Source organism: Devosia sp. Z6_126 (assembly GCF_058133495.1).
On the sequence record NZ_JBYUNO010000006.1, the window covers coordinates 56,423 to 113,485 of the forward strand.

Below are 57,063 nucleotides of genomic sequence, written 5' to 3' on the forward strand. Positions count from 1 at the left end.
CGTCCGAGGTCAGCTGCAGATCGCACTCGATCGCCCAGTTGCCGGCGATAGCGGCTTCAAAGGCGGAAGCGCTGTTTTCGATGATACCAGCGGCACGATTGTGCAGACCACGATGGGCGACGGGACGCGGGAAAAGGGGCAGGTCGGTCAAGTTTTGGTATCCAGTTGTGCTGGGGATATGGAGGTGGGCGAGGACCGGGCTGTGGCTAGACTTCCACCACGGCTTCGATTTCCACGGCGGCGCCAAAGGGCAGCGCGGCAACGCCGAAGGCGGCACGGGCATGCTTGCCCCGGTCACCCAGCACCCCGACCAGGAGGTTCGAGCACCCATTGGCAACCAGATGGTGCTCGGTGAAGTCAGGCGTTGAAGCCACAAGAACCGTGATCTTGAGAATACGCTTGATCTCTTCCAGCGGCACGCCACCCATATGGACGATTTGCGACAACACGTTGAGCGCCGCGAGTTCGGCAGCGTTGCCGCCCTGCACGACATTCATGGTATCGCCCAGGAGGCCGGTGACGACGCCGGTTTCATTGCTGGAGATCTGGCCCGATACGTACAAAATATTGCCGGTGCGGGTCACCGGAACATAGCTGGCGACCGGCGGTTTGGGGGTAGGGAGCTCGTAGCCGTATTCACGCAGTTTTTCAGTGGGACTGGTCATCGCTGTTTGCCTTGGTTGTCGTCATTTTGGTTGGGCCGGCGGTGCATCGGCCTTACTTGCATGGCCGAAGCCCAATGCGCTGAGATGTTCAACTCGACTGCGGCCTCGGCATTGCCGAACTCCGGCAGATCGCACCGTAGCCTTGGCCTTCCCGAAACCGGTACACCGATTCCGAGCGGCCGGCAGCGCACCCCAACACTTGGCCGGTTCACCGGAGGGCAGCCGACCCCATCGAGCACATCAGCCGTGTCGCCGGGATCATCAGGGCTCCGGGTCGGCGGCGCAAGTGAAAACCGGCAGCATGCCCCGAAGGCCTTCGTGCTTAGCCGGCTGGATTGAGCTGGTGCCAGACTCGCATGAAGGTTTCGGGTGCCATGCCGGTATTGGCACAAAGGGACAGGAGCAGCGGCTCGTTGGCCGCAAAATAGTCGATAAGTCCGTGCTGGAAGGCTGGGGAACCGGTGGAGCGCCGCAGCGAGTCGGGATCAAGGCCGGCGACCTGCATGAATGCCAAGAGTTCATCGGGGTTCTCGGCAAGGTAGGAGAGGCAGGCATCGGCGAGCCCGGAGGCATTGGGAGGGGGCGCAGATTCAATACGGGGCACAGCCAGGCTCATTTGGTCTTTTGTAATGAGTTCGATGTTACCTGAATGGCGCGGTAAAACGAAGTGCTGAGGGTACTCGAGCAGCGCAAGCGAGGTTTGATGCCAAAAACAGTGATGATCGTGGAAGACAACGAGCTCAACATGAAGCTCTTCAACGATCTGCTCGAATCGCGCGGTTACGCCGTCATCCAGACCCGCTCCGGCATGGAAGCGCTGGATCTGGCGCGCGCGCACCATCCCGACCTGATCTTGATGGATATCCAGCTGCCTGAAGTGTCGGGACTGGTGGTCACCAAGTGGCTCAAGGATGATGAAGAGCTTGCCCATATCCCGGTAATCGCGGTGACTGCCTTTGCCATGAAGGGCGACGAAGAGCGGATTTTGCAAGGCGGGTGCGAGGGTTACATCTCCAAGCCCATTTCGGTGCCTCACTTTCTGGAAACTATTGCCCGCTATATTGGCCCGGCTTGAGGGGGCCGTTGCGCTCGGCGCGGCCATGGTGCTGCCCGGTCGTCTATATGCCGGCTGTGGTAGGTGGGGCGAAGAGTGACTGCACGCGTATTGATCGTCGACGACATTCCGACCAATGTACGCCTGCTGGAGGCTCGCTTAGCCGCTGAGTATTACGAGGTCCTGACCGCCAGTTCCGGCCCGCAGGCCATCGAAATCTGCAATCGCAACGATGTGGATATCGTCCTACTCGATGTAATGATGCCCGATATGGATGGCTTTGAAGTGTGCCGCCGCCTCAAGGCGAGCCCGAGAACCAACCACATTCCGGTGCTGATGATTACCGCGCTCGACCAGCCCTCCGACAAGGTGCGAGGGCTGGAAGTGGGTGCCGATGATTTTCTGACCAAGCCAGTCGATGACATGCAACTGATGGCCCGGGTCAAAAGCCTGGTGCGCCTCAAGACGCTGACCGACGAGCTGCGCGCGCGGGCCCTCACGGGCCAGCAGATCGCCATCGAGGATGCGCTGCGTGCGATGGACAATGTCGACACTGGCGCTGGGCATGTGCTGGTGATCGACACCGATGCGCGCCATGCCGAGCGGATCAAGACCTATCTTGTTCCCGAGCATAGCGTTGATGTGCTCGTCCAGCCCGCCGATGCCGTGTTCCAGGTTACCGGGGCGCCCTACGAAGTTGTGCTCGTCGCCATGGCGCTCGAAAATTTCGACCCGCTCCGGGTGTGCTCGCAGATCCGTACGCTCGAACATACGCGCACCTTGCCCATCATTCTGATTGCCGATGAAACCGACCGCCCCAAAGTGGTGCGGGCGCTGGATCTGGGGATCAATGATTTCATTATGCGCCCCGTGGAGCGCAATGAGTTGGCGGCGCGGGTGCGCACGCAAATCCGGCGCCAGCGCTATGCGCTGGAGCTGCGGCAAAGCGTCAACAACACCATGGCCATGGCAGTAACGGACGACCTGACCGGGCTATATAATCGCCGCTATTTCGAGCGGCACCTGCATGTGATGTTGAGCAAGGCGCAGTCGCAAGGGCGGGACATGGCCGTCATGATTCTCGACATCGACCACTTCAAGGCCGTCAACGACACTTATGGGCACCATGTCGGCGACAGTGTGCTCAAGGAGTTCGCGCAGCGGTTGCGGCGCAGTGTTAGAGGTGTCGACCTTGCTTGCCGTTTCGGTGGGGAGGAGTTCGTGGTGCTAATGCCCGATACCGATATGGGGCAGGCGGAAGCCGTGGCCGAGCGGGTGCGCCGAGCCATTGCCGAACAGGGTTTTGATGTCGGCGGCGACCGGCCGATGTGGGTGACGGTTTCGGCTGGCGTGACACTCAACGAGAGCGTCTCGGATACGCCGGCAGTGCTGATGAAGCGAGCCGATGTGGCGCTCTATCGCGCCAAGCGGCAGGGCCGTAACCAAGTTGTCTTTGACGCCGCTTGAGCCTGCCAGCTACGTCGTTAGGGTTATCCATTATACTTAACAGAAGCTTAGCGGCCACAACCTGCTGGATATGCTTGAGTTTTAGCGGGGCAGGCGTAGGGTTTCTTTAACGGCGCTGCCAAGTTCTTGTGGATGGTGCCCAAAGTTCCCTACGGCTCTCTCAGGTCCGCCGCAACTCCTGAGACCGTAGGGCGGCTGGTCCGGACGCGGACAGAGTGGCCTCTTCGACATGCCGCTCCGGACCAGCCACTTTCTTTCATTCTCAGGATCGCCTGCAGGTCGGTAGTGGCGGCTGCTCGTAGCCTCAGAAACAAATAACCCCGCATCGCTGCGGGGTTTTTGTTCGGCTCGGGAGAGGATCAATTACTTGATCTTGGCTTCCTTGAATTCAACATGCTTGCGCACAACCGGGTCGTACTTGTTGTACGACAGCTTCTCGGTCTGGGTGCGGGCGTTCTTCTTGGTGACATAGTAGAAGCCAGTATCAGCCGTCGACACGAGCTTGATCTTGACGGAAGCGGCTTTGGCCATTGGAGTGTCCTCGCGTAAACAAAGAGGCGCCGCGAACGCGGCGCCGGAATTTGGGTGCAACCTACGGATTTACCGCCGGATGTCAAGCCTCACGCTTGGCTGGGTCGAAGCCATACATGCGGTTGGCCCATTGCAGCCCCACAACGGCACCCTTGATAGAGGGCAGCATAGCCAGCGGCATGATGATGCCCAAGGGTACCATGGTATAAAGATAGGTCAGCGGATTGACGTGATAGGTCATGTCCATATGCATCATCACGCCAACAAGCAGGTGGCCGACAATGGTGATGGCAATATAGGGCGGCAAGTCATCGGCGCGATGATGGTGAAACTCCTCACCGCAGTTTTCGCAGTGGTCGGCGACTTTCAGATAAGCGCGGAACAGCTTGCCCTCGCCGCAGTTTGGGCACTTGCACAGCACGCCACGCCACATAGCCTGCATGACGCTGCGTTGATCGGTACTTTTGGCTACGATGCTCATGGCGTCACCTCTTGCGACGGCCTTTGGGGCCGAGTGTCCTAGATGGGCGTTTCGTTGTCCGCCGTGTAGTTGACGGATTGACGCGGCTGCCCTCCGAGAGAAGTTCAAACCGCATTGCCCCTGCCACGGGGGCAACTTCGAGCAGGCGAACGGTCACGCGGTCACCCAGGGCGAACTTCTCGCCGGTGCGATCGCCGATCATTGCCTGCTGCTCTTGCTCATAACGATAGAAATCGGCTCCCAGGGTGGAGGCGGGAACAAATCCATCGGCTCCGGTATCAAGGAGCCGAATGAACAGGCCGGAGCGGGTAACCCCGGAGATCCGGCCCTCGAACCGTGCCCCGATCTGGCCGGCCAAAAATTGCGCCAGCAGGCGGTCGGACGTTTCTCGTTCCGCCGCCATGGCCCGGCGCTCGGTCGCTGAAATGTGCTGGCCGATGCCGGCAAGCTTTTGCATCTCGTTGTCCGAGAGGCCATCATCACCCAAGCCCAGCGCCCGGATCAGGCCGCGGTGGACGATCAGATCCGAGTAGCGGCGAATGGGCGAGGTGAAGTGGGCGTAGTTGTCGAGGTTTAGGCCGAAATGCCCGTAATTTTCGGGGGCATATTCTGCCTGGGCCTGCGAGCGCAGCACCATTTCCGATACCTGCTCGGCATTGCCCGCCTTGCGGGCCTCGGCCAGGATGCCGTTGAAGTCGCTGGCTCGCACCGCGTCGGATTTCTTGACCGCAATATCGAGCGAGCCGAGGAAATCGCGAAGGGCCGCAAGCTTCTCGGTCGAAGGCGTGTCATGGACGCGAAACAGCAGGGGCATATTCTTGGCCTGCAGCGTTTCGGCCGCCGCGACATTGGCCGCGATCATCATTTCTTCGATTAGCCGGTGGGCATCGAGGCGCTCGGGGATCCGGATGTCCTTGACCATGCCTTTCTCGTCCAGAACGATCTTGCGTTCGGGCAGGTCGAGATCGAGCGGCCCACGCTGGTCGCGTGCCTTGGCCATGGTCTCATAGGCGTCCCAGAGCGGGCGCAGTATCGGCTCGAGCACCGGGCCAGCCTTGTCATCGGGCTGGCCGTCAATGGCCGCTTGTGCCTGCTGATAGGACAGCTTGGCGGCCGAGCGCATCAGCACTCGGTGGAAGCTGTGCGAGCGCTTGCGCCCATCGGCGCCGATGACCATGCGCACGGCAAGGGCCGCACGCGGTTCCCCTTCCTTGAGCGAGCACAACTCGTTGGAGATGCGCTCGGGTAGCATGGGAACGACGCGGTCGGGGAAATAAACGGAATTGCCGCGCAGATAGGCCTCGCGGTCGAGCGCTGAGCCGGGACGGACATAGGCTGCCACATCGGCAATGGCCACGGTGACCAGGTGCCCGCCGGCATTGGCGGGATCGGGATCGGGCTGGGCATAGACGGCGTCGTCGTGATCCTTGGCGTCGAACGGATCGATGGTGATCAAGGGAAGGTCACGCCAATCCTCCCGGCCCTTGAGCGTGGCTTCCTTGGCTTCCTCGGCCTCACGTAGCACCGATGTCGGGAAGCGATAGGGGATCTCGAGGCTGTGGATAGCAATGAGGCTGATGGCGCCTTCGGAAGCCGGGTTGCCGATCACGGCCGTAACGCGGGCACGCGGGATCATCAGGCGGCCTGAAAGCTTGACCTCCACTTCCACCAGATCGCCGTCGCGGGCCTCGCCAAGGTCGCCCATGGGGATGCGCATTTCCTTTTGCTTGCGATCCACGGGAATGAGGCGGGCGCCGTCCTCATCCATGCGCACAATGCCGATATGGGCACGGCGCGGCTTGTCGAGGATCTTCATCGGGCGGGCGGTATAGGCCGGGATCTCGCCATCACCGGCGTCAATACGGGCCAGGATGCGGTCGCCTGGAGCGGGTATGACGCGGGCGTCGCGCCCCTGATAAACGAGAACGCGGGGGCGTTCGCCTTCTTCGTCATTCCATTGGGCAGGGAAGGCGTGAAGGTGATCGGGATCGGCATCGGTGGGGATGTCGAGCACAGTTACCGGGGGCAGGGCGGCGGTACGGCGCAGCGCCTTGCGCGTGCGGGTAATAACGCCTTCGCCTTCCAGCTCAGCCAGCATGGCCTTGAATGGTTTGCGCAGATCGCCGCGGATGCCGAACAGCTTGGCCAGATCGCGCTTGCCCTTGAGATCGGGCGTTTCGGCGAGCGCCTGCAGCAATTGCTCGCGTGAAGGTAGTTGCTCGGCAGCACTGAGGCGGGGGCGCTTGGGGCCGGAAGTGTTTTTTGCTCTTGTTTGTAGTTTAGCCATAAGTGTCAGTTCTTTTTATGTTGCAACATAAATAGGGATCGCCCCGGCTTTTGCAAACCGCCGCTCTGCCAAGTCCGCCTGACCTGCCCAATTTCAATGTCTGACGCGGCTGAAATGTTGCGCGACGAGATCGAGGTTATTGCGCTCTGGTGCCGAGTATGGCCGGGATAAGGCCGTTATTGCTCTATCTTCACCGAGGTCGTCCATGCGGAACAAGGCACAGGTTATCGGCCGACCCGTCCCCGTCCAGAGGATGCTAGGGTGCCCAGATTCCACCGATTCTGCTGAGTTCCCATGACCATTCCATTTTTCGACGGCCACAACGACACCTTGCTCAAGCTGCTGGAAGCGGGTGTCGCCGACCCCGAGCGGCTGTTTGTGGAGGGGATGCCTGCGGCCCAGATCGATGGTCCACGTGCCCGCACGGGCGGTATGGTGGGTGGGTTCTTTGCGATCTTTCCGCCACCGCTTAAGGGCGGCCTTGGATCGGTGGTAGCCAATTCGGCCAATCCAAGCTCCACGCTTCCTCCTGAATTGCCGCTGGCCGATGCGCAATCGGTGACTCTTGCCATGGCCTCGATCCTGCTGCGGCTGGAGCGGGCTGGCGCCTTAACACTGTGCCGGAGTGCTGCCGAGATTCGCCAGGGGATCGCGGCCGACAAGCTGGCAGCAGTGCTGCATATCGAGGGCGCCGAAGCGATCGACACGGATCTGCACTCCCTTGATGTGCTTTATGCGGCCGGTTTGCGCTCGATCGGGCTGGTGTGGAGCCGCGCCAATGCCTTTGGCACCGGCGTGCCGTTTCGCTACCCCGCCGATCCAGATATCGGCCCGGGAATTTCGGATGCGGGCAAGGCCTTGGTGCGCGCTTGCGATAGCCTTGGCGTGATGATCGATCTGTCGCATCTTAATGCCGCGGGGTTTCGCGATGTCGCTGCAATCAGCAACAAGCCGCTGGTTGCCACTCATTCCAATGTCCATGCCATCACCGCGCATGCGCGCAACCTCGTCGATTGGCAGCTGGCAGCGATCGCCGAAAGCAAGGGCGTTGTCGGGTTGAACTTTGCAACAGGCTTTTTGCGTCCGGACGGGCAAATGCGCGCCGATACGCCCATCGAGATGATGGTGCGCCATGTGGACAGTCTGGTGGAAGCACTGGGAGAAGACGGCGTGGCGCTTGGCTCGGACTTTGACGGCGCCATGATCCCCGCCGAGATCGGCGATGTCACGGGCGTGCAAAAGCTGCTCGCCGCGCTGTTGGACAAGGGCTATGGCGAAACGCTGGTGCGCAAGATCGCCTGTGACAACTGGCTGTCGCTGATCGAACGCACAATCGGCTGAACCGGTGGCCGGCGTCTGGAGGCGCTCCAGCCCACGCGGTGCCGGGTTCGTCCGACGCCGAAGCCGGCGCCGGTGACCACGCAACCTTGTCCTTGCGGCGCGTAAGCGCCCCCTTGGGGTTGCAGTGCTAAGCTAGCGCAGGGGCCGATCAGTGCCCTTGATCCAGATCATGCTCGCGCGCCCGACAAACCAGGCGTCAGAACGGAACGTCTTCGTCGGCCACGGTCTTGGTGGCTGGTGCCTTCTTGGTCGCAGCTTTTTTAGCAGCAGGCTTCTTGGCGGCAGCGGTTCTGGCGGCGGGTTTCTTGGCAGCTGCCTTCTTGGCCGGGGCCTTTTTGGGCTTGGTGCCGGTGGCTTCGGCGCGCGCGGCGATCCATTCCACCGCCTGGTCCACCGTTACATCCTCGGGTTTGATGTCCTTGGGAATGGTGGCGTTGATCTTGCCCTGGTTGACATAAGGACCATAGCGGCCAGCACGCACGGTAATGGGGCCGTTGTCGTGCTCAAAGGTCTGGATCGCGGCGACGGCAGCGCCACCGCGCTTGAAACCGCCCGCCGCCTTTTGCGCCAGGAGGTCCACAGCGCGGTTGATACCAACCGTGAACACTTCCTCCACATCGGGCAGATTGGCGTATTTGCCGTCATGCAGGATGAAGGGGCCGTAGCGCCCGAGCCCTGCCGTGATCGGCGAGCCCGTTTCCGGATGGGTGCCCACTTCCCGTGGCAGTGACAACAACTGCAGGGCCTTGTCGAGCGTCAGGGACGCTGCTTCCCAGCCCTTTGGCAGGGAGGAGCGCTTGGGCTCCTTGCCGTCACCAAGCTGCACATAGGGGCCAAAGCGCCCTGTCTTGAGGTAAACCTCTTCCCCCGTTTCCGGATCGGTGCCCAACACGCCGTCACCTGCTGCCGCTTCCGAGGACTGGCCAGTGGCCGCGTCGGACAGCTGCATGGTGTGCTTGCATTCGGGATAGTTCGAGCAGCCGATAAAGGCACCGTATTTCCCAAGCTTGAGCGACAGCTGGCCCGTGCCGCAGGTCGGACACAGGCGACGATCCGAGCCATCAGGCTTGGCCGGGAAGATGTGGTCTTCCAGCAAGTCATTGAGGGCGTCGAGCACCTCGGTGACCCGCAGATCCTTGATCTCGGTGGTCGCAACGGTGAAATCACGCCAGAAATCGCGCAGCACCTGCTTGTAGTCGAGCTCACCGGCCGAGATCAGATCGAGCTGTTCTTCCAGATTGGCAGTGAAGCCATATTCCACATAGCGATTGAAGAAGCTCTCGAGGAAGGCCGTGACGATGCGGCCGCGATCCTCGGGATGCAGCGCCTTACCCTCAAGGCGCACATAGTCGCGATCCTTCAGCGTGGAGAGGGTAGCGGCATAGGTGGAGGGCCGGCCGATGCCGAGCTCTTCCATCTTCTTGATCAGACTGGCTTCGGTGTAGCGGGCCGGCGGCTGGGTGAAGTGCTGCTCGATTTCGACGGCCTGCAGGGCAGGCTTGTCGCCAACGGCCAGCGGCGGCAATTCGCGGCTGTCCTCGTCTTCCTCGTCATCGTCGCTCTTGGCTTCAACGCCATACAGCGCCAGGAAGCCGGGGAAGGTGACTACGGAGCCAACAGCACGCAGTTCGACCTGGCGGCCGGGCACATTGACGGCGATGTCAACGGTGGTCCGGTCGATCTCGGCCGAGCGCATCTGTGACGCCAGCGTGCGGCGCCAGATCAGGCCATAGAGCTTGAGCTGGTCGGCATCGAGATTGCTCATCGTATCGGGATGCTTGAGCATATCGGTGGGACGGATGGCCTCGTGCGCTTCCTGGGCGTTCTTGGCCTTGGTCTGATAGATGCGTGGCTTTTCCGGCAGGTATTCGGCACCGAAGTTCTTGGTGATGGCAGAGCGGGCCATGGCGATCCCCTCGGGGGCCATCTGCACCGCGTCGGTACGCATATAGGTGATCAACCCGTCCTCGTAGAGGCGCTGGGCGATCTGCATGGTGCGCGACGGCGACAGACCTAGCCGGGACGAGGCATCTTGCTGCAGCGAAGAGGTGGTGAAGGGCGCATAGGGGTTGCGCTTGGTGGGCTTCTTCTCGACGCCCGAAACATTGAACTGGCCAGCTTCGATCAGCGCCTTGAGCGCGGCGGCGTCCTCGCCGTTCTTGATCGCCAGCTTGTCGGTGCGCTTGCCGTCGACGGAATAAAGCCGGGCAATGAAGCTCTTGCCCTTTTGCGCGAGCTTGGCTTCCACCGACCAGTACTCATCGGCCTTGAAGCGCTCGATCTCGGACTCGCGGTCGGACACAAGGCGCAAAGCCACCGATTGCACGCGTCCGGCCGAGCGGGAGCCGGGCAGCTTGCGCCACAGGATCGGCGAAAGGGTGAAGCCCACAAGATAGTCGAGCGCGCGGCGAGCGAGATAGGCATCGACCAGCGGCATGTCGATGTCGCGCGGCTTGGCCATGGCCGCAGTCACGGCATCCTTGGTGATGGCGTTGAACACCACGCGCTGGACCGGGGTGTCTTTCTTGATCGCCTTTTTCTGGCGCAACACGTCGAGCACGTGCCAGGAAATGGCTTCGCCTTCGCGATCAGGGTCGGTCGCAAGGATCAGTTCATCAGCGCCTTTAAGCGCGTTGGCAATGTCGGCAAGGCGCTTCTTGGAGGCGGTATCAACCTCCCAGGACATGGCAAAATCTTCGTCGGGCCGGACTGAACCGTCCTTGGCGGGCAGATCACGGACATGGCCGAAGGAGGCCAGGACTTCATAGTCCTTACCCAGATACTTGTTGATTGTCTTAGCCTTAGCCGGACTCTCAACGACAACGACCTTCATGGAAAACCCGATCCGAAACACTGCAACGCAAGGTGGCGCAACATGGTGAAGCCGAGGGGCAGTGTCAACGGGCGCTGATTTAGTATGATCCCGTGGAGCCGAGTGTCGGCCGGGCCGTTGTGGCGATCAACAGGAGGAAGTTGACAATGGATTTACGCAAACTGGGTAATAGCGGCACGGTGGTTTCGGCACTCTGCCTTGGGACCATGACCTTCGGGTCGGACGCGGACGAGGCCACGTCGTTCGCCTTGATGGATGATTATGTCGAAGCGGGCGGAAATTTCCTCGACACGGCCGACGTCTACACCAATGGCACCTCCGAAGAGATCATTGGTCGCTGGCTCAAGAGCAAGGGCGGGATGGCTGACCGGCTGGTGATTGCCAGCAAGGGCCGCTTTCCGACGCTGGAAGGGTCCAACGGCCTTGGCTTGTCGCGCAAGCATTTGGGGTACGCGCTGGATGCCTCGCTGCGGCGATTGGGCGTCGAGCAGATCGATCTTTACCAGATGCATGCGTGGGACGCGCTGACGCCGATCGAGGAAACCCTGCGCTTTCTTGATGATTCGGTGCGTAACGGCAAAATCGCCTATTACGGCTTTTCCAATTTCCTCGGCTGGCAGCTGACCAAGGCAGTGTGGATTGCCAAGGCGCAGGGCTATACCCCTCCCGTAACCTTGCAGCCGCAATACAATCTACTGGTGCGCGATATCGAGCACGAAATCGTGCCTGCCGTGCTCGATGCCGGCATGGGCCTACTGCCCTGGTCGCCGCTGGCTGGCGGCTGGCTGTCGGGCAAATACAAGCGTGACGAAATGCCAAGCGGGGCAACGCGGCTGGGCGAAAACCCCAAGCGCGGCATGGAGGCGTATGAAAAGCGCAATGCCAACCCACAGACCTGGGCGGCTATCGACGCGGTCATGCAGATCGCCGAGCAGCGCGGCGTCAGTGCAGCGCAGGTGTCGCTGGCCTGGCTGGTGCAAAAACCCGCCGTTACCTCGGTGATCCTGGGCGCCCGCAAGCGCGAACAGCTGGCCGACAACATGGCTGCGGGCGATCTAAGCCTCAGCGCTGAGGAGGTTGCGCGGCTTGACGAAGCGAGCAAGCCGCAGATCGGCGATTACCCCTATGGCGCTGGTGGCATCAACCAGCGCCATCGCAAGCTCGAAGGCGGGCGCTAAAGCGAAGGCGCGGCGGTCAGCGGTAGCGTTTAGCGACCAGCTGACCGCTCGACCACTCGATCTCGCCCGCCAGATCGAGCTCCAGCAACAGCATCTGCATCGCTGCGGCAGACAGTCCGGTTTGCCGCAGCAGTTCATCGACTTCCATCGGAGCGGTGCTCAACAAACCGCGCAAGCGATCCGCGTCACTAGGATCGGGGACGTCTAACCCAGCGCCGACCTCGTCGGGGTCCGGCTCCCATTGTCGATCAAATAGGGCTTGGCGCGACGGATCGGCCGAGCCCAGGCTTTCGATGATGTCCTCGGCATTAGTGATCAGCTTCGCCCCTTGCTGGATCAAGGCATTGCCTCCTTCGGCCCGGGGATCCAGGGGCGAACCCGGCACCGCAAAGACATCCCGGTTCTGCTCCAGCGCAAGGCGCGCCGTGATCAGGGAGCCCGAGCGTTTGGCCGCTTCCACCACGACAATGCCGAGCGACAGCCCTGACACCAGCCGATTGCGGCGCGGGAAATCGCGGGCACGAGGCTCCCAGCCGAGCGGCATCTCGGTGAGCAAGGCGCCGCCGTGGTCGAGAATGTCATGGGCAAGCGGAATGTTCTCATCGGGATAGATCTGGTCAAAGCCGCCCGCCAGGACCGCAACGGTGCCGGTTTGCAGACTTGCCCGGTGGGCCGCTGCATCAATGCCGCGGGCGAGGCCGGAAACGATCGTATAACCGCGGGCACCAAGATCGGTAGCGAGCAGGCGCGTCATCTTCACCCCGGCCGAGGAGGCGTTGCGCGCACCGACCATGCCCACGGTGCGCCGCCAATCCAGATTGGCGCCGCCCGCGAGGGTCAGCACCGGCGGCGCGCCGGCAATGAAGCCGAGATGGGGCGGATAGTCGGGATCGCAGCTGAGCACGAGATGGGCGCCGAAGCGCTGCAGGCCAGCGAGTTCGTCTTCGGCCTGCATACGGGTCGAGATGCGCGGCTGCGTTCCGGCCCGTTTGAGCAAGCCGGGCAGGGCGTCGAGCGCCGCCTCGGCTGAACCGAAGCGGCCGAGCAGTTGGCGAAAAGTGACGGGGCCGACATTGTCAGTGCGAATCAGGCGAAGCCAGGCAAGGCGCTCTTGGTCAGAAACCAGTGCAGCGCCTTTGCCCACGGATCAGGCTTTCTTGGTAGAGCCGATGGTTGGCTCGGTTCCCGCCATCAGACGGGCGATGTTGGTGCGATGCTGGATAAAGAGCAGGATCACCATGACCGCCACTGCTACCGCGAGCCACTCATTAACGACGACATAGGCAAAAATCGGTGCGGTAGCGCCAGCGGTGAGTGAAGCGAGGGAGGAGGTCTTGCGCGTTACGGCGATCAGCAGCCAGACCGCGCAGAAGATCAGCCCCACCGGCCAGGACAACGCCAGGAGGGCACCGATCAGCACGGCGACACCCTTGCCGCCCTTGAAGCCCAGCCACGCCGGAAAGCAGTGCCCGATAAAGGCGCCGATCGCAGCAACCATTGCCGCGTCCTCGCCCCAAAGATAGCGAGCCAGCAAAACCGGCACGGCGCCCTTAGCGGCGTCGAGAACCAGCGTTGCGGCCGCGAGCCAGCGATTGCCAGTACGCAGCACATTGGTGGCACCGATATTGCCCGAGCCAATCGCGCGGATATCGCCAAGCCCGGCCGCGCGAGTCAGCAGTAGGCCGAACGGCACCGAGCCACAGAGATAGCCGAGCACGATGGCGTAGAGCAGGGTAAGCAGATCAGGGGCCATAACAGGTTCCGAGCGAAGGTAAGTATTGGTAGCCCCAGCCTCGCCCGTTCCACAAGGGCTCGCACATGGCTAGAGCGTCTCGGTGTGGAGATAAACCGTTTGTCCACCCACAATGGTGCGCATTACCTTGCCGGCAAGGCGTGCGCCTTCAAAGCTGGTGTTGCGCGAACGCGAGCGTATCGCCGTTTCGCTGACCTGCCAGGGATAATCGGGATCAAACAAGATCAGGTCGGCTGGTGCTCCGCGCGCAATACGCCCGGAAGGCAGGCCCAGGATTTGCGCCGGCCGGATGGTCATCGCCCGCAGCACCGACAGGAGATCCACCTCGCCGGAATGAACCAGCCGCAATGCCGCCGCCAGCAATGTTTCGAGCCCGATCGCGCCATCCGAGGCTTCGGCAAAGGGCTGCCGCTTCACCTCGCTGTCCTGTGGGTCATGATCGGAATGGATGGTGTCGATCGTGCCGTTGCGCAGCGCCTCGATCATGGCCTGGCGATCATCTTCGGAGCGCAGGGGTGTTGCGAGCTTGAAAAAGGTCCGGTAGCGGCCGATGTCGTTTTCGTTGAGCGCCAGATTGTTGATCGACACGCCGGCCGTCACATTGGCGTGCCGGCCCTTGGCCGCCCGGAGAAGTTCGGCGGAGCTGGCAGTGGAAATCTGTGCCGCGTGGTAGCGCACGCCGGTCAAAGCAGCGAGTTGCAGGTCCCGCGCCAGGGGAATGGTTTCCGCCTCTCGCGGAATGCCCTTGAGGCCCAAAATAGTGGCGAAGAAGCCTTCGTTCATTACGCCATCGCCAACTAGCCCACGGTCCGCGAGGTGATGAACGATCGGCATGTCGTAATTGGCGGCATAGCTCATCGCCGTGCGCAGCAGCGCGCTGGACTGGATGGAGCTGCGTCCGTCGGTCAGGCAAACGGCGCCTGCCTCCTGCAGGAGCCCGAACTCGGTGATCTCCTCGCCACGCAATCCCTTGGTGATCGCGGCGGCGGGCAAGATATTGACCTTGCTCGTGGCTTTGCCCCGGCGCAGCAGGAAATCCACCAGCGCACCATCGTCGACCACCGGGCTGGTGTCCGGCATCATCACAAAGCTCGTCACTCCGCCGACGGCGGCGGCCTCGCCGGCCGACTGGAGCGTTTCACGATATTCCTTGCCGGGCTCGCCGGTGAACACGCGCATATCGATGAGGCCCGGCGCCAGCACGTGGCCCGCAGCATCGATCACCTCGGCTCCGTCAGGCACACCGATGGGCCCCTCAAGCGCGAGATCGGTGATGACGCCATTCTCGACCAGCACAGCTCCGCGGGCATCTGTGCCGGAAGCCGGATCAACGAGGCGGGCGTTCTCAATCAGCAATGGGCGGTTCATCGAACGTCTCCCGCAGGCAGCAAGGCATCGAGCACTGCCATGCGTACGGCCACGCCCATTTCCACCTGGTCGGTAATCACCGAAGCGGGACCGTCGGCAATGGCTGGGTCGATCTCCACGCCCCGGTTCATCGGGCCGGGATGCATCACAATCGCGTCCGGCTTGGCATGGCTGAGCTTGTCGGCGTCCAATCCATAGAAGCGGTAATATTCGCGCACCGAAGGGATCATGCGGCCATTGGCGCGCTCATGCTGCAGGCGCAGCATCATCACCACATCGGCACCCTCTAGGCCCTTGCGCATATCGGTGAACACTTCGGTTGCGAGTTGCTCGATCCCCGCAGGCAGGAGATTGCGCGGGGCAATCACCCGGGTGCGGACATTAAGCGCGCCGAGCAACAGCAGGTTGGAGCGCACCACACGCGAATTAGCGATGTCCCCGCAAATCGCGACGGTCAGTCCATTGATGCGGCCCTTATGGCGCCGGATAGTGAGCGCATCGAGCAGCGCCTGGGTGGGGTGTTCGTGGGCGCCATCACCCGCATTGATAACAGCACAACCCACTTTTTGCGAGAGGAGCTCCACCGCGCCGGCCGCCGAGTGGCGCACCACGATCACATCCGGGCGCATGGCGTTGAGCGTTGTCGCGGTATCCACCAGCGTCTCACCCTTGGATACCGAGGAGGACTTTACCGACATGTTCATCACCAGCGCGCCGAGGCGTTTGCCGGCGATCTCGAACGAGCCCTGAGTGCGGGTCGAGGGTTCGAAGAACAGGTTGATCTGGGTTTTACCCGACAGGGTAGGATGCGTCTTGCGCTCCTGGCGCGAGACGGGGACCATGCGCTCGGCCCGGTCGAGCAGGTCGATGATCTCGTGCTGCTTCAGATCGGCGATGGAAAGCAGGTGACGCTGGCGAAAGGGGGGGAAGTCGCCAGCGCTGCTGCCAGCTTGCGTGACGTTGCCGCCGGTTGGTTCAGCCATGGCCTCGGATCCCCTGCAATTAGCTGCGGTCTAGCGGAGGGGTGGCGGGTGTTCAACTGTTTGTTGCTTTATCCCCGGCGCAGGCGATCGAGCGCGCCCTGGAGGATGTAGCTGGCCGCGAGTTTGTCGACCAGTTCGGCGCGCCGGTCGCGCCGCAGATCGGCGTCGATCATCATGCGGGTAACGGCGCTGGTGGACAGGCGCTCGTCCCAGAATGCAATGGGAATGCTGATCCGCGCAGCTAGATTGCGGGCGAAGGCCCGCGTCGATTGCACCCGCGGCCCTTCACTGCCATCCATGTTTAGCGGCAGGCCGAGAATGATCGCGACGGCATTATTTTGTGCGATCAACTCGTCGAGTCGCTCGGCATCTTGGGTGAACTTGGTGCGCCGAATGGTTTCGAGCGGCGTCGCCGAATAGCGCATCGCGTCTGAGACGGCCACGCCGATCGTCTTGGTGCCAAGATCAAGACACAGCAGCTTGCCGGTGGGGGGCAGACCAGCGAGGGGATTTTCCGGGAGATCGTCGCTCATGCTGCACCTCGGCTTGCTCAATGGTGCCGCTCCTATAGTTTTCCCCTGACTTTGGCGATTGGACTTTGCAATGAAACTCACCTGGTTTGGCGGTACGACGCTCCGCATTCACATTGGCGGCTTGATCCTGGTTGCGGATGCCGGTGTGGTCCCGGCCGGGATCGACGCGGCTGAGCTGGTGTCGGGGGCGGATCGGGTTTTCGGATTGGCTGCGGCGGAAGATTGCTTGCCTCAGGTTGATCTTGCCCTTTGGAAGCCCCGGCGCATCCGGCCGCTCGACGCTGGTCCCGTCGAGGCAACAATCTTGCGGGCAGGGGCGGGGCTGGTTCTCGTGCATGTGGATGGTGAGCGGCCCTTGCTGCTGGTGGCCGGGGAGTTGTTGCCGTTCGGGCGGTGGCTCGGCGATGCCGTGGTGGTGCTGTTTGGTTCGGCTGGTCAATTGGTGGCCGACGGCAGGAATCTGCTGGAGCGCCAGCCTCCGAGATTGCTTGCGCTGGCGGCTGCTGACGCTGAGCTTGATGAAGCCATTCCCGCTTTGAGAGCCCACCTGGACGACACCGCTCTGGTTGCTCTCGAGTCACGGCTGGGGCTTGAGCTCTAAAGCCGCGGCGCCTCTGCCATTGCAACTTGCCCGCCACCATTGTTAAAAGCGGCACCAGAGCGGCAAGGGCCGCATCTCCCTATTTGGAGGCATGAGCCATGTCGGTAGACGCCGCAACGGTGAAGCGTATCGGGCGCCTGGCGCGTATTCGCATCGAGGACGAGGAAGTCGCTGGCTATCAAAGCGAGCTGAACGCCATTCTCGGTTTCGTGGAACAGCTGGGCGAAGTGGATGTGTCCGGCGTCGAGCCAATGACGTCGGTGACCCCGATGCAGTTGCGCCGGCGCGACGATGCGATAACCGATGGCGGCTATCCTGAGCTGATCGTGGCCAATGCGCCGCTGTCGGAAGACAATTTCTTCATGGTCCCCAAGGTCGTGGAGTAGGCGATGGCCGTCACGATTGGCATTGAAACGCCGTTGCAGGACGATGTGCGCCGCCTTGTGGCGGCGCTCAACGATCACCTGCTGCCGCTTTCGCCAATCGAATTTCAGTTCAAGATGACCGTTGAGCAGATGGCGGGTGACGACACGACGGTTTTCGTGGCGCGCAATGCCGAAGGCGAGGCAGTGGGCTGCGGCGCGCTCAAGGTTCATTCTTCGGATCTGGGCGAGGTCAAGCGCATGTTCACGGACCCGTCCGTTCGTGGCCAGCGGGTTGGCTCGGCGCTGCTTGGCGCCATTGTCGATCTGGCGCGGCAAAAGGGGCTGAGCCAGTTGATGCTGGAAACAGGCACGGGGCCCGGCTTTGCCGAAGCGCAGCGGCTCTACCAACGCAGCGGCTTCACCCCGCGTGGCCCATTCCTTGATTATCCAGACAGCGAGTGGTCGGCTTTCTTTGCAATGCCGTTGCGGCAGGGAGCAGAAGCATGAGCATGAGCATCCGGATCGTCAAAGGCGCCGTATTGTCAAGCGTCGTCATCCTCGCCGCGGGGACTACCCAGGCGCAGGAGATTTCCAGCGTCGACCGCACCAAGGTTTACGTGAGTGATCCCGCGGGCTGCGATGCGCTGGAAAAAGATGGTCTGGACGCCATCTCCACCCTCGGGTTTCAGGTGATGACCTTTGACGATGGCATCCAGACACTTGAGTCCAGCTGCCACTTCTTTGACATCAAAGCCAAGCCGGGCAATGCCCACCTTTTCGTGTCAGCCGTCTGTGAAAACCCGGGTGCCATTTATCCCGACACGTTGGCACTGACACCACTCACATCCGACACCGTGCAGGTGGTGTCTTCCCATGAGGCTGCCATGAGTGCGGCCGCAACCAGTGAAACCAGCTCGGAGGGAGCTTCGCCCGGCGCGACGCTTTTCCACCGCTGCGCCAATCTAAGCGAGTTACCGCGTTGACCGACCTGACCAAATTGAGCCTTGCCGAAGCCAGCAAGGGGCTGAAGGCCAAGAGCTTTTCCGCCACCGAGCTGACCGGCGCGTACCTTGGCGCGATCGAGGCGGCCAATGGCGCGCTCAACGCCTATGTCGCGGTAACGGCCGAGCAGGCCACTACCATGGCCAAGGCCAGCGACGAGAAGCTTGCCAAGGGCGAGGGCGGCTCCCTCGAAGGCATTCCGCTCGGGGTCAAGGACCTGTTCGCCACCAAGGGCGTCCACACTCAGGCCGCCAGCCATATTCTGGATGGGTTCAAGCCAGGCTACGAGTCGACTGTCACCAGCAATCTCTGGCGCGATGGCGCCGTGATGCTGGGCAAGCTCAACATGGACGAGTTTGCCATGGGCTCGTCCAACGAGACCTCCTTTTACGGCCCTGTTGTCAGCCCGTTCCGCTCTGAAGGCTCCAATGCTCAGCTGGTGCCCGGCGGCTCCTCGGGTGGTTCGGCCGCCGCTGTGGCGGCATGGCTCTGCGCTGGGGCAACCGCCACTGATACCGGCGGCTCGATCCGCCAGCCGGCGGCGTTCACCGGCACAGTGGGCATCAAGCCGACCTATGGCCGTTGCTCGCGTTGGGGCACCGTCGCCTTTGCCTCCTCGCTCGACCAGGCCGGCCCGATCGCTCGCACTGTGGAGGATTCAGCGCTGATGCTGCGCTCCATGGCGGGCTTTGATCCAAAGGATTCCACCAGCGTCGACCTGCCGGTGCCAGACTTCGCGGCGGCGGTTGAGCGTGGCGTAAAGGGCCTTTGCATCGGTGTTCCCAAGGAATACCGCATGGAAGGGATGCCCGCCGAGATTGAAAAGCTCTGGGAGCAGGGGCTGGCATGGCTGCGCGCTGAAGGCGCTACGGTCAAGGATATCTCGCTGCCGCATACCAAATACGCGCTGCCGGCTTATTACATCGTGGCTCCGGCCGAAGCGTCCTCGAACCTGGCGCGCTATGACGGCGTCAAATTCGGGCTGCGGGTGAGCGGCAAGGACATCACCGACATGTATGAGTTGACGCGCGCCGCCGGCTTTGGCCGCGAGGTGAAGCGTCGCATCATGATCGGCACCTATGTGCTGAGCGCCGGCTATTTCGATGCCTATTACGTCAAGGCGCAAAAGGTGCGTACCTTGATCAAGAAGGATTTCGAGGACGCTTTCGCCGCCGGCGTTGACGCCATCCTCACCCCGGCAACGCCGTCGGCGTCCTTCGGCATTGGCGACGAGACCCTCGCCGCCGATCCGGTGAAGATGTACCTCAACGACGTCTTCACCGTGACCGTGAACATGGCGGGCCTGCCGGGCATTGCGGTGCCGGCGGGCAAGGACGGGCAGGGGCTCCCGCTGGGGCTGCAACTGATCGGCAAGCCCTTTGACGAGGAAACCCTCTTTGCAGCCGCTCGGGTGATCGAGCGCAGCGCGGCGACCGATTTCTCACCGAAGCCCTGGTGGTGAGCCAGAGCCGGTCTCTTGAACCGGCTTCGGCAAGGGTCTATTTCAGCCCTTGCGTATTTGGCCGTCCTTCGGGACGGCCCGTTTCTTTTCGGAAAGTCATATGTCCGTGGATATCTTCACCTCGCTCGATTGGTCCGAGCCGCCCAAAGACATGAGCAAGCCGCTGCAAGCGTTGTGGTGGCTCAAGAAAGGTGAGTTCCGTGTCGGCCCCGAGTGGGAGCAGGCCCACACCATCGTTCAGGCCATGGAAGGCGTACAGGCATTTGATTGGGTGCATGCGCTGATGCACTGGATCGAAGCCGATATGGGCAATGCCGACTATTGGTACCGCCGGGCCGGCAAGCGCCGCGCCACCGCCAGCGTCGCGCAGGAATGGGAACATATCGCCGCGGCGCTCAGCGACGTTACCCGGCACTAGGCGGGCACCAGCGGTTGCCTTTGCCGGCAGGTCGGTGCAAACCAGCACTGAGTTTTGCACCAATGGACCTTTGCCGTGACCACCGCGCCCGCCGACTGCCAGACCAAAGATGATGTCCGTGCCGAAATCGATCGGATCGACCAGGCGCTCCTGCACCTGTTCGCGGAGCGGCATCGCTATGTCACCCGCATGGCCGAGATCAAGACCGACCCGCATGAGGCGCGCGACCCCGTCCGCATCGAGGCAGTGATCGCCAAGGTGCGCGAGCGTAGTTTGGCTCTTGATCTTGACGAGGATCAGGCCGAACTTGTGTGGCGAACCCTGATCGATTGGAACATCAATTACGAGAAGGGCATCATCACGGCGCGGCGGCGCGCCCTTTAGGAGAGTGTGTCATGCGCAGTGTCCTGATCCGCAATGCCGAACCTGGTGACGCACGCATTCTGGCTGACATCGCCTACCGCTCCTGGACAAAGGGCATTTTGCCGCTGCTAACCGAAACACCCGGCATGCGCGACGCCGAGCAACACCGGCTTCGGCGCGCCGTCGCCGAAACGCTCACGCGCATCATTGTGGCCGAACAGGATGGCATGCCTGTCGGCTGGTGTTCGCGCTCCGCCCGGCGCGCTTATATCCCGTTCCTGTTTGTGGCTCCGGAAAGCCAAGGCCAGGGCATCGGCTCCATGCTGCTGCGGCGCATGGAGTCGGTGCTGGAACTATTCGGCGCCAGCCGGGTGCAGCTCGAAACCCCCGCAGACCATATTCGCGCGGTCCGCTTTTATGAACGGCAGGGCTACCGCATCCTCGCCATGCGTCCCGATGGGCGTGCCCATCACGAGCCGTTCATGAGCGTTCATCTCGAGAAGAAATTACACCCGTTCGTGGGCGATCTCGACGATGAGGACTGAGCTCGGCCGCCGGAACTGACCAGATCGGGCAAAGAGGCGTTGCATCGCGCGCCGCTGGTCAGTAAGCACTGGGTCGTGTTCCCGCATGCCGTTCAGAGAGCTCACTTTGACCCTTATCGACACCCGTACGCCCGATCCGAAGCGCTTTATTTCCGGCTCCACTGGAGACTGGGAAGTGATCATCGGCATGGAAGTGCATGCGCAGGTGACCTCCGAAAGCAAGCTGTTTTCCGGCTCCTCGACCGCCTTCGGCAATCCGCCCAACAGCAATGTTTCGTTCGTGGACGCAGCCATGCCCGGCATGCTGCCGACCATCAACGAAGAATGCGTGCGCCAGGCTGTGCGGACCGGCCTTGGGCTTAAGGCCGTCATCAACAAGCGGTCCGTTTTTGACCGCAAGAACTATTTTTATCCCGATCTGCCGCAGGGCTATCAGATCAGCCAGTTCAAGGACCCCATTGTCGGCGAGGGCAAGGTACTGCTCGACATGGGCGACGAGACCATCGAGATCGGCATCGAGCGGCTCCACCTGGAGCAGGACGCGGGCAAGTCCATCCATGACCAGCATCCATCCATGAGCTTTGTGGACCTCAACCGCTCCGGCGTGGCGCTGATGGAGATCGTCTCCAAGCCGGACCTGCGCTCGGCTGACGAGGCTAAGGCTTATCTGTCCAAACTTCGCACGATTCTGCGTTATCTCGGCACCTGCGACGGCAATATGGAGCAGGGCTCCATGCGCGCTGACGTCAATGTGTCGGTGCGACGCCCCGGGGGTGAGTTCGGCACGCGCTGCGAAATCAAGAACGTCAACTCTGTGCGCTTTGCCGGCCAGGCGATCGAATACGAAGCGCGTCGGCAGATCGATATCCTTGAAGACGGCGGCTCGATCGACCAGGAAACCCGCCTGTTCGATCCGAAGCTCGGCGAAACCCGGTCCATGCGTTCCAAGGAAGAAGCGCATGACTACCGCTACTTCCCCGATCCCGACCTGCTGCCGCTGGAGTTTGACGACGCCTTCGTGGCGGCGCTGGCGGAACACCTGCCCGAACTGCCGGACGAGAAGAAGGCCCGCTTTGTCCGCGACTATGGCGTGACGCCCTACGACGCCATGGTGTTGACGCTGGATCGCGACACGGCCGATTACTTCGAGGCCGTTGTTGCCCATGGCGGCAGCAAGCGCGACGGCAAGGCTGTCGCCAATTTGCTCAACGCCGATGTTGCCGCCTATGCCAATAGCCAGGGGCTTGCTGTCTGGGAAACCCATCTGCAGCCAACTCAGATCGCGGGGATTGTTGACCTCGTGGCCGCCGGCACGATCTCCAGTAAGATCGCCAAGGATTTGCTGCAGATCATCATCGCCGAGGAGCCGGAGGGCGAACCTGCCGAGATCGTCGAGCGGCGCGGCATGAAGCAGGTCACCGATCTCGGCGCCATCGAGAAGGTGGTCGACGAGATCATCGCCGCCAACCCCGATCAGGTCGCCAAGGTTCGGGCCAAGCCCACCATGACCGGCTGGTTCGTTGGCCAGGCGATGAAGGCATCGGGCGGCAAGGCTAACCCGCAGGCCCTGAACGAATTGATGAAGCGCAAGCTCGGCCTCGAAGAGTGAGCGAGCCCGCCGAAGACAAGGAAGCCCCAAAGCAGTTGCTGGATCACGGTATGGGGCCGTGGCTGATGCGCGTCATCGGCGCCCTGGTCAGCCGCATCATCATCCTGCCGGTGCTGGCCACAATGGCCGCTTCAATGGCGTTGATGATCTATGGGGTCGCTGAAACCTGGCACTTCATCCGCGAGCTGTTCTTCGCCGACCATCCCGTAAGCAAGGACGAGGCACTGCTGCACGCCATCGAGCTGGTTGATCTTTTCTTGCTCGCGACCGTGGTGCAGGTGGTTTCGCTCGGCCTTTATCAGCTCTACTTCAACCAGGATCTGGCCTTGCCACGTTGGCTCAAGATCAGCAATCTCGATGATCTGAAGTCAAAGCTGGTGGGCGTGGCCATCACCGTGCTGGCGGTTTATTTTCTCGGGCGCGCTGTGACCTGGAGCAGCGGACCGGACATCGTTTATCTGGGTGCCGCAACAGCGGTCGTGATCGGCGCGCTCACCTATTTCCTCAGCAAGATCGACGGCCACGACTAAACGGGGCCGTCGCTAAGTCACGGATTGATGTCGTGACCTGGCTCGGGGGGAAGTTCCGGCTGGTAGTCTGGCTGCGGATCTTCCACCGGCACGTTGCCCGGAATTTCGGATGGGTCTGGAGTGGGGAAGCTCACCGGCATCGGCGGCGGCGGAACAGGCTGCGGCACGATCTCGGGCGTTTCCGCGGGATCGATCTCTGGATTGGGTGGAATGGGCATGCCTGCCTCCTCGTTGGGACCTATCTCAACGGGGGGATACGACCTCAGTTCCGGACACTGGCTTGCGCCAGATTTTGAGAATGCGACCGTCGATCAGCAACAAGCCTAAAAACACCACGGCCATGCCCAGCAGGTGAATGGGCAGAATGGATTCTCCCAGCAGCGACACCCCGAGCAAGACCGCGACGACCGGGGTGACAAAGGTGTTGGAGGCGAAGTTGGTGGTGCCAACGCGCGGCAGCAGCCGATACATCAGCTGGAACGCCAAGGCGGTGCAGAAAACGCCGATGGCGATCCAGGCCGCCCAGGTTTCGATCCGCTCGATGTGTGGCACCCCTTCAACCCAAAGCGCAACTGGCACTGAAGTCAACGCCGCGCCAGAGATGGCAATGGTGGCGATGGTCGTGGGCTCGATCGCCTTGAAGCTTCGCGCGACATTGAGCGTGATGGCGTAGAGCATCACGGCGGCAAAGCAGACGGCAATGGCCCAAAGCTCGCCATGCTCATTGCCGGCCGCCAGGGATGGTGAAGCCAGCAATGCCGCACCGGTAAACCCCGCAACCACGCCGGCAGCCTTGTGGCGCTTTATTTTTTCGCCGCCGGGCCAATAATGCGAGACCAGTACGGTAACCACCGGGAGCAGGGCATTGATGATCGCAGCAAGCCCGCTCGGAATGTGGGCCTGGCTGATGGGGAAAAGCGTAAACGGCACCGCATAGCTGAACACGCCGAGGAGGCCGAGCTTGAGATACAGCATCGGATCACGGGGCAGGGGCTTGCGAAGGGCGAAAAACAATAACCAGCTGACCAGCGCGGCGATGGTCACCCGGCCTGCGGCCACGGTGATTGGCCCCAGTTCACGGATCAGCACAGCATTGAACAGGAACGAGGTGCCCCAGATGCTTCCGATAAAAATGATGAGCGCCCAGTAGCGTGCCGACATGTGATTCTTTCCCAGGAAGCGGCGACGCTAGGCCTGTCGCCAGCAAAGGTCGAACCGATTTTGACGATGGCAAGCATCAATGCACGTGATGAGCGGATGGCTCCTATGCGCCATTGCAGTTGCATGCGTTGAGGGGGCTGCTAGCCTTCACCGGTAAACTTCTGAGGGCTCTTATGCACAAACTTGGTCTTGCCGTTTCTGCTCTTCTGCTCGCCACCGCCGCGCCCGCGGTCCTGGCGGCGGAAACTCTGGATACCACGCCGCGCATCGCGGTGATGTCGGCCTTTGGCCCCGAATGGATTGCGCTGCAGGAAGCCCTCAGCGAACGCAAGGATTACACGGTCAATGGCACCACCTTTGCAACCGGGGTGATTGAGGGCAAGCCGGTGGTGCTGTTCTTGACCGGGGTCAGCATGGTCAATGCGGCGATGACCTCGCAGCTGGCGCTGGACCACTTCAACATCGAAAGCATCGTGTTTTCCGGAATAGCGGGTGGCGTTAATCCCGAGCGCCATATCGGGGATGTGATTGTGCCGGCGCAGTGGGGCCAGTATCTCGAGGTCATCATGGCGCGCGAAGTGGATGGGAAGTTCACGCCGCCCTCATTCATGGACGCGCCCCATCCCTCCTTCGGCATGATGTTCCCGCAGACCGTGGATATCGCCCGCCAGGGTGGCGAGCCCGAGGAAAAGTTCTGGTTTGCCGCCGATGCGGAGCTGTTGGCGGTCGCCGAGAAGGTTGCAGCTGAGATCAAGCTGGAGGATTGTTCGGCAGAAAACGCCTGCCTCACCACCACGCCGAGCATTCATGTTGGTGGCAATGGCGTTTCGGGCGCGGCCTTTGTGGACAATGCAGAACTGCGTGAATATGCCTTTGGGACCTTCGAGGCGCAGGTGCTCGACATGGAAAGCGCCGCCGTAGCGCATGTGGCCTATGCCAATGATGTGCCCTTCATCGCGTTCCGCTCGCTGTCAGATCTAGCGGGTGGCGGCGAAGGCGAAAACCAGATGGGCACCTTCATGGGCTTGGCGTCCAACAATTCGGCTGCCGTCGTAACCGCCTTCATTGCAGCACTGCCGGAGTAAGGCTGCCCAAGGATCCGAACTCTCCAGAGGCGAGCTGCCGCACCGCCTCTGGATAAAGCCGGTGCTCTTCGACAAGCACCCGCGCGGCAAGGGTGTCGGGCGTATCGCCCGGCAGAACCGGCACTTCAGCTTGCAGGATGGCGGGCCCTTCGTCCAAGCCCGGGGTGACGAAATGAACGGTGCAGCCATGGCGGGTCGCGCCATCGGCTAGTGCCCGGGCATGCGTGTCCAGCCCCTTGTAGAGCGGCAGCAGGGAAGGATGGATGTTGATCAGGCGCCCCTGCCAGCGATTGACAAAATCTTCGCCCAAAACGCGCATGAAGCCGGCAAGGCAGACCAGCTCGGTGTCCCAGCTTTCAAGGACCTGGGTCAGAACGTCCTCGAACATGTCCCGGCTGGGAAACTTGCTTTGTGCAAGGCTCGCCGTCGCGATCCCTTCAGCCGCAGCCAGGGCCAGTCCTTCGGCCGCGGCCCGATTAGAGACCACGCCGACAATTTCGGCGGGGTAGTCGGGGGCCTTTGCCGCCTCGATCAGCGCCGCCATGTTGGAGCCACGGCCCGAGATCAAAATGGCAGTGCGCGTGCGGCTCACAGCGAGAGCCTGCCCTCGAAGGTCACCGCCTCGCCGGTGCGTTGCACGAGTTCGCCAACGATTGCTGCCGTTTCCCCAGCATCGTTGAGGTGCTCCACCAGGGTAGCGGCCTCGTCTGTGCCAACCGCGATCAGCATGCCAACGCCGCAGTTGAAGGTGCGCAGCATTTCGGCTTCAGCGAGACCGCCCGTGTGGGCCAGCCAGCCAAAAACCTTGGGCACGGTTATGGCTCGGAGATTCACATGCGCCGCCAGATGATCGGGCAAGACGCGGGGGATATTGTCGATAAAGCCGCCGCCGGTGATATGGGCCAGGGCCTTGATGCCGATCCCGGCTTTCAGCGCCGCGAGAATGGGCTTCACATAGATGCGGGTAGGGGTCAGCAATGCATCGGCAAGGGACTGACCGGGCGCAAATGGCGCATCCATGAACCAGTCATTGCCCGAGAGCTCCACGATCTTGCGCACCAGCGAATAGCCGTTCGAGTGCACGCCCGAAGAGGCTATCGCAACGAGCGTATCGCCTGGCGCGAGATCGGCTCGCGGCAGCAGGGTCCCGCGTTCGGCAGCGCCCACGGCAAAGCCGGCCAGATCATAGTCCTTGCCGTGGTACATGCCCGGCATTTCCGCGGTTTCCCCGCCGATCAGGGCACAGCCGGCTTGGCGGCAACCCTCGGCGATCCCCTCAACGATCGCGGTTCCCTGCTCAACATCAAGCGCGCCGGTGGCGAAGTAATCCAGAAAGAACAACGGCTCCGCGCCCTGAACGACGATGTCGTTGACGCACATCGCAACAAGATCGATGCCGATGCTGTCGTGCTTGCCAGCTTCAATTGCGATCCGCAGCTTGGTGCCGACGCCATCATTGGCCGCCACGAGGACGGGGTCGGTGAAGCCAGCAGCCTTGAGGTCGAACAGGCCCCCAAACCCCCCGATCTCGCCGTCGGCGCCTGCCCGCCGCGTGGAGCGGACGGCGGGCTTGATCGCATCGACAAGGGCGTTGCCCGCATCAATGTCGACGCCGGCCTGCTTGTATGAAAGACCGTTTGGTGGCAGGTTTTGGGGGTCGGACATGGGCCTCAGTGCCAATTGGGGAAACCGTGCGCAATGCCGCAGGCTAGACACCAGGGCAGTTGCCATTTCCGGAGGGGGCCGGTAGAGGGCCTGATAGCTTCTCCACCCAACCGACGCAAGGGCCGGTCCAGTCAATGACACTGCGAAATCAAGTGCTGATCTGGATCGGATCATTCGTCGTGCTGATCCTGTTGCTCTGGTTGTTCCGGGGCATCCTGCTGCCCTTCGTTGTCGGGGCCGCGCTGGCCTATCTGCTCAACCCGATCGTCAACCAACTGCAGAAATGGCACTTCAACCGCGCTTGGGCGACGGCGCTGGTGCTGGCTACGGTCGTGGCCATACTTCTGGGCCTGATATTCATGCTGGTGCCGCTCGTCGCGCAGCAGGTTGGCGGGCTGGTGCAGCGCCTGCCGGGCTATGCGGCCGAGTTGGAGGCATTGGCGCGTAAATGGGCGCCCGAACTCAATGCCTGGCTGGGACCTGAGCGCGCGGCGCAGGTGGAAGCGACCATGACCGACCTGATGGGTCGCATGGTGGGCCTTGTGGGTGTCCTCACCGGCGAAGTGCTTTCAAGCGGCGCGACACTGATCAGCGCCGTGGGTATCATCATCTTCACTCCGGTCGTGTGCTTTTATCTGCTGCTCGACTGGGAAGGCATGGTGCGTGGGTTGGAAAGCCTGCTGCCGCGCGACCACAAGGGCGAAATCCAGGGCATCCTGCGCGACATCGACAGCGCCATGGGTGGCGCCATTCGCGGGCAGGGCAGCGTAGTACTCATCCTGGCCGCCTTTTATGCGACCGCACTCAGCCTTGTGGGGCTGAACTTCGGCCTCGCGATCGGGCTGATTGGTGGCCTGTTCAGCTTCGTTCCGTTTGTGGGCTTCGCCATTGGCTTTGTGCTCTCGATGGGCATCGCCATCGTCCAATTCTGGCCTGACTGGTGGTTCATCGTTATCATCTTCATGATCTACATGGTCGGCCAGTTTGTTGAAGGCAACATTCTCTATCCCAAGCTTGTCGGCTCTACGATCAACATCAACCCGGTCTGGATGATGTTCGCGCTGCTCGCCCTGGGTGCTTTGTTTGGCTTTGTTGGCCTGCTGCTAGCCGTGCCGATGGCCGCGATCGGTAGCGTGCTGGTGCGCTATGGCGTGCGTAAATATCGTGAAAGCGCTCTCTACCAGGGCGAAGCAGGCAGCATCGATGGCGATGCCGATGTTGTCTGAGGACGACGAAATCCCCGATACCGGTGCGCAGCTGACACTGGATCTGGGGCATACGCCATCCCATGGCCTCGAGGACTTCCTGGTGGGGGACGGCAATGAACTGGCGCATGGCCGGATCATGAGCTTTCCCGATTGGGCCGACCCAATGACGCTGCTGGTCGGTCCAGCCAAGTCGGGCAAGTCACACCTGGCGCGCATCTTTGCCGAAAGGAGCGGGGCGGTGTTTGCCGGAGCCGATGATCTGGTGCGTCTCGCCAGCGCTGGCGGCCGGCAGCCGGTGATAGTCGAGGATGTCGACAGCCGCGGCTATCCTGAGGCCGCCTTGTTTCACCTCCTCAACCAGTCCTTACGCGACAGCCGCCCGCTTTTGCTGACGGCACGCGAGGGAGTCGCCCACTGGCCGCTGGCAACCGACGATGTCCGCTCCCGAGCGCGGCGTGCTGCGGCATTTACGCTGGAGTTGACCGATGACATCCAGCTGTCACAGATGTTGGTGAAACTGTTTGGTGACCGACAGATCGTGGTCGAGCCAAAGGTGATTTCCTTTATCGTGGCGCGCATGGAAAGATCGGCTGCCGAGGCCGTTAGTCTAGTGGAGTTGATGGATCGCCTGGCTCTCGCCAAGGGTACAGCCATCACCCGCAGCGTTGCTGCCGAGGCTCTCGATCGCCGGTTGGTGGCACAAGGCGCCGGGAGCGATGAATTGGACTGGGGTGGGCCGGAAGATGAATGAAATCGGTCAGATTGGGGAAGCAGACGCCGCCGTGCCGGAAGCCGAAGCTCTGCGCAAAAGCCCGGCCCGGTTCGTCAACCGCGAAGTCAGCTGGCTCCAGTTCAATATGCGCGTGCTTGAAGAGGCCGCCAACACCGCCCATCCGCTGCTGGAACGGCTGCGCTTCGTCTCCATTTCAGCCAACAACCTCGATGAATTCTTCATGGTCCGCGTTGCAGGTCTCAAGGGCCAGTTGCGGGCTGGCCTCGTCAAACAAAGCGCTGACGGTTTATCGCCGAGCGAACAGCTGGACGAGATTTCCACGTTGGCCCAGCACCTTCAGCTCGAACAGCAGGATCATTGGCAAAGCTTGCGCGAAGAGTTGTTCGCGCAGAACGTGGTAATCCATGAAACCAATGACCTGAGCAGCGAACAGGTCAATTATCTCGCCAAGCTGTTCCGCGAAGAGATCTTCCCGGTTCTGACCCCGATCGCGGTCGATCCGGCCCACCCGTTCCCGTTCATTCCCAATTTGGGCCTCGCGCTCGCCTTTGAGCTGCGGCGGCCCAACAGCGAAGTGCCGCTGACAGCCCTGGTGCGCATCCCCAGCAATCTTGATCGCTTCATCAACCTGCCTACAGGGCTGGTATCGGATGGGCGCAGCGAGGTCGTGACCATCGACACGCTGGTCAAGCTGTTCTTTCACAAGATGTTCCCTGGCCACGAAGTTGTCGGTTCCGGCGCCTTCAGGCTGGTGCGGGACAGCGAGATCGAAATCGACGACGAAGCGGCCGATCTGGTGGTTGAATTCGAGTCGGCGCTACGCCAACGCCGCCGCGGCCTGGTGATCCGGCTGGAAATCGAGCGAACCATGCCCCGCGCGCTCAAGCGCCAGATCAGCGAGCAACTCGGCGTCAAGGACAGCGAAATCTTTGAAGTTCAGGGGTTTCTTGGGCTCGCCGATGCTCGCAAGATTTGCGACATCAACCGCCCCGACCTTAAATTCACCCCTTATCTCGCGCGTTTTCCCGAGCGTATCCGCGACTACAACGGGGACAGCTTCGCCGCGATCCGCGCCAAGGACATCTTGGTCCACCACCCGTTCGAGAGCTTCGATGTGGTTGCGCAGTTCTTGATGCAGGCGGCGCGAGACCCCGAAGTGGTCGCCATCAAGCAGACTCTTTACCGGACCTCTGCCGATAGTCCGATCATCAAGGCATTGGTGATGGCGGCGGAAGCGGGCAAGTCGGTGACCTGCCTTGTGGAGTTGAAGGCGCGCTTTGATGAAGAGGCCAATATCCGCTGGGCGCGCGACCTGGAGCGGGCAGGGGCCCAGGTGGTGTTCGGCTTTATCGAGCTCAAGACCCACGCCAAAATGAGCCAGGTGGTGCGCCGTGAAAAGGGCAAGCTCGTCAGCTACTGCCATATCGGCACCGGCAACTACCATCCGATCACCGCCAAGGTTTACACCGACCTCAGCTATTTCACGATCGATCCTGCCGTGACGCGCGACGTGGCCCGGGTGTTCAACTTCATCACCGGTTACGCAAGGCCGACGGAACTGGAAACCATCGCGGTTTCGCCCGTCAATTTGCGGCAAACCTTGCTCGACAACATCAATCGGGAAGTGGAATTCGCGCAGGCGGGGCAGCCCGCGAGCATTCTGCTCAAGATGAACTCGCTGGTGGACCCCGAGATCATCGACGCGCTCTATGACGCAAGCCAGGCCGGGGTGAAGATCGATCTGGTCGTTCGCGGGATTTGTTGCTTACGGCCGGGCATCCCCGGTTTTTCGGAAAATATCCGGGTAAAATCGGTGGTTGGCCGCTTTCTCGAGCACAGCCGCATCTACTGCTTTGGCAATGGTGAAGCGATCCCGTCCTCGCGCGCCAAGGTCTATATTTCTTCGGCGGACCTGATGCAGCGCAACCTCGATGGCCGGGTCGAAGTCATGGTGCCGATCCTCAACCAGACGGTGCATAAGCAGATCGTCGACCGGATCCTCGTTGCCTATATGCGCGACAACCAGCAGAGCTGGGAAGTGCTGCCGGATGGCAGTTCGCACCGCATCCGCCTTGCAGAAGGCGAGGAACCGTTCAACGCGCACGACTATTTCATGACCAATCCATCGTTGTCGGGTCGCGGCACGGCGGGGCGGGAAGATGGCGACGAGGATTTTGATTGAACCAGTTTTGGGGCGTAGATGCCGATCCTACCGCTCAGGGGAGGATCAAGGGCGCTCGGCCGGTAGCAGTGCTCGACATCGGGTCCAACTCCGTACGACTCGTTGTTTATGAACGTCACGCCCGCGCCTTGACGCCGCTCTACAATGAAAAGGCCTCCTGCGCTCTCGGCCGTGGCATTGCCAAGTCGGGGCGCCTGGCTGACGCCAATGTCGCCCAGGCGTTGGAGGCAATCAAACGCTTTGCCCTGGTCACGCGCATGATGCGAGTTGGCAAGGTCTATGTGCTCGCAACATCTGCCGTGCGCGATGCGGCGAACCGGGAGGCATTCGTCACCGCCGTTGAAGCCATCATCGACAGTCCTGTGCAAGTACTGACGGGTGAGCAGGAAGCCCATTTCGCCGGCCTTGGTGTGGTCGCAGGCATTCCAGATTTTGACGGCATTGTAGGCGATCTGGGGGGCGGCAGCCTTGAGCTGTCGCGCATCATCGATGGCTCCGACCAGGAAGGCGAGTCGTTCGAGCTTGGCGTGATCCGCCTGCAAGACGACAGCGACGGCTCGCCCACCAAGGCGGCAGCTCTTGTCCGTGATCGCCTGAAGAAATCCGCGCTTGCCCAGCAGAAGCCCGGCGGGAGCTTTGCTGCCATTGGTGGCACCTGGCGAACGCTGGCCAAGCTGCATCAGGTCCAACGCGACTATCCCCTGCAGATGGTGCAGCACTACAAGGTGCCGGCGGACGACATGATCAAGCTGTGCACCGATATTGTCGAGCACGGCTCGCTCAAGCACTATCCAGGTGCCGAGAATGCCAGTTCCTCCCGCCGTGAGCTTGTGCCCTTTGGCGCAGCCGTGATCAGTGAAGTGCTAAAGGCCGGCCAATTTGGCGAGGTGGTGTTTTCGGCGCTGGGTGTCCGCGAGGGCTATCTATTTGGTATGCTCGACAATCGTGAGCGTGCGCTTGATCCGCTGATTCAAGGCGCCGAAGAGCTATCCGTGCTGCGGTCGAGGTCCCCGTCCCATGCCAATGACCTGATCGAGTTCACGGACCAGTTCTTCGCGGTAAGCGGCACCGTAGAGACCGAGACTGAAAAGCGATTACGGATCGTCTCGTGTCTTCTTGCCGATATCGGCTGGCGGGCTCATCCGGACTACCGGGGCTCGCAAAGCATAGATGCGGTGGCCTTTGGCGGTCTGACCGGTGTGGACCACCCTGGGCGGGCGTTCCTCGCCACGGTTATCGCGGTTCGTTATAACGGGCTCAAGACCAAGGGCATTACGCAGCCACTGCTTGGCTTGGCATCGCCCGAAGGCACCGCCCGGGCACGACTGATCGGAGCCTTGTTCCGGGTGGCTTACCCGATTACTGCCGCCATGCCGGGAATCCTGCAGCGCATCGGCCTGGCTGCCGACGGCAATGAATTGCAGCTGGTGTTGCCGCGCGACCTGGCCTTTCTGGATGCCGAACACCTGCGCAACCGCTTTGAGCAGTTTGTCGGCCTGACCGAGTTCAAGACCTCACGCGTGCGCGTCCAATAGCTATTCGGCGGCAGCAGCGCGCGGCCGCACCACGATTTCCCGCACGCCCTTGTTGGTTGCCACGAGGCCGATCCGCCCATGCTTGATGTCGAGCGCCTTTTCACCAAACAGCTTGCGCCGCCAACCCTTGAGGGCCGGCACATCGGCATCGTCGTCCAACACCAGGGCGTCGATCTCGTCTGAGGTGGCGATGATCCGCGCGGCGACGCCGTGCTCGTCGGCCACTGATTTCAGCAGCACCCTGATCAGATCGCCCACAGCGCCTTTAGGGGAGGGGCCCCGGTAGCGTTCGGCCACAGCAGGCAGCTCTGCCTTGGGCAGAGCTTCGACTTCCTTGAGCAACGCCATCAATTCAGCTGCGGTGGCGCTCCGGCCAAACCCGCGTGGGACCGTGCGCAGCTTCTCAAACGCGTCTGGCGTCAGTGGACGCTGCATGGCCAGATCAAACAGCATATCGTCCTTGAGCACACGGCTGCGTGGCTGGTCGCTATCCTGCGCCCGGCGTTCCCGCCACGCCGCCAGGCGCTGCAACGCAGCGAGGTCGCGCGGTCGGTTGATCTTCATCTTGAGCCGTTCCCAGGCCTGCTCAGGCTGAACGACATAGGTGTCGATGCTGCGCAGCACCCCGAGTTCGTCCTCGACCCAGTCCCAGCGGCCAGTGGCATCAACCTGCTTGCGCAACTCGCGATAAACGTCACGCAGATGTGTCACATCGGCGAGCGCGTAAACCTGTTGTTTCTCGCTCAGAGGACGCGCTGCCCAGTCGGTGAAGCGGGAAGACTTGTCCAATTCGATATTGGTGATCGAGCGCACCAGGTTGTCATAGGACACCGAGTCGCCAAAGCCGCAGACGCTGGCCGCAATCTGCGTGTCGAAAATGTTGTTGGGGACCTTGCCGGTCAGCTTGACGAAAATCTCAATGTCTTGCCGGGCAGCATGGAACACCTTGATAACGTCGGGGTTGGCCAACAGCTCGAAAAAAGGAGACAGATCAAGGTCAGCCGCCAGTGGATCGATCAATACCGCTTCATCGTCCGTAGCGGCCTGAATAAGGCACAGCTTGGGCCAGTAAGTAGTCTCTCGGAGGAACTCGGTGTCAACAGTGACGAAATCGAACTTGGCGGCCCGCTCGCAAAAAGCGGCCAGCACGCCTGTGGAAACTACAAGGTTCATACCGAGGTCCGTCTTGAAATAGTCACGATTGTTTCTAGCAGGTGAGCCTAGCCCACTCCATACCTGAATGCGACCGCAGAGTTCTCCCCGCGAAGCCATCCGCGGAACGGCGGGCGGTGCTTCTTGACATCGAACCGCGCCCATGCGCTTTTCCCCCCAATTTCCGGCCAGTTTTTCAGAGTTTGCTATGACCACACATCGCTATCGTTCGCACAATTGCGGTGCCCTGACTGCGCAACAGGCCGGCGACACGGTGCGCCTGAGCGGGTGGGTGCATCGGGTGCGTGATCACGGCGGCTTGCTGTTTATCGATCTGCGCGACCATTACGGCCTGACCCAATGTGTCATCGATCCTGATTCTCCAGCCTTTGCCGACGCGGAGAAGGTCCGCGCAGAGTGGGTGATCCGGATTGACGGGGAAGTTAAGTTGCGCGACGGCGCAGCCGTGAACCCGAATCTGCCCACGGGCGATATCGAGGTGTTCATCCGCGAGATTGAAGTGCTTTCCGCCGCGCGCGAACTGCCGCTGCCGGTCTTTGGCGAACCCGACTATCCAGAAGATGTTCGGCTGCGCTATCGCTTCATCGATCTGCGCCGTGAAACCTTGCACGCCAATATCGTCAAGCGCACCAAGGTGATCTCCTATATGCGCCGCACCATGGAGGGGATCGGCTTCACCGAGTTCTCGACCCCCATCCTGACAGCCTCCTCGCCCGAGGGCGCGCGCGATTTCCTGGTGCCGAGCCGCATTCACCCCGGCAAGTTCTTCGCCTTGCCCCAGGCGCCCCAGCAGTACAAGCAGCTGCTGATGGTGGCCGGCTTTGATCGCTACTTCCAGATCGCGCCTTGCTTCCGCGACGAGGATCCGCGCGCGGATCGCTTACCCGGCGAGTTCTATCAGCTCGACCTCGAGATGAGCTTTGTGACCCAGGAAGATGTCTGGGACACGATGGAGCCCGTGCTGCGCGGCATCTTCACCGAGTTTGCTGACGGCAAGCGCGTGACTGAGAAATTCCCCCGCATCCCCTATGATGTGGCGCTGCGCAAATACGGCTCCGACAAGCCCGATCTGCGCAACCCCATTGAGATGCAGTCCGTCACCGAGCACTTCGCCGGATCGGGCTTCAAGGTCTTTGCCGGCCAGATCGAAGCCGATCCCCAGGTTGAGGTCTGGGCCATCCCGGCGCCGACCGGCGGCTCGCGCGCGTTTTGCGATCGCATGAACGCCTGGGCACAAAGCCAGGGTCAGCCCGGTTTGGGCTACATCTTCTTCAAGGACGGTCAGGGCTCGGGTCCGGTGGCTAAGAATATCGGCGAGGAACGCACAGCGGCTATCCGGACCCAGCTTGGCCTTGCGGACGGCGACGCCGTGTTCTTTGTGCTGGGTCGCCCCGAGAAGATGTATCGCTTTGCTGGCGAAGCGCGCACGCGGGTCGGCACCGAGCTCAACCTCGTTGACACTGAGCAGTTTGCCCTGTGCTGGATTGTGGACTTTCCGTTCTATGAATGGAGCGAGGAAGAAAAGAAGCTCGACTTCGCCCACAACCCCTTCTCCATGCCACAGGGGGGGCTCGAAGGGCTTAACGGGCCCGATCCGTTGTCGCTCAAGGCTTACCAGTATGATGCGGTCTGCAACGGTTATGAAATCGCGTCCGGCTCCATCCGGAACCAGGAACCGGAAACTATGGTCAAGGCCTTCGAGCTGGTGGGACTTTCGCGCCAGGACGTTGAAGATCGCTTTGGCGGGCTGTATCGCGCCTTCCAGTATGGTGCGCCGCCCCACGGTGGCATGGCCGCCGGCGTAGACCGGATCGTGATGCTGATCTGCGGCGCGCAGAACCTGCGCGAGATCACCGCGTTCCCGATGAACCAGCAGGCTGAAGATCTGCTGATGAGCGCGCCAAGCCCAGCTTCGGCCAAGCAGCTGCGCGAGCTCGGCATCCGTCTCAACGTGCAGGAAAAATAAAGACATTCCCCGGGCAGTCGCAAGACTGCCCGGCTATCGGCGCTGGACTTAAGTAGCCATTAAGCGCGGCTTGATATTCAAGGCTCTCCAGTTTGGGCCGGGCGCGCCTTGAGAACCAAATACCCCCATATACTCATGTTGCTTGGTGCGATGCTGGCCTTTGTGCCCATCGCAGCGGTGGACCATCTGCTGGATGCCTATGTCCGGGTGAAAGAGACCGACATAGCGGGCCGTTCCGTTGCGGCGGTGACCCGCTCCATCGAGACCGGGGTAGCCGACGCACTCGCTAGTCTCGATCGCATTTCTGCGGAAAACCGCTCGACCTGCACCCCGACTTTCCTGGCCAGCATCGAGCGCGCCATTGAAGCAAGCTTCAGCCTTAAGCAGGTGCTGGTCGAGAACAGCGACGCGGTTCAGTACTGCGCGGCCTTCGGTCGGACCGTCCGCTATTCGCCCTTGTCCGCAGCCCTACCGACAGGCGAGGAGGGCGAAACCATACGCGTGGTGAGCATGGGCGATATTGCCCTGCCGGCCCTCCAGATCAGCCGTTCTTCCGGGTCCGAGCGCATCGTCTCGGTCTTTGTGCCGTTGATCGGAGCGACCACTGAAGGGCTCGAACGCGCCATTCCTGCCGGCGGCATGATCCGGGTCCTGCTGGCTGATGGTAACCCCGTTGCGACCATCGGTGATCCCAAGCCGTTCGAGAGGCGCGCATCCGCTGACCAGTTCATCTTCAGCCAGGGGTTTGCCGGCCAATTGCCGATCAAGGTTGAGTCGGCAGTGCCGTTCGCGACCGTGCGGGCGGGTTATGCCGATCTGGATGTCAGCTTCACCGTCATTGCCTGCCTGATGAGCGCGGCCTTCTTGATCCTCGCCATCCACTCGGTGCGGCATTCGCGCGTATCGGGCTTCGAGCTTGAGCGGGCAATCGCGCGAGGCGAAATGCGGCCATGTTACCAGCCGGTGATCAATTTGCGGACCGGCGAGCTGGTCGGCTGCGAGGTGCTGTGCCGCTGGCAAAAGCGCAGCGGAGAGATCGTTTCCCCTGGCGCCTTCATCGATTATGCCGAATCATCGGGCTTGGCCATTCCCATGACCTTGTCGCTGATGCAGCAGGTCAAATACGACCTCGGGGAGCTTTGCACCCTCATGCCCGAGCTCAAGATCTCCATCAATCTGTTTGAAGGACATTTCCGCGACGGCTCCATCGTTGAAGATGTCCAAGCGATTTTTGGGGGATCAGCCGTCGATTTCCGGCAATTGGTGTTCGAAATCACTGAGCGCAAACCACTGGGCAATTCCCAGCAGGCCCATAGCGTTATTGCTGGGCTGCATGCCCTTGGCGCTCGCCTGGCTATGGACGACGCCGGCACCGGACACTCCAATCTGGCTTATCTGCAGACGCTGGGCGTCGATGTCATCAAAATCGACCGCGTCTTCATCGACATGATCAAACCCGGAACCACCAATGTGCCCGTGCTGGACGGCCTGATCGCCATGGCTCGCGACCTTGAGTGCGAGATTGTGGCTGAGGGCGTCGAGACGGAGGCCCAGGCCCTCTACCTTCGCGCCCACGGCGTGCTGCAGGCGCAGGGTTTCATCTTTTCGCCAGCCCTGCGCGCCGAAGCATTCAAGGAACTCGCCCTTGCCCTGCACCAGGCGACCATCCCGCCAAGCAGGACTGCCGGCCTCGTTGCCGACGCCGCATAGGAGCCTTAAGCGCAATCGAGGTCATTCGCCCTTTTCAACTGCGCTGAATGGTGGCACGAACGCGCCAGCCGGCCCGATGGCCGGGAATCCACCTCGGAGGAGACGGGATTGTCGACGGACATCAACGAGCAGCGTCGCGCCTTGCGCGAAGCGGCACTTCACTTCCACGAATATCCCAAGCCGGGCAAGCTTGAGATTCAGCCCACCAAGCCCCTAGGCAACCAGCGCGATCTGGCACTCGCTTATTCTCCTGGCGTTGCGGCGCCTTGCGAGGAAATCGCGCAGAACCCCGACGCGGTCTCGCGCTATACCTCCCGGCAGAACCTCGTGGCGGTGATTTCCAACGGCACAGCAGTGCTGGGCCTGGGCAATATCGGCGCACTCGCTTCCAAGCCGGTGATGGAAGGCAAGGCGGTCCTGTTCAAAAAGTTCGCCGGCATCGACGTCTTTGACCTCGAGATCGACGAGATCAATCCGGGCAAGTTCATCGAGGCGGTGGCGCCGCTGTGGCCCACCTTTGGTGGCATCAACCTCGAAGACATCCGCGCGCCCGATTGCTTTGAGATCGAGGAAACCCTGCGCGAGCGCATGCCCATTCCGGTGTTCCACGACGACCAGCACGGCACTGCCATCATTGTGGGTGCTGCGGTGCTCAACGGCCTTGAACTGGCTGGCAAGCGCATCGAGGACGTCAAGATCTGCACCTCGGGGGCAGGGGCCGCGGCCATTGCCTGCCTCAATGTGCTGGTGGCGCTCGGCGCCAAGCACGAGAACATCTGGGTTGCGGACAAGGACGGCCTCGTCACCCACAAGCGCAACGACGTCAACGACAAGTGGCGCGGTCAATTCCGGCGCGTCAGCGACGCCACAAGCCTGGCTGAAGTCATCGACGGCGCCGACGTGTTCCTGGGGCTCTCCGCCGCTGGGGCGCTTCGCCCAGAGATGCTCGAGAAGATGGCGCCCAAGCCCTTGATCCTGGCGCTGGCTAATCCCAATCCCGAGATCATGCCCGAGGTGGCAAAAGCTACGCGTCCCGATGCTATGGTCTGCACCGGCCGGTCGGACTACCCCAACCAAGTCAACAACGTGCTGTGCTTCCCGTTCATCTTCCGGGGTGCGCTGGACGTGGGCGCGACAACCATCAACGAGGAAATGAAGCTTGCGGCGGTGCGTGCCATTGCCAAGCTCGCCCATGAGCCGGGGCTCGAAGTATCGCCTTCGGGTGCGCCGGCCGTGTATGGTCCCGAGCACATTATTCCCAACCCATTCGATCAGCGCCTGATCCTGCGCATTGCCCCGGCTGTCGCGCGCGCCGCAATGGATTCGGGCGTGGCCAAGCGGCCTATCGAAGACTTTGGAGCTTATCGCGATAGCCTCAATCGCTTTGTGTTCCGCTCTGGCCTCGTAATGAAGCCGATCATTGATCGAGCCCAGGGCCAGAACAAACGCATTGCTTTTGCCGACGGCGAGGACGAACGCGTTTTGCGGGCTACCCAGGTGCTGCTGGAAGACCGGATCGCGCGCCCCATCCTGATCGGGCGCCCGGCCGTGATCGAAGCACGCATCGAGCGCTTTGGCCTCAATCTTCGACCCGGGGACGACTTCGAGGTGATCAACCCCGAAGACGATCCGCGGTATCGCGACTATGTCTCGCTCTTCCATTCGCTGGTGGGTCGCGACGGGGTGACGCCGGACACCGCCCGTCAGGTGGTGCGCACCAACACCACGGTGATCGGGGCACTGGCAGTCCAGCGGGGCGAGGCGGACGCACTGATCTGCGGTTTGCAAGGCCGGTTCATCAAGCATGTCCGCGATATCCGTTCAGTGATTGGCCTGCAGGACGGGGTGAGCGATGTTTCGGCTCTCTCCATGCTGATCATGCCACGCGGCGCATTCTTCCTGGCTGACACCTATGTCAACATGGACCCAACACCTGACGAGATCGTGGGGATTGCTCTCCAGGCTCGCAATCACCTCAAGCGCTTTAATATCGAAGCGCGAGTAGCGCTGCTCAGCTATTCGAACTTCGGCTCGCGTGACGGCGACAGCGCCTTCAAAATGCGGGCGGCTTACCAGAAGCTCAAGGCGGTCGCGCCCGAGATGATCGTTGAAGGCGAAATGCAGGGGGACCTGGCGCTCAATGAGGAGCTGCGCGAACGGTATATCCCGGACACAATCCTGCGCGGCGAAGCCAACCTCTTGATCTTCCCCAATCTCGACGCCGCCAATCTGTCGATGACGCTGCTCAAGGAAATGAACAATGCGCTTTCCGTTGGACCCATCCTGATGGGGCCCAAGGCGCCGGCCCATATTCTGGCGCCTTCGACCACCAGCCGCGGTATCGTGAACATGGCCGCGATCGCGGCGACCGAGGCGATTGGGATGACGGAATCGGATCAGTAGTTCCGCCGTTGAAACAAGTCAGCGGTGAAGATTGTAGGCCGACGGTTAGCGAGGGGGCGAGGTGCTCCCCTCGCTGGCCCATCGCGCCTTGGAATTGCACCGGCATCGCAACCTGTCATTAAGCCCTGCTGGCGCATGATCGTGCCGTTCAACAGCAGCTGGCCCTTATGCCGACTCGTCTCAAGCGACCCCCATTCTGGCGCCCACTTGGCCTGACCGCAGCTTTGCTCGCGTTCCAGGGCTATTTGGGCTTTTCTGCCATTGGCGGGCAGTTCGGCATCGAAAGCCGCGCGCAGATCTTGGCCGACATCGACGTCCTGAAGAACACATCCTCCGCTTTGCAGGCTGAGATCGACGCCTATAAGCACCGCGGGACCCTCATGGACACGCGCCGCCTGGACCCAGACCTAGTGACTGAGCGCGCCCGTGCTATGCTGAACATGGCGAACGAAGCGGACATCATCGTGATGGTCGATCCGCGCACAGGTAAACCACTATCCGGTTCATTCGACGAAATAACCGCGGATAGGTTAAACGGAATTTTGAACGCAGAAACAACCCTGTAGCCTGCGCTGAGGGCGACCCGGCGGGCTTGCCGTAGCGTGGCGGCTTGCGTTAACTTGCGGTTCTGTGGCCAACTTGGCCTAGCGTGTTTTTCCCCTCATAGCGGAGCGCTTGATATGGCGCGTAAGGGTGTAGCCGGCATGGCAACGACGCAATCCAATGTTCCCCAGTTCAGCGCAGAACAGGAGCTCGAGGCCTTCCGCGAGATGCTGTTGATCCGGCGTTTCGAGGAAAAGGCCGGCCAGATGTATGGCATGGGCCTGATCGGCGGCTTCTGCCACCTTTATATCGGCCAGGAGGCGGTCGTCACTGGCGTAACCATGGCCAGCGAAAAGGGCAAGGACGCGCAGATCACCGGCTATCGTGATCACGGCCACATGCTGGTCATGGGGCTGGACCCCAAGGGTGTCATGGCCGAGCTCACCGGGCGCCGCGGCGGCTTGTCAAAGGGCAAGGGCGGCTCGATGCACATGTTCTCCAACGAGCACCGCTTTTACGGCGGCAACGGTATCGTGGGCGCCCAGGTGTCACTGGGTGCTGGCCTGGCATTTGCTGCCAAGTACCGGGGCGATAATTCGGTGAGCCTTGCCTATTTCGGCGACGGCGCCGCCAATCAGGGTCAGGTTTATGAGAGCTTCAATATGGCCAAGCTCTGGAACCTGCCGGTGGTGTTCATCATCGAGAACAACAAATACGCAATGGGCACCTCACTCGAACGGGCTGCCGCCACCACGAACCTTTCCAAGCGCGGCCTGAGCTTCGACATCCCCGGCGAGCAGGTGGATGGCATGGATGTGCGGCTGGTTTACGATGCAGCCAAGCGCGCCATCGAGCATGCCCGCTCGGGGAAGGGGCCCTACATCCTCGAAATGCTGACCTACCGCTATCGCGGCCACTCGATGTCGGATCCCGCGAAGTACCGCAGCAAGGACGAGGTCACCAAGTATCGCCAGGAGCGTGATCCCATCGAGCAGGTCCGTGCTCGCCTGCTGGAAGGCGGTTTGGCCACCGAAGAAACGCTCAAGACGCTGGAAAGCGAAATTCGCGCCATCGTCAGCGAGGCCGCCGATTTTGCGACCAATGATCCCGAGCCGGATGCCGCCGAGCTCTGGACCGACGTCACCGTTTCGGCCTGAGGCTCGAATGAGCATCCTTCTGGGCGTTGTTGCCTTGTTTGCGCTGCTGACACTGATCGTTGCAGTGGTGCAGGCAATGGCAATGGTGCGGCTCGCCGCCCAGCCCGGCCTGGCGTCACTGTTCCCATTCGGATGGTGGAAGTTCAGTGCGCTGGAAGTGCGTGGCGGGGCCCGAGCCCTGCCGCATCTACGGGTGTATAAGCGTGCCGTGATTGCCTTTTTGGTCTTTGTTGTTCTGGGCTTGATGCTGAGTGGTTGGGCGGCGAACACACGCGCTGTCCCCACCGGAATAGCTGCCCTGTCTTTTTCCCTTGCCAGCCTGCCGGCCATTGGGCCCGCTGCGCTTTCGCTGGAGAGCTAAATGCCTCAAATTCTCATGCCTGCACTTTCTCCGACCATGGAAGAAGGCAAGCTTTCCAAGTGGCTCGTGAAGGTCGGCGACAAAGTCTCGCCCGGCGACGTTCTGGCCGAAATCGAGACCGACAAGGCGACCATGGAAGTGGAAGCTGTTGATAGCGGCACCGTTCAGTCGCTGATGATCGAGGAAGGCACTGAAGGCGTTAAGGTCAACACGCCCATTGCCCTGGTGCTGGGCGAAGACGAAGAACTTGGCGAAGCCAAGGAAAACGCTGCCCAGGCTTCATCGTCCGATCCTCAGGGCCAGTCACCCGTTGCCGAGACCACCTCGGTTCCGGCTGAAGCCAAAGCACCAGGCGCTGCCGAAGCACCCAAGTTTGCCGCTCAGAGCGATCCCGACCTGCCTGAAGGCGTTGAGATGGTTGAGATGACGGTCCGCCAGGCACTCAACGAGGCCATGGCCGAGGAGCTGCGGCGCGACAAGGACGTCTTCATCATTGGCGAGGAAGTCGCCCAGTACCAGGGTGCCTACAAAATCACCCAGAACCTGCTCGAAGAGTTCGGTCCCGAGCGCGTCGTTGACACGCCGATCACCGAGCACGGGTTTGCTGGGCTGGCAGTCGGCGCCGCTTTCGCCGGCCTCAAGCCGATTGTCGAGTTCATGACCTTCAACTTCGCCATGCAGGCGATTGACCAGATCATCAACTCCGCCGCCAAGCAGCTTTATATGTCGGGCGGCCAGGTTAATGCGCCCATGGTGTTCCGCGGCCCCAATGGTCCGGCAGCGCGCGTGGGCGCCCAGCACAGCCAGGACTTTTCGGCATGGTACAGCCATGTTCCGGGCCTGACCGTCGTGGCGCCCTATAGTGCCGCCGATGCCAAAGGTCTGCTCAAGTCCGCGATCCGCTCGCCCAATCCCGTGATCTTCCTCGAGAACGAGATTCTCTACGGCTCGAGCGGCCTTGTGCCCAAGATAGACGATTTCCTGCTGCCCATCGGCAAGGCCCGCATCGCCCGCAAGGGTGCTGATGTGACCATCGTGTCCTTCTCCATGGGCATGCGCTACGCCACGCAGGCAACTGAGAAGCTGGTCGCCGCTGGCGTTGATGTGGAACTGATCGACCTGCGTACGCTGCGCCCGATGGATAGCGATACAGTTATTGAATCGGTCAAGAAGACCGGTCGCCTCGTGACTGTGGAAGAAGGCTGGCCGCAGGGCGGCATTGGTGCCGAGTTGTCGGCGCGGGTGATGGAACAGGCATTCGACTACCTTGATGCGCCGGTGGTGCGCGTGACGGGCAAGGACGTGCCGATGCCTTATGCCGCCAACCTTGAGAAGCTGGCGCTGCCCAATGTCGATGAAGTGATCGCGGCTGTTAATGCCGTGACCTACCGCTCCTAAGGAGAGTTCCGATGCCGATCGATATCACCATGCCGGCGCTCTCTCCCACGATGGAAGAGGGCAAGCTTGCCAAATGGCACGTCAAGGAAGGCGACACCGTTTCCTCCGGTGACGTGATCGCCGAAATCGAGACCGACAAGGCCACCATGGAAGTGGAGGCCGTGGACGAGGGCAAGATCGGCAAGATCCTTGTGGCCGAAGGCACCGACGGCGTGAAGGTCAATGCCGTTATAGCCGTGCTGCTGCAGGAAGGCGAAAGCGCCGATGCTACATCCGCTCCCGCTCCTGCTGCACCGCCGAAAGCGGAAGCACCACCTGCTGCCGAGGAGCCGGCCAAGGGCGATGCCGGCACGCTGATGTATGACAAGGGCACTTCGACGACTTCGACGGCACCGGTGGACGCTCAGCCGCAGGCGCCGGCGCCAGCAACAGCGGCACCCTCGGCCAGCAACGGCAATGGTAAGGTATTCGCGTCGCCGCTTGCCCGGCGCCTGGCGCGTGAAAGCGGCATTGATCTCGCGACTGTTGCGGGCTCCGGCCCCAAGGGCCGCGTGATCAAGGCCGATATCGAAGCGCTTCGCTCCGGCAAAACTCAGCCCAAGACGGCTCCGGCCGCCGCTGCAGCACCGGCATCGACCGCTGGCGCCGCCGCTCCCGCAGGCCTCAGCAAGAGCCAGGTCATGGCCATGTACGAGGAAGGCAGCTACGAGATCGTGCCGAACGACGGCATGCGCAAGGTGGTGGCCCAGCGCCTCACCGAGTCCAAGCAGACCATTCCGCACTTCTACCTGACGCTTGATTGCCGGATCGACGCACTGATGGAAGCGCGCGAGCAGATCAATGCCGGTGCGCCAAAATCAAAGGACGGCAAGCCCGAGTTCAAGCTTTCTGTCAATGACTTCGTGATGAAGGCTTGGGCCTTGGCCCTGCAGCGCGTGCCAGCGGCAAACGCCACCTGGGCGGGCGACTCCATTCTCTATCACAAGCGCTCCGACGTTGCGGTCGCCGTGGCGGTGCCCGGCGGGCTGTTCACGCCAGTCGTTAAGTCAGCCGACACCAAGTCGCTCCGTCAGATCTCCGAGGAGGTCAAGGATCTCGCGACGCGAGCCCGCAACAAGAAGCTGGCCCCGCATGAGTATCAGGGCGGCGCCACTTCGGTGTCCAATATGGGCATGTACGGCATCAAGCACTTCGCGGCGGTGATCAACCCGCCCCATGGCACGATCCTGGCGGTTGGTGCCGGTGAAGAGCGCGTTTATGCCGAAAAGGGTCAGGTCAAGACCGGCCAGTTCATGACGGTTACGCTCTCCTGCGATCACCGCGCCGTCGACGGTGCCCTGGGCGCAGAACTCCTGGGCGTGTTCAAGGGCCTGATCGAAACTCCCTTGATGATGCTGGCGTGAGCGCGATGAAAACCATCCTGGCTTATGGCGATAGCCTGACCTATGGCGCCAATCCGCTCACGGGGGGCCCGCGCCATGCCTTTGAGAACCGCTGGCCCAGTGTCCTTGAGGCTGGCCTAGGCGGTCAAGTGCGGGTGATCGCCGAAGGCCTCGGTGGTCGCACCACGGCCTTTGACGACTGGACCGCTGACGCCGATCGCAATGGCGCCCGCATCCTGCCGACGTTGCTCGCGAGCCATGCTCCGCTTGATCTCGTGATTATCATGCTGGGCACCAATGATCTGAAGCCGGCAGTGTGCGGCAGCGCGCTGACCGCATCCTTTGGCATGCGCCGCCTGGTGCAGCTCACGCGTGGTCACTTCGCCATGCTCAACGAGCCGGTGCCTCAAATCCTTCTGGTGGCGCCCCCGCTCGCCTGCGCCACCGACAATGCCGACATGATCCGCAGCTTTGGCGGCATCGAGCATGCGGTGCGGGAATCCGGCGAGTTCGCGGCCCATTACCAGCGCCGCGCGCAGGAATTGAGCACTGGCTTTTTCGACGCCAGCACCGTCGCCACGCCTGATCCGCTGGACGGAATTCATTTGGACGCGGCCAATACCCGCGCAATCGGCGAGGGCCTTGTGCCTGTCGTCGCATCCATGCTGGCTCTTTGAGCCGCTTCTATCGACCATTCGGAGGCCAAAATGGCTGACCAATACGACTTACTCGTGATCGGCGCCGGCCCTGGTGGCTATGTGGCCGCCATTCGCGGGGCACAGCTGGGCATGAAAGTTGCCGTTGTAGAGCGCGAGCACATGGCCGGCATCTGTTCCAACTGGGGCTGCATCCCCACCAAGGCTCTGCTGCGCACGGCCGAGGTATACGGCCATATGGAGCATGCCAGCAATTACGGGCTCAAGGCCAATGACTACGGCTTTGACATGGATGCCATCGTCAAGCGTTCGCGCGCCATTGCCGCGCAGATGAACAATGGCGTGCAGTTTCTGATGAAGAAGAACAAGGTCGACATCATCTGGGGCGAAGCCGTCCTCACCAAACCGGGTGAAATCCGGGTTGCGCCGACCAAGAAGGCGATCGTGCAGCCGCAGGGCCCGGTGCCCAAGAATGCGCTGGGCGAGGGGACCTACAAGGCCAAGAACATCATCATCGCTACCGGTGCCCGTCCTCGCGTGCTGCCCGGCATCGAGCCAGATGGGGAACGCATCTGGACCTATTTTGAAGCCATGAAACCGGCGAGCATGCCCAAGTCGCTGGTGGTGATGGGCTCGGGCGCGATTGGCGTCGAGTTCGCATCCTTCTACCGCTCCATGGGGGCGGAAGTGACGATTATCGAGCTGCTGCCGCAGATCTTGCCGGTGGAGGATGCCGAGATATCGGGCCTTGCGCGCAAGCGTCTGGAAAAACGCGGCATCAAGATCCTGACCGAAGCCAAGGTGGCCAAGGTTGACAAGACAGCGGACGGCATTGTTGCTCATGTTGAGCTCAAGGGCGGCGAAAAGCAGGAGATCCGTGGCGAAAAGCTGATCTCGGCCATCGGTGTGCAGTGTAATATCGAGAATATCGGGCTTGAGACCGTTGGTGTGAAAACCGAGCGCGGCGCCATCGTGATCGATGGCTTCGGCAAGACCAATGTGGACGGTATCTGGGCCATTGGCGACGTCGCGGGTCCCCCGATGCTGGCGCACAAGGCCGAGCATGAAGCGGTGATCACGGTCGAAAAAATCGCGGGCATGCACGCCCATCCGCTCGAAAAGCTAAAGGTCCCGGGTTGCACCTATTGCGAGCCGCAGGTGGCCAGCGTGGGTCTCACCGAAGCCAAGGCCAAGGAAAGCGGCCGCGAGATCAAGGTTGGGCGCTTCCCATTCGTGGGCAATGGCAAGGCCATTGCGCTGGGCGAACCCGATGGCCTCGTCAAAACCATCTTCGACGCCAAGACCGGCGAGTTGCTCGGTGCCCACATGATCGGGGCTGAAGTGACCGAATTGATCCAGGGCTTTGTGATCGCCATGAACCTCGAAACCACCGAGGAAGAGCTGATCCACACCATCTTCCCGCACCCTACGCTGAGCGAGACGATGAAGGAAAGCGTTCTGGATGCCTATGGGCGGGCGTTGAACGTCTAGTCGCGCCAGCACCGAGCGCGCTGCGGACAAACACAGGGAACAAGCCAGATGGTCAAAGCCATTCAGGTCGGCCTCGGGTTCTGGGGCTTTGACTGGACCAAGGAAGTTATTCCCCAGGTCCCCACGGTCGAGATGGTGGCCTATGTGGATGCCAATCCCAAGGCGATTGCGCGCGTCCAGGCTGAACTGGGTGTCCCCCAGAACAAATGCTTTCTGAGCCTCGAAGAGGCTGCCCGCAGCGTCGAAGCGGATCTGGTGATCGCCACCTTGCGCACCGAAGCACACTATCCGGTGGTCAAGCAGGCGCTTGAACTCGATTTCAACGTCATCGTCGAAAAGCCCTTTGCCTCAACTATCGCGCAGGCCAAGGAGTTGGTGGCGCTCGCCAAAGCGCGCAACCGTATCTTGATGGTCAGCCAGAACTACCGCTTCCAGCCAGCTCCGATCGCCGCCGCGGAAATGATCGGCGCGCAAAAGTTCGGGCCGATCAATCTGGTTTCCATCGATTTCCGCCGCCATGCGCCATCCCAGGGCTACCGCTATTGGGACATGCCCGATCCGCTGCTCGCTGATATGTCTATCCACCATTTCGACCTCATGCGCATGGTGCTCAACGACAATCCCAAGCGCGTGTCCTGCCGCACCTGGAACCCGGCGGGCAGCCCCTTTGGGCATCACCCGACAGGCGTTGCGACAATAGAGTTCGAGAAGGGCGTGATTGTCTCTTATCGGGGCTCCTGGATGAGCAATGGTCCGGCCACGCCCTGGGCCGGGGAATGGACCATCGACTGCTCGGAAGGCGAAATCTGGTGGACCTCGCGGGATCACTTCATGGGCAAGGCGGGTCCGGATCGGCTGCAAACCCGCGAGCGTGATGCTCAGCCCAAGCAGGTTGAACTGGCGCCGGTGGAATACCCCGACCGCAGGGGAACCCTAGCCGCGGTCGCCAAGGTGATCGAGACCGGGTCGGTCCCGGCTCGCTTCAGTTCGGGCGAGGACAACCTTTATTCCCTAGCCCTCGTCCAGGCGACGATCCTTTCGGCATTTCGCGATGGCGAGTGGGTCGAAATCGCCGAGGTGATGGAGAGGGTTTGAACTTCTCCGTCATGCAACGAGAGGCTGGGTTGAACCGGCCCCGTAAGGGAGCGATATAGCAGGCACACCGTGCCAGTCAGGACCTCATCTTGGTTACGCTCATCGACAATTCGCTCCTCCGGCCCCGCCATCCTGAAAAGGAGCACCGGCCCGACAACGCCGTCCTGCGCAAGCCCGACTGGATCCGCGTCCGTGCGCCGGGCTCGCCGGTCTACAAGGAAACCCAGCAGATCGTGCGCGAGAATAATCTCGTCACCGTGTGCGAGGAGGCGGGCTGCCCCAATATCGGCGAGTGCTGGAGCAAGAAGCACGCGACCATGATGATCATGGGCGAGATCTGCACCCGCGCCTGCGCCTTTTGCAATGTGCGCACGGGCCTGCCGGGGCCGCTTGATCCCAATGAGCCGGAGAATGTCGCCAAGGCCGTGCAGAAGCTCGGGCTCGAACACGTCGTGATCACTTCGGTGGATCGCGATGACCTGGCTGACGGCGGTGCCCGGCACTTCGCCGAAGTTATCCTGGCGATCCGCGCCAGCAACCCAGGCACCACGATCGAGATTTTGACCCCCGATTTCCTGCGCAAGGATGGCGCATTGGAGATCGTCGTTGCGGCCAAACCCGATGTGTTCAACCACAATTTGGAAACGGTGCCGTCCAAATATCTGAAGGTGCGGCCAGGCGCCCGTTACTTCCACTCCATCCGCCTGCTGCAGAAGGTCAAGGAGCTCGATCCCACCATGTTCACCAAGTCGGGGATCATGGTCGGGCTGGGTGAAGAGCGCAACGAAGTGCTCCAGCTTATGGACGATCTGCGTTCGGCTGATGTGGATTTCCTCACCATCGGACAGTATCTGCAGCCCACCAAGAAGCACTATCCACTACAGCGCTTCGTGACCCCCGAGGAGTTCAAGTCCTACGCCACCGTGGCGACCGCTAAGGGCTTCTCCCTGGTGTCCTCTAGCCCGCTGACGCGCTCGTCCCACCATGCGGGCGAAGATTTCGCACGCCTTCGCACTGCACGGCTCCAGAAGCTTGGTTATTGATGAAACGTACTTTTGAGCGGCATGTGCCGCATCTGCCCCAACGCATGTTCGAAATCGTCGCCGATCTGGAAGACTATCCGCGTTTCGTGCCCAACTGCCGCAACATGGTGGTGCAGCCCGACCCGGCCGCACCCGAGAGTACCCGGCTTGCCCGCATGACCCTGTCCTTTGGTCCCATCACGCAGGCCTATACGAGCCGGGTGAAGCTGGATCCTGAAGCACTGGTAATCGATGCCAAGGCGGTCGACGGTCCCTTTAGCTATCTCGACAGTCGCTGGCGCTTCGAGCCGGAAGGGGAGGGGACACGCGTGCGCTTCGAGATCGACTTCAAAATCTCCAATCCCTTTATCGCCGCCGTGGCCGAGCCCGCCTTTGCGGCCAAGCAGGAAGAGATCATGCGCGCCTTTGGCGAGGAAGCGGACCGGCGCTACGGGCTTTGAACATCCGCTAGCACCTGAAGCGCCAAATCGAGCGCTGCATCGACGCTGGCGCGGCGGATACCGTCGCGACCCAGATCGCCGAAGCGGTGCTCGATAACGACGGTCGCGAGTTCTGACGACATCGCTACATAAACCAGGCCCACCGGTTTTTTCTCGCTGCCCCCGTCCGGACCGGCAATACCGGTGACTGACAGGGCGTAGTCAGCCCGCGCCGTGTTGCGCGCGCCGTCCGCCATGGCGCGGGCAACCTGGTTGGACACGGCGCCATAATCCCGGATCAAGCGGGGCTGCACTTGGATCATGCGCGACTTGGCCGCGTTCGCGTAGGTGATATAGCCGCCGTAAAAGGCCGATGATGAGCCGGGAACATCGGTGATGGCCGCCCCGATCATCCCCCCGGTACAGCTTTCGGCGGTGACGATGGTCTTGCCGGCAGCAGCCAGCAGCGCGATGACGCGCTCCGCCCGACCAGGCTCTGGTGTGAGGGTCATCAATCGAGCCTCGGCAGTTCAATGCTGGCGCTGGCCATGGCGACCATTCCTTCCTCCCGCCCGATAAAACCGAGCCGCTCGTTCGTCGTCGCCTTGATCGCGATTCTCGTAGTCGCAATTCCAAGCGCCTCGCCGATCACAGCTTGCATGGCGGGCACATGTTCGGCAATCCGCGGCCGCTCGCAAACTATCGTGACGTCGACATTAACGATCCGGCCGCCCGCTTTGTTCACGAGGTCACCGGCGTGCCGCAGGAACACGATGGAACCGACGCCTTTCCATCGGTCATCGCTGGGCGGAAAATGAATGCCGATATCCCCTTCGCCTATGGCACCCAGTAGCGCGTCGGTGAGGGCATGCAGCGCCACGTCCGCGTCGGAGTGACCCTTGAGCTTGGCGGTGTGCGGAATACGCACGCCGCCCAGCCAGACAGCGTCGCCCGGCTCGAAGGGGTGCACGTCAAAGCCGGTGCCAACACGGGTTTCTGTGATCATCTCAGCTCCTGCCAGCAGGCGCTCGGCTAGCTGGAAATCATTTGGGTGGGTAATCTTGATATTGCGATGCGTGCCCGGCACCAGCCCGACGCGTAGGCCGGCCCATTCGGCGATCTCGGCATCGTCGGTGAAGGTGCGCCGCACCGTCGAAGCGCGCATATGCGCCGAGAACAATTGTGGAAAGCGGAAACCCTGCGGGGTCTGCGCCGCAAACAAGGTCGAGCGATCCTCGGTCGCCGTGACCAGGGCCCCATCTGGCGAGCGTTTGATGGTGTCCGTTACTCCAACGGCGGGCAGGGCGCCTTCCAGTTCGGCAAGCGCATCGATCACCCCGGCGACCACGTCACCTTCCACCAGTGGGCGAGCAGCGTCCTGGATCAAGACGTAGTCCGGCCGCAGCTTGGCGAGGCTTTTTAGCCCCTCCAGCACTGAAGCCTGCCGGGTAGCGCCGCCCAACACCGGGGGCAACAAATTCTCATGCTGCAATTCTAGAGCCGCAAAGCGATCGGCATGCTCGGCATGAATAACCGGCAGCACATATTGAACTTCGGGCAGCCCCAGAAATGCCTTGAGGGTGCGCGACAGCACCGCTTCGCCCGCCAGCATGCGATACTGTTTGGGCTCGGAAACGCCGCCTGCAGCGGCTCGTTCGCCGCGCCCCGCAGCAACAACGATGACGGCGATGGATCGAGAACGCATAAGCAGGGAACCTGGGACAACAAACCGTCACATCGCGCTGGTCTAACCGCGCTGCAGCCATGCGGCAAGTGCAGGCAGGCCTCTCCCTCAGCGCAGCGTTTGACTGTTGCGTGCTCGGTGGAATTGATTATTGTGCAGGCAAATCCCACGAAGTGAATAAATCCGGGGCAGTTGGTGAGTAAGTTTGCCTGCGCGTTGAGCATCGGAAAGCATCAGCTTCCGAACAATGCCTTGCTGGCCCCGATGGCGGGCATAACCGACCGCCCGTTCCGCACCCTTGCCGAGCGCTTCGGTGCCGGCATGGTGGTGTCGGAGATGATCGCGAGCGCCGCCCTCACCACGGGACACCAGGACATGGTGCGCAAGCTTGGCAAGCCCGCCGGCTCCCTGCCGCATATGGTACAGCTGGCCGGCTGCGAAGCGGAGTGGATGGCCGCTGGGGCGCGCGCTGCCTATGAGGCTGGCGCTGATATCATCGACATCAATTTCGGCTGTCCGGCCAAGCGGGTGACCAATGGGTATTCCGGTTCAGCCTTGATGCGGGTGCCCGATCAGGCCATTGCCCTGGTGGATGCTGTTGTGACCGCCACTCCGCTGCCGGTCACGGTGAAAATGCGTCTGGGCTGGGACGACGACTCCCTCAACGCGCCCGAAATCGCCCGCCGTGCTGTCGAGGCGGGAGCGCAGATGATCACGGTGCATGGGCGCACTCGCCAGCAATTCTACAAGGGCCAGGCCCGCTGGGAGCGCGTGCGCGCCGTGGTTGAAGCTGTCTCAGTGCCCGTTGTGGTCAATGGCGACATCGTCGACCTCGTCACTGCGCGCGAGGCGCTGGCCCTGTCCGGCGCTGCAGCGGTGATGCTGGGCCGGGGGGCCCAAGGCCGCCCCTGGGCTGTGGGTCAAATCGGCGCCGAGCTTGCTGGCGAAGCGCCCGCTCAGGCACCGATCGGCACTGCGCTGGCCGAACTCGTCGCCGAGCATTACGAAGCGATCCTGCTTGAATATGGCACCGCTGTTGGCCTTCGCGCCGCCCGCAAGCACCTCGACTGGTACGCAGAAGCGGCCGGTCTTTCCTTCGACAAAGCCACTCGCACCGCGCTGCTTAACTGTGAGTCGCCGCCTGAGGTGCTCAGCATGATCTCTCGCCTTTATGCCGCCGACTGGAGGGTTGCCGCTTGAACGCGACGCTTGATGAGTTCCCGTCCACCGCCGTGCTGCAGGCGTTGCCACAGCCCATCATAGTATGCGCGGAAGACCGCCAGATCACCTTCGTCAATTACGCTGCCGAGGCCTTTTTCGGCGCTTCGCTCAGCGTTCTCAGCCGCCAAAAGCTTGATGATCTCATTGCTTTCGGCTCGCCCATTATCGGGCTCGTTGATACCGTTGCTACCCGGCGGGCACCGATGACGGAATATCGCGTTCGGGTGGGTTCATCGCGCTTCGGTGACGAGCGCATTGCCGACGTGTTTGCCAGCCCGATTTCCGACACCGATGGCCGCATCGCGATCCTCATCCAGGAGCGCACCATGGCCGACAAGATCGACCGGCAGATGGTTTCGCGCGGTGCCGCCCGCTCGGTCACCGGCCTGGCCTCCATGCTCGCCCATGAGATCAAGAACCCGCTTTCAGGGATTCGAGGTGCCGCCCAGCTTCTGGAACAATCCGTTGCCAGCGAGGAAATTCCGCTCGCCCGACTCATCCGCGAGGAAACCGACCGCATCGTCAACCTGATCGACCGGGTCGAGGTCTTTGGCGACGAGCGGCCCATGGAACGCGACGCTATCAACATTCACGTCATCCTTGATCGGGTGAAGCTGCTCGCGCGCAATGGTGTTGCCCGCGGCATTGCCTTTTCTGAGGAATACGATCCGTCCCTGCCTCCGGTGCTCGGCAATCGCGACCAGCTGATCCAGGTGTTCATCAACCTGGTCAAGAATGCCTCCGAGGCACTGGAGCGCACGCAAAAACCCGAGATCCGGCTGACCACGGCGTTCCGCCCGGGCATTCGCATCAGCGTCACCGGCGTTTCCGAACGTATCTCGCTGCCACTCGAGATCGTGATCGAAGACAATGGCCCGGGAGTCCCTCCTGATATTCTGCCGTTCCTGTTTGATCCATTCGTGACCACCAAGACCAATGGCTCGGGCCTTGGCCTTGCCCTTGTTGCCAAGATCGTCGGTGATCATGGTGGTGTCATCGATTGCGAGAGCCGCCCCGGCCGCACGCGCTTCCGCATTCTCCTTCCGGTCGCCAGTGGCGTTTCTCAAGCGCCATCCGAAGAGGTTTCGGCTCCATGAGTCACGTTGTTCTGCTTGCCGATGATGATGCCGCTATTCGCATGGTGCTCAATCAGGCCTTGACCCGTGCGGGCTACGAGGTTCGTCCCACGGGCAATATTTCAACCATGTGGAACTGGGTCAGCCGCGGGGAAGGGGACATCCTCATCACTGATGTGGCTATGCCCGACGGCAATGCCTTTGAGGTCATGCCCAAGATCAAGAAGATCCGGCCGGATCTGCCCATGATCGTGATGTCGGCCCAGAACACCTTCATGACGGCAATTCGGGCCTCCGAGGTTGGTGCCTACGAATACCTACCCAAGCCGTTCGACATCACCGAAGTCCTGTCGGTTGTCGCACGCGGATTGGCCGATGCCAAAAAGCCCACCCCTGCCGAACGCAAAGCGGAAGATCCCGGCGAAACCATGCCGCTGGTGGGCCGCTCCACCGCGATGCAGGACATCTATCGCGCTCTTGCCCGGCTGATGCAGACTGACCTTACCGTCATGATCAACGGCGAAAGCGGCACCGGCAAGGAACTGGTGGCGCGCGCGCTCCACGACTTCGGCAAGCGCCGCAATGGCCCGTTTGTAGCCATCAACATGGCCGCCATTCCCCGCGACCTGATCGAGGCCGAATTGTTCGGCCATGAAAAAGGGGCGTTCACCGGTGCCAATGCGCGCTCTTCTGGCCGCTTCGAGCAGGCCGAAGGGGGCACACTCTTTCTCGATGAAATCGGCGACATGCCGATGGACGCGCAAACCCGGCTGCTGCGCGTGCTGCAGGAGGGAGAATACACGATGGTCGGTGGCCGCAGTGCCATCAAGACCAATGTGCGCATCGTCGCCGCCACTCACCGCGACCTCAGCCAGATGATCCGGCAGGGACTGTTCCGAGAGGATTTGTTTTATCGCCTCAATGTCGTGCCGCTTCGGCTGCCGCCGCTGCGCGAGCGGGTGGAGGATGTCGGTGATCTCGCCGCCCATTTCCTGCGCTCGGCCCAACGCGAAGGCGAGCCGCCCAAGACCATCACGCCCGAAGCCATTCGGCTCATGCAGAACTATGCCTGGCCCGGCAATGTGCGCGAGCTGGAAAACCTCGTTCGCCGGCTTTCCGCCCTTTATGTCGACGAGAATATTTCCGCCGAGATCGTCCAGAACGAACTCAACATCATTGATCGCTCCCCCTCGTCGGCCCCCAGCGGTCCTGTCGACGTCTCCATGGCGGTGGAAACCCATGTGGGGCAACTGCTGCGCGAGTACGAGCCCAATCTGCCCCCGGCCGGGCTCTATCAGCGGGTGATCGATAAGGTAGAAGCCCCGCTGATCGCCATGGCGCTCAACGCCTGCGGTGGCAATCAGATCAAGGCCGCGGACCTGCTGGGCCTGAACCGCAACACGTTACGCAAGAAGATCCGCACTCACAGCATCGAAATTGTGAAACACAGCCGCCGCAACGGCTGAGCCAGGTGGATTAGGACCCCGAAACCGCTCCAAGCAGCGGAAGCACGGCCGCCCCGCGGCCGCGGGTGTCACATTTCGGCAACAATTATCTTGAAGGAAGGAGCGAATTGGGTCAGGCTCCGCCTCCCCACGGCAGCAACGGGCCCGGACCACGATTTGACCGAAGCGACAAGCAGGATCATCCGATACAAGGCGGGGCGGCCAGCCAAGGCTGCAGCAAAGTCGCGCTCGCTGTTTGCCGCCGCTGGCAATGGACCGCTCCGCGTTCTGGGCTTCGTGGTCGTAGTGGCATCGGTGCTGATGTCCTCGCTGTCCTTCCTGATTCTGTCTGGCATCACGCGGATCGAGCCATCTCCGGAGGTGTGGACCGCAATCTGGATCGTCACTGGCATCCTCGTGCTGCTGGTGATCGCCCTCGTGGTGACGGAGGCGACCTTGCTGGTGCAGGCGCGCCTGCGCCGTCAGGCAGGCGCCGGCATGCAGATCCAGATGGTTGGCATGTTCGCCTTTGTGGCGGCGGTTCCCGCAGTGATCGTTGCCGTCGTGGCTTCGCTGGCGCTCAATCAGGGGCTCGACCAGTGGTTCTCCGAGCGCACCCGGGCCATGGTCGAAAGCTCGCGCCTCGTCGCCCGCTCCTACATGCTCGAGCATGCCCAGGTGCTGCGCGACGACATCATCTGGGTGGCGGCTGAACTTGAGCAGGCCCATGGCACCTTCGAGGAGGACGAAGACCGCTTCCGACGCATCCTGACTGCCTTGGCCATTACCCGCTCGCTCCCTTTCACCTCGCTGATCACCGGCGACGGTGAAACGCTGATGCGTGCCCAGATTGCCGTCCAAGGCGCTTATCCCAAGCTACCCGAGGGAATCACCCAAGGCGTGGGGGAGGGGGCTCCGACTTCAATTGCCCCGGGCAAGACCAATCTGGTCGGCTCCATCGTCAAGCTGCGCGGCTATGACGACACTTTCCTGTTCGTCGCCCGGCCGGTTGACGCCGAGGTGCTCGAATATATGCGCCTCACCGACGAGAACATCACCGAGTACCGGGAATACGCCTCCAACCGCCTGGTGCTGCAGATCACCTTTACCATCATGTATATCGGTCTCGCGGTGGTGCTGCTCCTCGCCGCCCTCTGGACCGGCATTGCGCTCGCCAACCGGTTCGTCGACCCAATCCGTAACCTGATGATCGCCTCCTCCCGCGTCAGCCGCGGCGAGTTGGACGTTCAGGTGCCCGTGCAGGAGGGCAGGGGCGATCTGCGTGATCTCTCCACTGGCTTTAACCGCATGACCCAGCAGTTGCGCTCTCAGCGCGAAGCGCTGCTGACGGCCAACGAGATGAACGAGAAGCGTCGGCAGTTCACCGAAGCGGTGGTGGAGGGCGTCTCCGCCGGCATCATTGGCCTCGACTCATTTGGCGCGGTAACTCTCGTGAACGCCCGCGCCTGCGAGATGCTGGACACCGATGAAATCAGCCTGATGGGCAAGCGCATCGAGGATGTGATGAGCCAGCTCGCACCCATCCTGGAGCGAGCCCGTTCGGCGCGTCGCGGCCAGGTTCGCGATCAGATCCAGCTCGGCAACGAAACGGACCGGCGCACCTATCAGGTCCAGCTCACCCGCGAAGGCTCCATCGCCGAATCCAAGGGCTATGTGTTGACCTTTGACGATATCACCGATCTCGAATCGGCTCAGCGCACCAGCGCCTGGGCCGACGTGGCGCGCCGCGTCGCCCATGAGATCAAGAACCCCCTGACGCCCATCCAGCTTTCCGCCGAGCGCCTGCGCCGCCGGTATGGCGCCAAGCTCGAAGATGATCGCGATGTGTTCGACAAGTGCATCAACACCATCGTCCGGCAGGTTGGCGATATCGGTCGGATG

General features: G+C 61.8%; 55 protein-coding genes (2 of these 55 only partly in view). 36 read left to right on the plus strand and 19 right to left on the minus strand.

The window, feature by feature from the left end; genetic code table 11:
* From AC3YOG_RS19415 to AC3YOG_RS19425, 3 genes are all read right to left on the minus strand, one after another.
* Positions 1-151, minus strand: the start of a protein-coding gene (locus AC3YOG_RS19415; RefSeq protein ID WP_489936292.1) for a glycerophosphodiester phosphodiesterase family protein. It extends 611 nt beyond the left edge of the window; only the first 151 of its 762 coding nucleotides appear in the window; its start codon is at positions 149-151; its stop codon lies beyond the left edge, outside the window.
* Between the two features lie 55 nt (positions 152-206).
* Entirely contained in the window at positions 207-665 is a 459-nt protein-coding gene (locus AC3YOG_RS19420; protein WP_489936293.1) for a RidA family protein, read from the minus strand.
* Positions 666-987: 322 nt separating this feature from the next.
* Positions 988-1,269, minus strand: a complete 282-nt coding sequence (locus AC3YOG_RS19425) for a DUF3572 family protein (protein ID WP_489936294.1) — start codon at positions 1,267-1,269, stop codon at positions 988-990.
* A 99-nt stretch (positions 1,270-1,368) separates the two neighbouring features.
* On the opposite strand from AC3YOG_RS19425, the gene AC3YOG_RS19430 reads away from it, so the two are divergent.
* Together AC3YOG_RS19430 and AC3YOG_RS19435 are read left to right on the plus strand one after the other, a co-directional pair.
* Positions 1,369-1,740 carry a response regulator gene (locus AC3YOG_RS19430; RefSeq protein WP_172123408.1) on the plus strand — a complete coding sequence of 124 codons (372 nt, stop codon included), beginning with the start codon at positions 1,369-1,371 and terminating at the stop codon, positions 1,738-1,740.
* A gap of 75 nt (positions 1,741-1,815) precedes the next feature.
* Positions 1,816-3,186 (plus strand): PleD family two-component system response regulator, encoded by a 1,371-nt coding sequence (locus AC3YOG_RS19435; RefSeq protein ID WP_489936295.1) that lies wholly within the window; start codon positions 1,816-1,818, stop codon positions 3,184-3,186.
* 363 nt (positions 3,187-3,549) lie between these two features.
* Here the strand turns inward: AC3YOG_RS19435 and rpmG are convergent, their stop codons facing one another.
* The 3 genes from rpmG to rnr form a co-directional block, all read right to left on the minus strand.
* Positions 3,550-3,717 (minus strand): 50S ribosomal protein L33, encoded by a 168-nt coding sequence (rpmG, locus tag AC3YOG_RS19440; RefSeq protein ID WP_035096841.1) that lies wholly within the window; start codon positions 3,715-3,717, stop codon positions 3,550-3,552.
* A gap of 82 nt (positions 3,718-3,799) precedes the next feature.
* Positions 3,800-4,198, minus strand: a complete 399-nt coding sequence (locus tag AC3YOG_RS19445; RefSeq protein WP_489891167.1) for a DUF983 domain-containing protein — start codon at positions 4,196-4,198, stop codon at positions 3,800-3,802.
* Between the two features lie 4 nt (positions 4,199-4,202).
* Positions 4,203-6,485, minus strand: coding sequence for a ribonuclease R (gene rnr / locus AC3YOG_RS19450; RefSeq protein WP_489936296.1), 2,283 nt, complete (start codon positions 6,483-6,485; stop codon positions 4,203-4,205).
* A 294-nt stretch (positions 6,486-6,779) separates the two neighbouring features.
* Here rnr and AC3YOG_RS19455 point away from each other — a divergent pair, with 294 nt between their 5' ends.
* Complete coding sequence (locus AC3YOG_RS19455; protein WP_489936297.1) at positions 6,780-7,826, plus strand: dipeptidase; 1,047 nt, start codon at positions 6,780-6,782, stop codon at positions 7,824-7,826.
* Between the two features lie 196 nt (positions 7,827-8,022).
* Here AC3YOG_RS19455 and topA read toward each other — a convergent pair whose 3' ends face one another.
* Entirely contained in the window at positions 8,023-10,659 is a 2,637-nt protein-coding gene (gene topA / locus AC3YOG_RS19460) for a type I DNA topoisomerase (RefSeq protein WP_489936298.1), read from the minus strand.
* 146 nt (positions 10,660-10,805) lie between these two features.
* Here topA and AC3YOG_RS19465 point away from each other — a divergent pair, with 146 nt between their 5' ends.
* Positions 10,806-11,837 carry an aldo/keto reductase gene (locus AC3YOG_RS19465; protein WP_489936299.1) on the plus strand — a complete coding sequence of 344 codons (1,032 nt, stop codon included), beginning with the start codon at positions 10,806-10,808 and terminating at the stop codon, positions 11,835-11,837.
* Between the two features lie 16 nt (positions 11,838-11,853).
* Here the strand turns inward: AC3YOG_RS19465 and dprA are convergent, their stop codons facing one another.
* The 5 genes from dprA to ruvX all read right to left on the minus strand — a co-directional run bounded on the left by dprA (position 11,854) and on the right by ruvX (position 16,474).
* Positions 11,854-12,981: a DNA-processing protein DprA gene (dprA, locus tag AC3YOG_RS19470; RefSeq protein ID WP_489936300.1), complete on the minus strand. Its 1,128-nt coding sequence runs from the start codon at positions 12,979-12,981 to the stop codon at positions 11,854-11,856.
* 3 nt (positions 12,982-12,984) lie between these two features.
* Complete coding sequence (gene plsY, locus AC3YOG_RS19475) at positions 12,985-13,590, minus strand: glycerol-3-phosphate 1-O-acyltransferase PlsY (RefSeq protein WP_127753178.1); 606 nt, start codon at positions 13,588-13,590, stop codon at positions 12,985-12,987.
* Positions 13,591-13,659: 69 nt separating this feature from the next.
* A complete protein-coding gene (pyrC, locus tag AC3YOG_RS19480) occupies positions 13,660-14,958 on the minus strand; it encodes a dihydroorotase (RefSeq protein ID WP_489936301.1) in 1,299 nt (432 codons plus the stop codon).
* Entirely contained in the window at positions 14,955-15,941 is a 987-nt protein-coding gene (locus AC3YOG_RS19485) for an aspartate carbamoyltransferase catalytic subunit (protein ID WP_127753176.1), read from the minus strand. Before AC3YOG_RS19485 ends, pyrC begins: the two co-directional genes overlap by 4 nt.
* 68 nt (positions 15,942-16,009) lie before the next feature.
* A complete protein-coding gene (gene ruvX / locus AC3YOG_RS19490) occupies positions 16,010-16,474 on the minus strand; it encodes a Holliday junction resolvase RuvX (protein WP_127753175.1) in 465 nt (154 codons plus the stop codon).
* 70 nt (positions 16,475-16,544) lie between these two features.
* Here ruvX and AC3YOG_RS19495 point away from each other — a divergent pair, with 70 nt between their 5' ends.
* The 10 genes from AC3YOG_RS19495 (at position 16,545) to AC3YOG_RS19540 (ending at position 23,369) form a co-directional block, all read left to right on the plus strand.
* The gene (locus tag AC3YOG_RS19495) at positions 16,545-17,075 is read left to right on the plus strand and encodes a hypothetical protein (protein WP_489936302.1); all 531 of its coding nucleotides are present in this window, start codon (positions 16,545-16,547) and stop codon (positions 17,073-17,075) included.
* 98 nt (positions 17,076-17,173) lie between these two features.
* The gene (gatC, locus tag AC3YOG_RS19500; RefSeq protein WP_127753173.1) at positions 17,174-17,461 is read left to right on the plus strand and encodes an Asp-tRNA(Asn)/Glu-tRNA(Gln) amidotransferase subunit GatC; all 288 of its coding nucleotides are present in this window, start codon (positions 17,174-17,176) and stop codon (positions 17,459-17,461) included.
* 3 nt (positions 17,462-17,464) lie between these two features.
* A complete protein-coding gene (locus tag AC3YOG_RS19505) occupies positions 17,465-17,947 on the plus strand; it encodes a GNAT family N-acetyltransferase (protein ID WP_489891158.1) in 483 nt (160 codons plus the stop codon).
* Positions 17,944-18,423, plus strand: a complete 480-nt coding sequence (locus AC3YOG_RS19510; RefSeq protein ID WP_489936303.1) for a hypothetical protein — start codon at positions 17,944-17,946, stop codon at positions 18,421-18,423. Before AC3YOG_RS19505 ends, AC3YOG_RS19510 begins: the two co-directional genes overlap by 4 nt.
* Complete coding sequence (gene gatA, locus AC3YOG_RS19515) at positions 18,420-19,904, plus strand: Asp-tRNA(Asn)/Glu-tRNA(Gln) amidotransferase subunit GatA (RefSeq protein ID WP_489936304.1); 1,485 nt, start codon at positions 18,420-18,422, stop codon at positions 19,902-19,904. The genes AC3YOG_RS19510 and gatA overlap by 4 nt, the downstream gene beginning before the upstream one ends.
* A gap of 100 nt (positions 19,905-20,004) precedes the next feature.
* Complete coding sequence (locus AC3YOG_RS19520) at positions 20,005-20,322, plus strand: hypothetical protein (protein ID WP_489891155.1); 318 nt, start codon at positions 20,005-20,007, stop codon at positions 20,320-20,322.
* Positions 20,323-20,397: 75 nt separating this feature from the next.
* Entirely contained in the window at positions 20,398-20,706 is a 309-nt protein-coding gene (locus AC3YOG_RS19525) for a chorismate mutase (RefSeq protein ID WP_172123395.1), read from the plus strand.
* Between the two features lie 11 nt (positions 20,707-20,717).
* Positions 20,718-21,230: a GNAT family N-acetyltransferase gene (locus AC3YOG_RS19530; RefSeq protein WP_489936305.1), complete on the plus strand. Its 513-nt coding sequence runs from the start codon at positions 20,718-20,720 to the stop codon at positions 21,228-21,230.
* A 187-nt stretch (positions 21,231-21,417) separates the two neighbouring features.
* Positions 21,418-22,839 carry an Asp-tRNA(Asn)/Glu-tRNA(Gln) amidotransferase subunit GatB gene (gene gatB, locus AC3YOG_RS19535; RefSeq protein ID WP_489936353.1) on the plus strand — a complete coding sequence of 474 codons (1,422 nt, stop codon included), beginning with the start codon at positions 21,418-21,420 and terminating at the stop codon, positions 22,837-22,839.
* Positions 22,836-23,369 (plus strand): YqhA family protein, encoded by a 534-nt coding sequence (locus AC3YOG_RS19540; protein WP_127753165.1) that lies wholly within the window; start codon positions 22,836-22,838, stop codon positions 23,367-23,369. Before gatB ends, AC3YOG_RS19540 begins: the two co-directional genes overlap by 4 nt.
* A gap of 17 nt (positions 23,370-23,386) precedes the next feature.
* Here the strand turns inward: AC3YOG_RS19540 and AC3YOG_RS19545 are convergent, their stop codons facing one another.
* Entirely contained in the window at positions 23,387-23,587 is a 201-nt protein-coding gene (locus AC3YOG_RS19545) for a hypothetical protein (RefSeq protein WP_127753164.1), read from the minus strand.
* A 25-nt stretch (positions 23,588-23,612) separates the two neighbouring features.
* On the minus strand, positions 23,613-24,530 hold the full coding sequence (locus tag AC3YOG_RS19550) for a DMT family transporter (protein ID WP_172123390.1): 918 nt from the start codon (positions 24,528-24,530) through the stop codon (positions 23,613-23,615).
* Positions 24,531-24,703: 173 nt separating this feature from the next.
* On the opposite strand from AC3YOG_RS19550, the gene AC3YOG_RS19555 reads away from it, so the two are divergent.
* Positions 24,704-25,615 carry a 5'-methylthioadenosine/S-adenosylhomocysteine nucleosidase gene (locus AC3YOG_RS19555; RefSeq protein WP_489936306.1) on the plus strand — a complete coding sequence of 304 codons (912 nt, stop codon included), beginning with the start codon at positions 24,704-24,706 and terminating at the stop codon, positions 25,613-25,615.
* Here AC3YOG_RS19555 and purN read toward each other — a convergent pair.
* The gene (gene purN / locus AC3YOG_RS19560; protein ID WP_489936354.1) at positions 25,593-26,159 is read right to left on the minus strand and encodes a phosphoribosylglycinamide formyltransferase; all 567 of its coding nucleotides are present in this window, start codon (positions 26,157-26,159) and stop codon (positions 25,593-25,595) included. The genes AC3YOG_RS19555 and purN overlap by 23 nt on opposite strands.
* 44 nt (positions 26,160-26,203) lie before the next feature.
* Positions 26,204-27,280, minus strand: coding sequence for a phosphoribosylformylglycinamidine cyclo-ligase (gene purM / locus AC3YOG_RS19565; RefSeq protein WP_489936307.1), 1,077 nt, complete (start codon positions 27,278-27,280; stop codon positions 26,204-26,206).
* A gap of 134 nt (positions 27,281-27,414) precedes the next feature.
* On the opposite strand from purM, the gene AC3YOG_RS19570 reads away from it, so the two are divergent.
* The 4 genes from AC3YOG_RS19570 to AC3YOG_RS19585 are packed head-to-tail and all read left to right on the plus strand — an operon-like array spanning position 27,415 to position 32,938.
* Positions 27,415-28,506, plus strand: a complete 1,092-nt coding sequence (locus tag AC3YOG_RS19570) for an AI-2E family transporter (protein WP_127753159.1) — start codon at positions 27,415-27,417, stop codon at positions 28,504-28,506.
* Positions 28,490-29,239: a P-loop NTPase family protein gene (locus AC3YOG_RS19575; protein ID WP_489936308.1), complete on the plus strand. Its 750-nt coding sequence runs from the start codon at positions 28,490-28,492 to the stop codon at positions 29,237-29,239. Before AC3YOG_RS19570 ends, AC3YOG_RS19575 begins: the two co-directional genes overlap by 17 nt.
* Positions 29,232-31,403: an RNA degradosome polyphosphate kinase gene (locus tag AC3YOG_RS19580; protein WP_489936309.1), complete on the plus strand. Its 2,172-nt coding sequence runs from the start codon at positions 29,232-29,234 to the stop codon at positions 31,401-31,403. The genes AC3YOG_RS19575 and AC3YOG_RS19580 overlap by 8 nt, the downstream gene beginning before the upstream one ends.
* The gene (locus AC3YOG_RS19585; RefSeq protein ID WP_489936310.1) at positions 31,400-32,938 is read left to right on the plus strand and encodes a Ppx/GppA phosphatase family protein; all 1,539 of its coding nucleotides are present in this window, start codon (positions 31,400-31,402) and stop codon (positions 32,936-32,938) included. Before AC3YOG_RS19580 ends, AC3YOG_RS19585 begins: the two co-directional genes overlap by 4 nt.
* Here the strand turns inward: AC3YOG_RS19585 and rnd are convergent, their stop codons facing one another.
* On the minus strand, positions 32,939-34,111 hold the full coding sequence (gene rnd / locus AC3YOG_RS19590) for a ribonuclease D (protein WP_489936311.1): 1,173 nt from the start codon (positions 34,109-34,111) through the stop codon (positions 32,939-32,941).
* 187 nt (positions 34,112-34,298) lie between these two features.
* Between rnd and aspS the strand changes: the two genes are divergently transcribed.
* The 13 genes from aspS (at position 34,299) to AC3YOG_RS19655 (ending at position 49,756) form a co-directional block, all read left to right on the plus strand.
* On the plus strand, positions 34,299-36,077 hold the full coding sequence (gene aspS / locus AC3YOG_RS19595) for an aspartate--tRNA ligase (RefSeq protein WP_489936312.1): 1,779 nt from the start codon (positions 34,299-34,301) through the stop codon (positions 36,075-36,077).
* 108 nt (positions 36,078-36,185) lie between these two features.
* On the plus strand, positions 36,186-37,787 hold the full coding sequence (locus tag AC3YOG_RS19600; RefSeq protein ID WP_489936313.1) for an EAL domain-containing protein: 1,602 nt from the start codon (positions 36,186-36,188) through the stop codon (positions 37,785-37,787).
* Positions 37,788-37,895: 108 nt separating this feature from the next.
* A complete protein-coding gene (locus tag AC3YOG_RS19605) occupies positions 37,896-40,190 on the plus strand; it encodes an NADP-dependent malic enzyme (protein ID WP_282567575.1) in 2,295 nt (764 codons plus the stop codon).
* Between the two features lie 167 nt (positions 40,191-40,357).
* A complete protein-coding gene (locus tag AC3YOG_RS19610; RefSeq protein ID WP_489936314.1) occupies positions 40,358-40,756 on the plus strand; it encodes an FtsB family cell division protein in 399 nt (132 codons plus the stop codon).
* 138 nt (positions 40,757-40,894) lie between these two features.
* Positions 40,895-41,890: a pyruvate dehydrogenase (acetyl-transferring) E1 component subunit alpha gene (gene pdhA / locus AC3YOG_RS19615; RefSeq protein ID WP_248305332.1), complete on the plus strand. Its 996-nt coding sequence runs from the start codon at positions 40,895-40,897 to the stop codon at positions 41,888-41,890.
* A gap of 7 nt (positions 41,891-41,897) precedes the next feature.
* On the plus strand, positions 41,898-42,251 hold the full coding sequence (locus AC3YOG_RS19620; protein WP_489891141.1) for a hypothetical protein: 354 nt from the start codon (positions 41,898-41,900) through the stop codon (positions 42,249-42,251).
* A gap of 36 nt (positions 42,252-42,287) precedes the next feature.
* On the plus strand, positions 42,288-43,649 hold the full coding sequence (locus tag AC3YOG_RS19625) for a pyruvate dehydrogenase complex E1 component subunit beta (protein ID WP_489936355.1): 1,362 nt from the start codon (positions 42,288-42,290) through the stop codon (positions 43,647-43,649).
* Between the two features lie 11 nt (positions 43,650-43,660).
* Complete coding sequence (locus tag AC3YOG_RS19630) at positions 43,661-45,052, plus strand: pyruvate dehydrogenase complex dihydrolipoamide acetyltransferase (protein ID WP_489936315.1); 1,392 nt, start codon at positions 43,661-43,663, stop codon at positions 45,050-45,052.
* A gap of 5 nt (positions 45,053-45,057) precedes the next feature.
* Positions 45,058-45,708, plus strand: coding sequence for an SGNH/GDSL hydrolase family protein (locus tag AC3YOG_RS19635; RefSeq protein ID WP_489936356.1), 651 nt, complete (start codon positions 45,058-45,060; stop codon positions 45,706-45,708).
* A gap of 30 nt (positions 45,709-45,738) precedes the next feature.
* Entirely contained in the window at positions 45,739-47,178 is a 1,440-nt protein-coding gene (gene lpdA / locus AC3YOG_RS19640) for a dihydrolipoyl dehydrogenase (protein WP_172123378.1), read from the plus strand.
* 48 nt (positions 47,179-47,226) lie between these two features.
* Positions 47,227-48,273, plus strand: coding sequence for a Gfo/Idh/MocA family protein (locus AC3YOG_RS19645; protein WP_489936316.1), 1,047 nt, complete (start codon positions 47,227-47,229; stop codon positions 48,271-48,273).
* 89 nt (positions 48,274-48,362) lie between these two features.
* Positions 48,363-49,316, plus strand: coding sequence for a lipoyl synthase (gene lipA, locus AC3YOG_RS19650; protein ID WP_127753145.1), 954 nt, complete (start codon positions 48,363-48,365; stop codon positions 49,314-49,316).
* Positions 49,316-49,756, plus strand: coding sequence for a type II toxin-antitoxin system RatA family toxin (locus AC3YOG_RS19655; protein ID WP_489936317.1), 441 nt, complete (start codon positions 49,316-49,318; stop codon positions 49,754-49,756). Before lipA ends, AC3YOG_RS19655 begins: the two co-directional genes overlap by 1 nt.
* Here AC3YOG_RS19655 and AC3YOG_RS19660 read toward each other — a convergent pair.
* Both AC3YOG_RS19660 and AC3YOG_RS19665 read right to left on the minus strand, forming a co-directional pair.
* On the minus strand, positions 49,744-50,247 hold the full coding sequence (locus AC3YOG_RS19660) for a CinA family protein (protein WP_127753143.1): 504 nt from the start codon (positions 50,245-50,247) through the stop codon (positions 49,744-49,746). The two genes, AC3YOG_RS19655 and AC3YOG_RS19660, sit on opposite strands and share 13 nt — an antisense overlap.
* A complete protein-coding gene (locus AC3YOG_RS19665; protein WP_489936318.1) occupies positions 50,247-51,440 on the minus strand; it encodes a bifunctional 2-C-methyl-D-erythritol 4-phosphate cytidylyltransferase/2-C-methyl-D-erythritol 2,4-cyclodiphosphate synthase in 1,194 nt (397 codons plus the stop codon). Before AC3YOG_RS19665 ends, AC3YOG_RS19660 begins: the two co-directional genes overlap by 1 nt.
* Positions 51,441-51,614: 174 nt before the next feature.
* Here AC3YOG_RS19665 and dusB point away from each other — a divergent pair, with 174 nt between their 5' ends.
* From dusB to AC3YOG_RS19685, 4 genes are all read left to right on the plus strand, one after another.
* A complete protein-coding gene (gene dusB, locus AC3YOG_RS19670) occupies positions 51,615-52,619 on the plus strand; it encodes a tRNA dihydrouridine synthase DusB (protein WP_489936319.1) in 1,005 nt (334 codons plus the stop codon).
* Positions 52,616-53,737, plus strand: coding sequence for a two-component system sensor histidine kinase NtrB (locus AC3YOG_RS19675; RefSeq protein WP_127753140.1), 1,122 nt, complete (start codon positions 52,616-52,618; stop codon positions 53,735-53,737). Before dusB ends, AC3YOG_RS19675 begins: the two co-directional genes overlap by 4 nt.
* Positions 53,734-55,182, plus strand: a complete 1,449-nt coding sequence (gene ntrC / locus AC3YOG_RS19680; RefSeq protein ID WP_127753139.1) for a nitrogen regulation protein NR(I) — start codon at positions 53,734-53,736, stop codon at positions 55,180-55,182. Before AC3YOG_RS19675 ends, ntrC begins: the two co-directional genes overlap by 4 nt.
* A gap of 156 nt (positions 55,183-55,338) precedes the next feature.
* On the plus strand, positions 55,339-57,063 hold the 5' portion of the coding sequence (locus AC3YOG_RS19685) for a sensor histidine kinase NtrY-like (protein ID WP_489936320.1). Its footprint extends 609 nt past the window's final position; 1,725 of the gene's 2,334 nt are visible here — the first part of the coding sequence; it begins with the start codon at positions 55,339-55,341; its stop codon lies beyond the right edge, outside the window.

Bases quoted from the DNA above. Each gene is read 5' to 3' on its own strand.
- AC3YOG_RS19420 (WP_489936293.1), bottom strand. From the start codon at position 665: ATGACCAGTCCCACTGAAAAACTGCGTGAATACGGCTACGAGCTCCCT.
- AC3YOG_RS19430 (WP_172123408.1), top strand. From the start codon at position 1,369: ATGCCAAAAACAGTGATGATCGTGGAAGACAACGAGCTCAACATGAAG.
- rpmG (WP_035096841.1), bottom strand. From the start codon at position 3,717: ATGGCCAAAGCCGCTTCCGTCAAGATCAAGCTCGTGTCGACGGCTGAT.
- AC3YOG_RS19445 (WP_489891167.1), bottom strand. From the start codon at position 4,198: ATGAGCATCGTAGCCAAAAGTACCGATCAACGCAGCGTCATGCAGGCT.
- rnr (WP_489936296.1), bottom strand. From the start codon at position 6,485: ATGGCTAAACTACAAACAAGAGCAAAAAACACTTCCGGCCCCAAGCGC.
- AC3YOG_RS19455 (WP_489936297.1), top strand. From the start codon at position 6,780: ATGACCATTCCATTTTTCGACGGCCACAACGACACCTTGCTCAAGCTG.
- topA (WP_489936298.1), bottom strand. From the start codon at position 10,659: ATGAAGGTCGTTGTCGTTGAGAGTCCGGCTAAGGCTAAGACAATCAAC.
- AC3YOG_RS19465 (WP_489936299.1), top strand. From the start codon at position 10,806: ATGGATTTACGCAAACTGGGTAATAGCGGCACGGTGGTTTCGGCACTC.
- plsY (WP_127753178.1), bottom strand. From the start codon at position 13,590: ATGGCCCCTGATCTGCTTACCCTGCTCTACGCCATCGTGCTCGGCTAT.
- pyrC (WP_489936301.1), bottom strand. From the start codon at position 14,958: ATGAACCGCCCATTGCTGATTGAGAACGCCCGCCTCGTTGATCCGGCT.
- AC3YOG_RS19485 (WP_127753176.1), bottom strand. From the start codon at position 15,941: ATGGCTGAACCAACCGGCGGCAACGTCACGCAAGCTGGCAGCAGCGCT.
- ruvX (WP_127753175.1), bottom strand. From the start codon at position 16,474: ATGAGCGACGATCTCCCGGAAAATCCCCTCGCTGGTCTGCCCCCCACC.
- AC3YOG_RS19495 (WP_489936302.1), top strand. From the start codon at position 16,545: ATGAAACTCACCTGGTTTGGCGGTACGACGCTCCGCATTCACATTGGC.
- gatC (WP_127753173.1), top strand. From the start codon at position 17,174: ATGTCGGTAGACGCCGCAACGGTGAAGCGTATCGGGCGCCTGGCGCGT.
- AC3YOG_RS19505 (WP_489891158.1), top strand. From the start codon at position 17,465: ATGGCCGTCACGATTGGCATTGAAACGCCGTTGCAGGACGATGTGCGC.
- AC3YOG_RS19510 (WP_489936303.1), top strand. From the start codon at position 17,944: ATGAGCATGAGCATCCGGATCGTCAAAGGCGCCGTATTGTCAAGCGTC.
- AC3YOG_RS19520 (WP_489891155.1), top strand. From the start codon at position 20,005: ATGTCCGTGGATATCTTCACCTCGCTCGATTGGTCCGAGCCGCCCAAA.
- AC3YOG_RS19530 (WP_489936305.1), top strand. From the start codon at position 20,718: ATGCGCAGTGTCCTGATCCGCAATGCCGAACCTGGTGACGCACGCATT.
- gatB (WP_489936353.1), top strand. From the start codon at position 21,418: ATGGAAGTGCATGCGCAGGTGACCTCCGAAAGCAAGCTGTTTTCCGGC.
- AC3YOG_RS19545 (WP_127753164.1), bottom strand. From the start codon at position 23,587: ATGCCCATTCCACCCAATCCAGAGATCGATCCCGCGGAAACGCCCGAG.
- AC3YOG_RS19550 (WP_172123390.1), bottom strand. From the start codon at position 24,530: ATGTCGGCACGCTACTGGGCGCTCATCATTTTTATCGGAAGCATCTGG.
- AC3YOG_RS19555 (WP_489936306.1), top strand. From the start codon at position 24,704: ATGCACAAACTTGGTCTTGCCGTTTCTGCTCTTCTGCTCGCCACCGCC.
- purN (WP_489936354.1), bottom strand. From the start codon at position 26,159: ATGGCGGCGCTGATCGAGGCGGCAAAGGCCCCCGACTACCCCGCCGAA.
- purM (WP_489936307.1), bottom strand. From the start codon at position 27,280: ATGTCCGACCCCCAAAACCTGCCACCAAACGGTCTTTCATACAAGCAG.
- AC3YOG_RS19570 (WP_127753159.1), top strand. From the start codon at position 27,415: ATGACACTGCGAAATCAAGTGCTGATCTGGATCGGATCATTCGTCGTG.
- AC3YOG_RS19575 (WP_489936308.1), top strand. From the start codon at position 28,490: ATGCCGATGTTGTCTGAGGACGACGAAATCCCCGATACCGGTGCGCAG.
- AC3YOG_RS19580 (WP_489936309.1), top strand. From the start codon at position 29,232: ATGAATGAAATCGGTCAGATTGGGGAAGCAGACGCCGCCGTGCCGGAA.
- rnd (WP_489936311.1), bottom strand. From the start codon at position 34,111: ATGAACCTTGTAGTTTCCACAGGCGTGCTGGCCGCTTTTTGCGAGCGG.
- aspS (WP_489936312.1), top strand. From the start codon at position 34,299: ATGACCACACATCGCTATCGTTCGCACAATTGCGGTGCCCTGACTGCG.
- AC3YOG_RS19610 (WP_489936314.1), top strand. From the start codon at position 40,358: ATGCCGACTCGTCTCAAGCGACCCCCATTCTGGCGCCCACTTGGCCTG.
- pdhA (WP_248305332.1), top strand. From the start codon at position 40,895: ATGGCAACGACGCAATCCAATGTTCCCCAGTTCAGCGCAGAACAGGAG.
- AC3YOG_RS19620 (WP_489891141.1), top strand. From the start codon at position 41,898: ATGAGCATCCTTCTGGGCGTTGTTGCCTTGTTTGCGCTGCTGACACTG.
- AC3YOG_RS19625 (WP_489936355.1), top strand. From the start codon at position 42,288: ATGGAAGAAGGCAAGCTTTCCAAGTGGCTCGTGAAGGTCGGCGACAAA.
- AC3YOG_RS19630 (WP_489936315.1), top strand. From the start codon at position 43,661: ATGCCGATCGATATCACCATGCCGGCGCTCTCTCCCACGATGGAAGAG.
- AC3YOG_RS19635 (WP_489936356.1), top strand. From the start codon at position 45,058: ATGAAAACCATCCTGGCTTATGGCGATAGCCTGACCTATGGCGCCAAT.
- lpdA (WP_172123378.1), top strand. From the start codon at position 45,739: ATGGCTGACCAATACGACTTACTCGTGATCGGCGCCGGCCCTGGTGGC.
- AC3YOG_RS19645 (WP_489936316.1), top strand. From the start codon at position 47,227: ATGGTCAAAGCCATTCAGGTCGGCCTCGGGTTCTGGGGCTTTGACTGG.
- AC3YOG_RS19655 (WP_489936317.1), top strand. From the start codon at position 49,316: ATGAAACGTACTTTTGAGCGGCATGTGCCGCATCTGCCCCAACGCATG.
- AC3YOG_RS19660 (WP_127753143.1), bottom strand. From the start codon at position 50,247: ATGACCCTCACACCAGAGCCTGGTCGGGCGGAGCGCGTCATCGCGCTG.
- AC3YOG_RS19665 (WP_489936318.1), bottom strand. From the start codon at position 51,440: ATGCGTTCTCGATCCATCGCCGTCATCGTTGTTGCTGCGGGGCGCGGC.
- ntrC (WP_127753139.1), top strand. From the start codon at position 53,734: ATGAGTCACGTTGTTCTGCTTGCCGATGATGATGCCGCTATTCGCATG.